The organism is Leptospira sp. WS58.C1, from assembly GCF_040833995.1.
GTDB lineage: Bacteria > Spirochaetota > Leptospiria > Leptospirales > Leptospiraceae > Leptospira_B > Leptospira_B cinconiae.
This window is the reverse complement of record NZ_CP162137.1, coordinates 1,262,672-1,320,031: the sequence shown is the minus strand read 5'-3', so window position 1 is coordinate 1,320,031 and position 57,360 is coordinate 1,262,672. Positions and strand designations below refer to the sequence as shown.

The window sequence follows — 57,360 nt, the reverse complement described above, 5'->3', positions numbered from 1 at the left end:
TTCTCAGAGATCCGTAAAAAAAATCCGATCGCCATCGCAGAATCCATTTCCTTAGTGGAATCTTCGGAAAATGATCCGAAAAAAGTTGATCCTAAAAAATTGGATTTTCCGATCTCAAAAAAGACCATCCCGGTTTTAGGGATCACCGGAACCGGAGGAGCAGGAAAGTCTTCTCTTACGGACGAACTTGTAAGAAGGTTCATCCACGATTTCGAAGACAAAACGGTAGCAATCATCTCCGTCGATCCTTCCAAAAGAAAAACGGGGGGTGCACTTTTAGGAGATAGGATCAGAATGAACTCGATCTCGCACCCAAGAGTTTACATGAGATCCTTTGCCACGAGAGAAGCGAATATCGCGCTGAACCGAAATGTTAAAAAAAGTTTGGACGTTCTCAAGAGTTCCGAATTCGACTTAGTTATCGTTGAAACCGCCGGGATCGGACAAAGCGATTCCGAGATCACGGAAGTGTCGGATCTTTCTCTTTATGTTATGACCCCTGAATTCGGTGCCGCTACCCAGCTGGAAAAGATCGACATGATCGATTACGCAGATCTAATTGCAGTCAACAAATGTGATAAAAGAGGAGCGTTAGACGCAATCAGGGACGTTCAAAAACAATTCCAAAGATCCAGAAAATTATTCGACCAGACTCCGGAAAAGATGCCCGTTTTCGGGACGATCGCTTCTCAATTCAACGATCCAGGGACTAACAATCTGTATGTTGCATTGATCGACTCTTTAAATCAAAAATTCGGTCTAGGTTGGAAGTCCAATTTTGATTCCAGCACGGAAACAAGTCAAAAGATCCATATCATTCCCCCTGACAGACAAAGATATTTAGCAGAGATCGCGGAAGAATGCGAGAAATACGAGAACTTCGTCAAAAAAGAATCCGAAACCGCGGAAGTATTGTACAGGATCAAAGGTACCATAGAGGTATTAAAAGAAAGAGGAAAAAACGTATCCGATCTAGAAGAGGAATATTCCAAAAGAGAAGCGGAACTTCATCCGGACACCAAAAAGATCCTGAAAGAATGGGATTCCAAACTGGAAAAATATTCCGGGGAATTTTTCGCATATAAGGTCCGGGACAAAGAGATCAAGGTAGAAAATTTTACAAAATCGTTAAGTAATCTGAATATCCCGAAGGTTTCCGTTCCGAAATTCCGCAACTGGGGAGAGATCGTAAAATGGTCCTACACGGAGAATTTCCCTGGAGAATTCCCTTTTGCAGCGGGAGTTTTTCCTTTTAAAAGAACGGGAGAAGATCCGACACGTATGTTCGCAGGAGAGGGTGGACCGGAACGAACGAACGCCAGATTCCATTATGTGAGCCATGGAATGCCCGCCCATCGTTTGAGCACTGCTTTCGATTCTGTCACTTTGTATGGGGAAGACCCCGGGCTTCGTCCCGATATTTACGGCAAGATCGGAAACTCAGGAGTAAGTATCGCAACTCTGGACGACGCTAAAAAACTCTATTCCGGTTTTGATCTTTGTAGTCCGAGCACTTCCGTATCTATGACGATTAACGGACCGGCACCGATGCTTCTATCCTTCTTCTTGAATACCGCAATAGACCAAACCTGCGAGAAGTATATTCGTGCAGAGGGAAAAGTAGAAGAGGCAAAATCCAAACTTGCGGAGATCTATTCCAAAAAAGGAGTTCCGATCCCGCAATATAAAGGAGAGATCCCGAAAGGAAACGACGGTTTGGGGCTTCTTCTTTTAGGGACCACCGGCGATAAGATCCTGCCTAAGGAAATTTACGAAAAGATAAAAAAAGAAACTCTTTCTTCCGTGCGTGGAACAGTGCAGGCGGATATTTTAAAAGAAGATCAGGCACAGAATACCTGCATTTTCTCCACCGAGTTTGCGTTAAAACTAATGGGGGATATCCAGGAATATTTTATCTGGAATAAAGTGCGTAATTTCTATTCCGTTTCCATTTCCGGATATCATATTGCCGAAGCGGGAGCCAATCCTATCACTCAGGTTGCATTCACGTTGGCAAACGGATTTACATTCGTAGAATATTATCTCTCCCGAGGAATGAAGATAGACGATTTTGCTCCGAACCTTTCCTTCTTCTTTTCCAATGGGATCGATCCTGAATATGCGGTGATCGGAAGAGTCGCACGTAAGATCTGGGCTAAAAGTATGAAATACAAATACGGCGGATCGGAACGTTCCCAAATGTTAAAATATCATATTCAGACTTCCGGTCGTTCTTTACACGCACAAGAGATCGCTTTCAACGATATAAGAACCACTTTACAAGCATTATACGCAATCTACGACAACTGCAATAGTTTACATACGAACGCGTATGACGAAGCGATCACCACTCCGACAGAAGAATCCGTGAGAAGAGCGATGGCAATTCAACTTATTATCAATAGAGAATTGGGCCTTGCAAAAAACGAAAATCCTCTCCAAGGCTCCTTTATTATAAATGATCTCTCCGATCTTGTGGAAGAGGCGATCTTGTCCGAGTTCCGACGTATCTCCGAAAGAGGCGGAGTTCTCGGTGCAATGGAAAGAATGTACCAGAGAAATAAGATCCAAGAAGAATCTCTGGAGTATGAACACAGAAAACATGCGGGAGAAATACCGGTTATAGGAGTGAATACTTTTTTGGGCAAAGATGGGTCTCCCACCATTCTTCCGGAAGAAGTGATCCGCTCTACCGAGGAAGAAAAAAAGGCACAGATCAGAGAGTTGGAAGCATTCCAATCCAGGAACCAAGTAGATTCAGCTAACGCCTTAAAGGATCTGCAATCCGCCTGTCTTTCCGGAAAGAACGGTTTTGAGGCCCTAATAGAAGCAGGAAAGGTCTGTTCTTTGGGACAAATGACCCATTCTCTCTACGAAGTTGGTGGCCAATACAGAAGAAGTATGTGACCGACTATGTGATACAAATCAATTCGAAGTATCTTTTTTTGTTTCCCTTAGGATTTCATGGTAGAAAATTTGGTCCAAGACCATGACTTCTTCTGCAATCCAGTTTACAGAGACACATGTATACGCTGAAAAAAAACGATTTAGAGTCGTTTTTGTTCGGAACGTATGTTCTGTCGAAACGGAAGAAATTGGTCTGATCCTACAAAAGATCCAAGAAATACAACCGGTAGTTGTGGAGTTGGATCTGGAAAACGTAGTGGCCATCCCCTCTCTGATCTTGAATCGGATCTTAAAACTATTAGCGGAATTAAAAACGAAAGGAGTCCCGGTGGAAATCAAAACCAGCGAAGGACTCAAAACCGTTCTGAATCGACTGAAAATCTCCCTTCAATGAAAACGATATCCATCATTCTCACCCAATGTTTCCTTTTCCAAAGCCTGGTTTTCGGAAGCGGTTGGTTCTGCGGAATGCTCGCCGGGGAGATCAAACTTTGCCATTGTAATCACGGTAGCCAAAAAGAAAAACACTCCGCTTCCGAGGACCAAAGATTCTCTTCTAAATTGGCGGATGCCGGAGAAGATCATTCCAATTCTAAACCTTCTTCCCTCCCTGACTGTCATTCCGCAAAATCTGGCGAGGCACATAAATGCGCCTGTAAAAAAGCGAAAGATAAGGCTTCTTATTTAAGCGGGACCATCTGCACTCAATTTTTCACTTATTCCAAATTGGAAAACATCGCTCCTCAAACCTTGGACTCAGAACTTTTAGGTCGGATCCAAGAGGATTCCGGAGTTATTGTTTCCTTCGATCTAGAACGACCCCCTCGATTCTCCTAAACTTTTCCTAAACCTCGAACGAGGAAGCAAGGGGAACCTTTATCCTCAAGCTTATAATCCGTCCAAATAATCGCTAATCCGGACGGCTATTATACGAAAAATCGGAAAGTGAAATACTTTCCTCAGGAGAATATTATGAAATATTTATATAGATCCGCTATTGCGGCATTATTTATCATATTCGTCGCTTGCGACGGATCTTCCGGCTCGAACAATACAATGCTCGCCCTTGCAGCGCTGACAGCCCAACAACAAGGGATCCAATTCAGCGCTGTCGTAGGCGATAGCAATGCCGATTGCGGAGAAGATATTTCCGGCCACGGAGATTCTCAATCCAGTTCCGTCACCATCCAACACGTAGCGGGAGTAATGCCTATCGGTCTAAAAGATCTGAGATTCTACGTTTCGGAATTCGAATTAGTGGATCAAAACGACAATGTGGTCGATTTAGACGTTCCTAATACGGGCATTTGGCAGTATGGTGGGGTTACTCTTTTGGATTTCGAAAATGGTAAAGGAAGCTGTAGTGGAACAGCCGAAACCAATAATTTTGTCCAAACTTCGGTAGAAAATAAAACCTATAAAACCGTACGATTCACCGTCGGAGTTCCGGAAACTCTCAATCATATAGATTATAACAATGCACCTAGCCCTTTGAACATTTCAGGACTCACCTGGGGATGGACTATGGGGTATAGATTTTTCGTAGGAGAATTTTTATCCAACGACGCTGCAACGTTAGGAAACGCAGCGGTTTTGCATATTGGATCGACGGGCTGCTCGGAATCGGGAGGAGTTTATACCTGTACGAATTCGAATCGTTCCGTAATCGAAATAACTCCAACCGAAGGATTTAATCCTTATACACAAAAGATCCAATTCGATCTCAAAAAAGCGGTCGCCGGCTGGGATATCAGCTCAGGAAGCCTATCCTGCCATTCCATGGGAGCGATGGATAGTAACTGTTCCACCGTTTATCCTAATTTCGGTTTGGACTATTCCACCGGAAACGCAGGATCCGTTGCCCAAACCGTATTTGCGGTAGTATCCAAGTAAGAACGATAACGATGGTTTCGGTCATTCATGCCGAAACCGGAGTATTTTATGAATAAATATATTACGTTTTCTTTATTATTTCTTCTCTTTCTCCAATGTACACAATTGGGATTGGAGAAGGAAAAAAGTTCCGGATCGGAAGGTATACTTTTGCTCTTAGGAACTTCTCCATCCGAAGGAACTCCTTATACATGGAATCTTCCCGCCGGTTTTCCCAAGCCGAAAGTTCCGAGTGATAATCCGATCACTGTGGAGAAAGTCGAGTTAGGTAGGTTTTTGTTTTACGATACAAGATTGTCCGAAAACGAAACCCAATCCTGCGGTAGTTGTCACAAGCAGGCGGATGCGTTTACCGACGGATTGGTCGTTTCCGTCGGCTCCACAGGACAATCTCATCCGAGGAATGCCCAACATCTCTCCAACGTTGCATATAACCTCAGGCAAACTTGGGCGAATCCCCTCTTAAAAAAATTGGAAGATCAGGCAAGAGTCCCTATGTTTGGGGACAATCCTGTGGAACTTGGAATGAAAGACAGAGAAGATCTTTTGTTGGAAAGATTACAAAATGATCCTGATTATGTTTCAAAATTTAAGGCGGCATTCCCGAACGACCAGAACCCATTTAGCGTATTAAATATTACGAAAGCATTGTCCAGTTTCCAACGAACGCTTATATCCGGAAACTCCGCTTATGATAAATACCAAGCAGGAGATCTTTCCGCCCTAAGCGCTTCTGCGATCCGAGGGAAAAACCTATTTTTCGGAGAAAGAGCGGAATGTTTCCACTGCCATGGCGGTTTTAATTTTACGGATACCGTCCTTCATACGGGAACAGTATTCGAAGAAGTTACGTTTCATAATAACGGGTTGGATTCTTCCCGATTCGTAAGTCCGAACGGTGGACTCTATGAATTCACCTTCCAGGAGTCGGATCGTGGAAAATTCAGGGCGCCTTCTCTCAGAAATGTGGAACTCACCGCACCTTACATGCATGACGGTTCAATTCCGGACTTATTGTCTGTGATCAACCATTATACAAACGGAGGGACAGGTGACGGAACTACGAATCCGAATCGGGACGTTTTTGTAAGAAACTTTTCATTATCCGAATCCGAAAAACAGGATCTGGTGGAATTCCTAAAAAGCCTGACGGACACGGAATTTATCGCCAACCCTAAATTTGAGGATCCATTCTGAAATTTTATAAAAACATGATCCAGAATAAAATAAAATTCGAATATATCTTCCTACTTCTATTCTCTTTTCAGGCTTGCACCTTTGGGACATTAGGGAATTCCGCGAAAGAAGAATCGGAAGAACTTCAAGCTCTGTTCCGAATTTTGGACGAAAGAAGAGCTATTATTTCTCCCTGGTTGTACTACTCGGACGATCAGGGAGATCCCGATATAGGTTCTTTTACATTAAATGGAAGTTCTACTTATCAGATCCAACTCACGAATAATGAAGTTGTCCTAGAAAGTATTTCTATGTTGTTCAAGGCTCCTGAAAATTCTTTCTCGGTTTCTTCTTCTTCGGATGGAGGATATCATATATTCCATTCAGGAGGTTCGGAAACTCCCACAACCGGAACAGGTTCCTACTCTAAAAAATACGGGATCAAGGGAAGTTTTTCTCCGGGAGATATCTCCAGCTCCAATTTTAATTCCTTAACCGGAGCAGTCAGAAGACAAAGTTTATCCCCCTTTCCCCCCGTGCCTTACGGGACTTTGGAACATATTTACGGGGAATTTTCGGACATTCTTCTTACATTCCAAATTTTTAATGGATCAACGACTAAGACGGTCCATTTAGAATTACGAGAAGCCGAATTCCAAGTGGAGGTTTCCTGCGCATTGGAAATACCCTATACGAAAAATATTCCTTTCTCCATAGGTTTAAGAACGGACGGATTACTTTCCCAGAGAGCCGGATCGTCTTTCTCTATTTTGGACGGGATCTTTTCGCTCCCCTCCTCGGAGATCACGATCAACGATTTCCAGAATACGGTCTTACATTCCGAAATCCTGGAGAACCTGAAAACGAACGGCCAAGTTTTGATATTTTATTCATGTTTCTAATTATAAAAAAACGATTTTTGATAACCTTTATCCAAGGGATTGTATCCTTCTCTTTGCTTTTGTTAGGAGGAGAAATTTTCGCTCATCACGCCGCAGAAGGACAAAGTTTGATATCTTCCACAAGATTTGTGGATCCTTTTACGGGAAAAAGGGAAAAACCATCCGATTATTTTTTACTTACACAGGATTTCCAAAAAGGTACGATCGATAACTCCAATTTACATACCACCACTGTTTTCGGTGAATTCAATTTTGCAGGCGGTAAATTCGCTGCAAACTTTAGCGCTCCTTGGACGTATTATGAACAGAAGGATAGAAGTGATGCGGCTCGTTACGGCAAAGCCTTCATAGGAGCCAAATGGAATCCGTTGATAGATACGGGCTGGCCTTTTTTCCTTATTTTAGAAGGTAGGCTCGGTTTTCCCTCAGGTGCGGATACCGATAAATTTGCAGGAGGGGATTATTATTCCGGGATCACAAATCTTACGTTAGGAGCTACTTGGAAAGAATTTTTATTCGTACTTCGAGGTTCCGGGATCTTCCCTCTTTCCAAGGATTATCCAAGCATGGATAACCAATCGGGACTTCCTTATTGGGCCCGAAGTTCCGCTACTCAGACATCTGAAGAACGTCAGGAAATCCAAAAAATCACACAGTGGTTTGCATACGTTACCTATTTTTGGACCAAAGATTTTAGCGTTTTTGGAGGATTTTTATATCGGACTCCTTATGTTAACGTGATCGGAGGCGGTAGTCTTTTGGAAGAAGATTCCGAAACCCAAAAAAAATTCCCGAAAGCTTTCAAAGAAGCTAGTTTAGGTTTCAATTATACTCTGACGAAAGGTACTTACCTCACGGTCGCAGGACGTCTTCCTTTGATCCGGGATCCGGAGATCCGTCTTTATGATTATGCGATCACTACTTCCATTTCTTTTGAAATTCCGGAATGGAGAGATTCCGCCAAAAAATCGCAGAAGGAAGCGGAAGAATTCGAATCGGAAGAGGACTTGGAGAAAAAGTAATCTGCGGTTTTCTCACTGAAAGTTTCGCATAGAGTTCGGAGGACAAGGAGGGTTTTCTCACGGAAAAGAGCAAAGTCGCGAAGAGTTTGGTCGATAATTTTCAAACTTGGTGATTTTATATTTTTACGATGTTGGAACTCCAGCGTCAAAACTCTCAGTGAACCCTGTATACTCGGTGCGAATCTAAAAGAATTATTAATTAGAATATTCTAATCCCAAAGGGATTGAAAGCAGAGAGCTGAATTTTTTTCAAAACTTTGGAATCCCGGTTTGGCCACACATTCTTCCTCAGTGGAAGGAAAATAATCGATCCCTCCTCCCTCATATTTGATCCGACAACATCCTTGAGTCTGAGAAGGTTTTTCTTTTTTGGGAGAAACCTCTTGGTTCTTAGTATCCTTGGGAGGTTCCGGAGAAACTCCGAAAACGGAAGTCGCGATCCAACAGAGATAACTCAAGATCAAAACCAAGATCCGAGTTCGGAAATTTATCATACTCATTTTATTTCCCGAATTACATTCCAAGGCAAGGAAAAATCCCTGAATTCAAAAAGTGAAGTCAAGTTTTTACGTTGACTCTAAGGCCTTACGAAGGTGACAAAGGGAGAAAAGTGTAAAGGCCGAAAAGGTATTCGAATGAAAAATCTCCGCTCAATTTTACCTGGACCTAAATCCGTATCAATATCCGTGATCTTCCTTACGATCTCATTCAGCCAAGTTTGGGCAGAAACGATCCTTTTAAAGAACGGCGAAAAAACCTACGGAACCGTAATCGATCAATCCACGGATACCGTTACGATCCTGAAAGAAACCAAAAGGCAAACTTTGGCCAAGTCACAAATCTTAAAGATCATCTTCAAAGATATCAAAGATGAGGCGGAACTTGCAAAAGTATTCGAAGCTGAAAAAAAGAAACTGAATAAAGACGGAAAGAAGCCCGAAAAAGAAGAACAATTGGACACGATCCTTCTGGAACAAATGATTAAGGAGAACAGTTATAAGGCGGTCCAAAAACGTCTGGCATTGATCGAAAAATACATAGACGAGCAAGATTCCAGCTGGGAAGAATATATTTCCGCCAATAGAAGTCCTTGGGAACCAGTTTGGAAGTCTGCGATCCTCCCTGGATGGGGACTTTCCACCATGAAACATGAGAACTATGCGAGGGCTTATCAGATAGCGATCGGTCTTTCGTTTATCGTTGCAATCGGCGGAAGCCAAGCTGCAACGGAACAAGGTAATAAAGCGGAAAATCGTCTGAGTAAAATTTTATTCGAAGATCCGGTTACGTATGCGCAGATCCAAGGCTCCGGTATTACGGGCGCCTCAGTTCTTGTGACTAAATTACAATCGGACAGTATTTCAGAATACAATTCCTTCAAAAGTAAGGAAAACCAATATGAAACCTATAGCAGAACAGGACTTTATGCGGGTATCGGGTTATATTTGATCCAATTGGCCCAGAGTTATTTTTTAGGCCAAAAATGGGCGACCCATAATATCATCCAAACGCCTTCCGGAGAAGCAGTCAAAGAAGGATTCAATTTCAAAAGTAATTATATGCCGATCGCTGCCGGTGGCGCGAGCAATCTATGGGAATACCGCACCGACCTAAGATATGTGAGCAGTTTCTAAATTTCCGGAATCGAATGCCCCTTTGATTTCAACCAGTCCTGATCGTATAATCTGGACTGGTATCTTGCTCCGCTGTCTGCCAGAACGGTAACGATAGTATGTCCCGGGCCTAATTCTTTTGCAAGTTTTACGGCGGCCCCTACATTAATCCCGCTGGAACCGCCGACAAACAATCCGTCTTTGCGCAGAAGAGTATAAATAAACTCCAAACATTCCGCATCCGTAACTCGGATCGCATCGTCAAAAGGAGCATCCTTCATATTTTCGGTAATTCTTCCGTTACCTATCCCTTCTGTGAAAGAATTCCCTTCCGAGGAAAGTTCCCCTTTCTTTACAAAATTATAAATTGCTGATCCATAAGGCTCTGCTACGATCGTTTTGATCTTCGGATTTTTTTCCTTTAAGAACATTGCAGTTCCGCTAAATGTTCCTCCAGTTCCGAGCGACGCAAGCCAAGCATCCACTTTCCCATCCGTTTGTCTCCAGATCTCGGGCCCGGTTGTATGATAATGTGCTAAACGGTTTGCCATATTGTCGAATTGGTTGGCCCAGATTGCATTCGGGGTTTCTTCCGCAATTCGAGCGGAAACTTTTACATAATTTCCAGGATCCTTATAGGGAACGGCAGGAACCGTTCTGACCTCAGCCCCAAGTGTCCTAAGTAGATCTATTTTTTCTTTAGATTGTGTATCAGGGATCACGATCAGGCATTTATATCCCTTTGCATTGCAGATATGCACAAGTCCAATCCCCGTGTTTCCGGCGGTGCCTTCGACCACTGTCCCGCCGGGCTTTAAGAGCCCCTTCTTCTCCGCTTCTTCTATAATGAATAATGCGGCCCTGTCCTTAACGGAACCTCCCGGATTTAAGAATTCAGCTTTTCCTAATATTTCACAGCCTGTTTGGTCCGAAAAATAATTCAAACGGATCAAAGGAGTGTTCCCTATCGCATCCGCAAAACCTTTTTTGATCTCCATAAGAGCCTCTTTATTATAATATTTTTATAATCCGCTATGCGATTTTCAAGAGCAAATGGCTCTAATGTATACCGATAAAAAAAGGAAAGCAAATCCACTTTAGTGGACCGGCTTTCCCCTCGAATTTTTCCGTTTTTTTTTGTTCCGGAAAAACGATCAATGTTTTTGAACGGCTCTTATCGTTCGTAAAGCAAGCTTCAGGAACAACGTAACTAAAGTTTCGCCGCGCGTGCTTTAGGAACTACTGGCCTTATGCGATCGTTACGTCTTTGGACAAATAAACGTCTTGGATGGCGTTTAACAATGCAACTCCGTCTTTCATCGGCTTTTGGAATGCCTTTCTTCCCGAAATAAGTCCCATTCCACCTGCTCTTTTGTTAATGACTGCAGCTTTGACTGCGTCGCCTAAATCGTTGGAACCGGAAGGTCCGCCGGAGTTGATCAGACCGATCTTACCCATATAACAGTTGGCTACTTGGTATCTAGCCATATCGATCGGATGCTCGGAAGAAAGATCGGTGTACATCTTATCGTCTTTTTTGCCGAATTTCAGATCTCTAAATCCACCCAAGTTGGTCTCAGGTAATTTTTGTTTTACGATATCCGCTTCGATGGTTGCAGCCAAGTGGTTTGCTTGTCCGGTAAGGTCGGTTGCGATATGATAATCAGCCTTATCGTTTTTGAAAGAATCGTTTCTGAGATAAGCCCAAAGAATGGTAACAAGTCCAAGTTCATGAGCTCTATGAAAGGCTTCCGAGATCTCTTGGATCTGTCTAGAACTTTCGTCGGAACCGTAATAGATAGTAGCTCCTACGGCAGCAGCTCCCATATCAAATGCCTGCTCCACATTTGCAAAGAGGATCTGGTCGAATTTGTTCGGATAACTTAGAAGTTCGTTATGATTGATCTTAACTACAAAAGGGATTTTGTGCGCGTATTTTCGGGAAACCAATCCTAAAACTCCAAGAGTGGAAGCGACTGCGTTACATCCACCTTCGATTGCAAGTTTTACGATGTTTTCCGGATCGAAATATGCAGGGTTTTTAGCGAAAGATGCCCCAGCACTATGCTCGATTCCTTGGTCCACAGGAAGGATGGAAAGATATCCCGTTCCGGCAAGACGCCCTGTATTGTAGATGGATTGGAAATTTTTAAGAACAGAGTTGTTTCTGTCGGTCTTAGCAAAAATTTCGTCAATGTAATTCGGACCAGGGATGGTCAGGGTTTCCTTGGGGATGGTTTTAGAGACATGATTTAAGAGAGAATCCGCTTCCGCACCTAATGCGCTCTTGATTTTATCTAACATTCCAGTTATACCTATTGGTTTTATCGATCTGATGACTAGTTTTGGAGCGAAGCCCAAAATTTCCATCGATTTTCGGCAAGAAATCCCAGGCTCGGAGTGAGCTTAAAGCACAGCCCCTATTTTATCTGCACAGGAAGGCGGATATGGAAATCAGTGCCGGAGCTGGATTTTTGAACATCCAGTTTCCCTTGATTGGATTGTATGATCCCATAACAAACGGAAAGCCCCATCCCTATCCTAGAGTCATCGGATTGAATCCGCTCAAAAGGTTGGAAGGCATTTTCAGGATCTAGTTCTCCGTTCAAGGTCCCGGAAAGTCTTAAGACCAAGTCCTTTCCCGGATCTGTTTTATTATCTTCTAACACGGCATTAAAATAGATTGTGCTTCCTTTTAGATCCGAACCGACCCCATCCGCATAAAAATACAAAAGGTAATATAATACTTCTTTAATTTGATTCTGTTTTAAGAAAACATCCGGCAGATCGTCGGAAATATTTTTGGAAATTTCCAGATTTTTAGACTTTAATAATTCGGAGATAATCCCTTCCACCCCGACTAAAATATCGTCCAGCTTACACCAACTAGGTTCTTCATTGTCCGAACGGGAGAATAAGATCAGATTTCGGATTATACCGGAGATCCTTTCTCCTTGTTCTATGATCACTCTCGCATAATTTCGAATATCCGCAGGAAGATCCTTTTTGTTCCGAATAATATTTCCGTAATTGATCACACCCATAAGTGGATTATTGATCTCATGGGCGATACCTGCGGCCAATTTCTGGATGGACTCCAATCTTTTTTCGGATTGGATCACCTTCTCCATTTCCGAGATCCTTTTTTCGGATACGGACAAAAGGTCCAATTCGGAGAAGGTTACGATACTTCCTACAATCCGATTTGCCTCGTCCCGAATAGGAGAAACTCTGAATCCCACTCGGATCTTTCGATCGTCCTTTCTTACGAGTACTGCCGGAATATATCTGAGATTATGGCCGAGATTATCAGGATGTTCTCCGGAACCGATCTGGGTTTGGATAAAAGAAAGTACCACATCTCCCGGTTTTCCAAGCGCCTCTTCCAAAGTCCAACCTGTCAGTTCCTCTGCGGAATGATTTAGAAAAATGATATTCCCATCTCCATCCAAAGAAACTGCACCTTCCGAAATACTTTGGATCACATTCTTAAATTCTTTACCGCTTTCCTTGACTATACCCAAACGTTTTTGTTGGCGAAGTGCGATCTCAATCGAAGACTTAAGTTGATGATTTTGGAACGGTTTAGTGATATAAGCATAGGTAGAAGCCGCGTCCATCGCCCTCATGAACGTGGAGTCGTCGGTATACGCAGTCATAAAAACGATCGGAACGTCTTTGATCCTTTGGATATGTTGTGCTGTTTGGATCCCGTCCATATCCCCTTCGATAGAGATATCCATAAGGACCAAATCAGGATCGGTTTCCTTAAAAATAGATTGTGCGTCCAGACCGTTTGCGGCAACTCCCGCAACCTTATAACCTAAATTTTGAAGAGTCTTTTGAAGGTTGAAAGATAGAAGCCACTCGTCCTCGACGATTAGAATATTCGGCTGTTCTGAAGAAGAACTCATGTTCGCTAATAATATATTCCAGAGATGGTAAAAACTGCGGCTCTCCCGTTATGCTCCCACGTTAGGAGCGAATTGGGAAATCCTTTTTTAGGAATATGATTGTTTCCGCAGAATTTTCAAAACTTTCGTTTAGATCCATTTTATCATCAATAAATCCGGGAATAAATCGCCGAATTTTCCGGATTTAAAAACAGTCCTATTTTATTGTCTTTTTCGAATTTTAGTCCTCATTTTTCCGCTCATTCGACTAAAAGAACCAAAAGCTTGTCATAGTTCCGACCTCTTTTTTCCAAAAAAAGTCCTTGAATCGAAGCTCCCTCAAAACTACACTTTGGGCCTAGAGGTAGCCATGCTGGTAAAAGATATCTTGGAGAAAAAGGACCGAAAGATCCTCTCGGTGGAGCCCAGTACCACCGTTTGGGAAGCGATCCGATTTATGACCAAGTATGATATAGGTTCCGTGATCGTGCTAAAAGAAGGGAAACTCGCCGGTATATTTACAGAAAGGGATTTACTTCATTTCGCCTCGACAGATCGGGAAGCGGTATTCGAGAAGACAGTGGCGGATCTAATGTCCACCACATTGACTACAATGCAGCCGAACGATCAAGTGGATGAAGTACTTTCCATTATGCTAAAAAAAAGGATCCGGCACATGCCAATTTTGGATGGAAACAGATTGGTGGGAATTGTCTCCATTGGGGACGCTGTTAAAGCCAAAATTGCGAAAACGGAAGAAGAGAATAAAAACTTAAAAAATTATATATATAGCGAGTCCGGATTTATCTGATCCAGTTTCTTCCTTCTGACCGGGATTCTCTCGATTACCGAACCTTCTCGAATCGTATAGAAAAATGCCCCGCCTGGACTATATCCAGGGGGCAAGTGGCTCACATTCGGGTATTCCCGTTATTTCCTAAAAAGTAATATCATTACCCAAACCCGCAACTCTGTTTTTTGGAAATCGGGTTGCCGGAATCACTTTTCCGGTAAGTATAGACTTAAAAGGTCGAGCTAAAATCGGACCTAAAGACAGAGATGAAACTCCTTTTAATTATATTATTCGCATATTTAACGTATCGTTTTTTACAAAGACTCATGTTTCCACAAAGGAATGAAGGTTCCGGTTTCAGAGTTGTGTTTCCGGACCGGGAATATTCTCCCAGAGAAAAAGACATTTCCGATAAGGGAAGAGTAGTAGAAAAGGGAGAATGATTCCAGGAATGAATATACGGTTTTCCTATTTTATAATTTTTTTATATTCTTTCTTCTTTTTTTCCTGCTTGGGAATGAGCGGAGAATTCGGCTGGGCTTTGGTTGATGAGACAAAACAAAGTTTATTGGAGAAAAAATTTACATCCGTCCAGGAATTTACCCTTACGAGAGAAAAGTTGATCTTTCCCACGAACAAAACATTGGTATATCTTTACAAATTTTCCAGAACGCCTAACCCGGAAGCGGAGATCTACGTGAGTCTGAGTAGGTTTCAGGTGGGATTTAACGAGATAGAAGTACGACGCAAAAGGCCCGAACTTTCCAGTTCTAGCATCACGGGCAGTTTTCAAGAATTGATCGCAGGTAAATATCTGATCAAAGTCTCCTATGAGGGAGAAGTGATCGATCAAGTAGAATTCAGAGTAATAGAACCGGAAGAAAGGGAAGAAGAAAAAGAATCCGGTATAGACGATGTGGAAAAATACACTAAAGCGAAAAAATCTTTAAACCAATAAATGCCATCGCACGTTGGAGTTCCTACATCGCGACTTAAACCGGTTGTTGCAACTCCAGCAAACCGATCCTAATACGGATCTCTTTGCATTCCATCCTCTAAAATTTTATTGATCCGTTCTATATTTTTCAGAGCCAAATTGATCTCCGTTTGATTCCCTACTTTCAGGATCTCTTCGTTCATTCTTTTGGATTCCCCGTAATTTTTTTCGAATTCATACAATACGGATAATCTTTGCATCGCTCTCGGTCCGGGAGACGCATCCAACTTGGTTCGGATAATATCCATTTTTTCCTTGGACTCTTCCATCTCCAAACTTTTCAGCCGGTACTGTGCCATGTCCTGGTCGTTTGTTCTTTCCAAGAGACCTTTTTTGATCTGGAGTAATTCCTTTTTCCCTAGGGAATATTTTTCTTCTTCTAATCTTAAATTTTCCCGGAGACGATCGTATGCCTGGACGGATCTGATCAATTCCTCTTTTTCTTTAGGGGGTTTTTTCTCGTATCTATATAATTTAGAAATCCCTAAATACGCAAGGACCTCCATCCTGATCCTTTCTTGCGAATCGATAAATGATAGATCGGAAGCGGTCGCCTTTTCCTGCTCTCGAATTTGCAGCCAATCCTCGTAATATTTTTTTCCGGATTCTAAATTGCCCAGTTTGCTTTCGAAAAAATTTCCAAGCTCGAATGCATAGATCCCTTTTTTCTTAGGATCAGGTTCCGATTGATAATATTTTTCGTAAAACTCCGCAGCCAATACATATTGTTTGAGTTCGGTATGAAGAGAAGCTATCGCACGATATACGTAAGCCATCTCCGAGGGAGTTTTATTTTCTTTTAAGGCTAGAGCCAAATATTTTAAGAAAAAATCCAATGACTTGGATTTTTTACCGGACGCCTTTAACTCTTCCGCCAAGGCCAGAACTACCGGTGAATATTCGGGATCTAAACGAAATGCCAACTCGAGTAATGCGGCGTATGCAAAGAAGTCCGTATTTCTTTTATAATCGAATAGAACGAATATCCCCTGCCCGCTCACAGAGGTTTTATTGACTACTTTTAGTCTTTCCTTATTCTCATTCTCCGATTCTTTTACGAACTTCGCTAAGGTAAAAACCGTCTCTGCGTCTTCTCTGGATTTTCTTTTAAAAAACGGATAATAATTGTTTTCGAAAGAATCCTTATAGGCGTTTGCCGCTTTTTTGAGTGCCTCGTCCGCATTCTTTAGATCTTGTTTTGCAAGAGTGATATCGTTTGCTGTGACTTTGCGGGCATTCGCAGGCGGATTGGATTCGAAGATCAGGTCCTTCTCCCTTACGGAAGCAGCTTCCAAAAGATGGATCCTATCCTTCGCTTTTTCAAGGTCTAAATTCGCTTTTTCTAATTCTTTTTTTGCATTCGCATGTTCTTTCGCTCTTTCTACTTCGTTCGTATCGTACAATTCACGGAGCCTTTCTTCCTTGGAAAATGCCTCTTCGGTATGGGAAAAATCCCTGTATCTAAGTGCAGCTAACGCTTCTTCCAATGCCTTGAAGTTTTGTTTTTTCTTGGAATATTCTTGGCTCAGCAACCAATGTAGTTCGAATAGAATCGGAGAATCACGAAGTTGTTGGCCCCCCGTGATCTTTCCTAACATTTTTAAGATCAATAAACGTAAACTATTACGATCCGTTTTTTCGGTAAAAATTCGGCCGAGCCTTCTTTCTTCTTCCGTTCTTTTTGGATCCACGAATTGAGCGTAGTACGGATCTAAAACCTGGCGAATAGATGTGATCGGATCGGAAGCCGTTTCGGAAGAATTGAGTAAGTTCTCCTTTAATGTGCGAAGGCTCGCAGGAGGAATTATCTCATGAGGAAGTGTATAAATACCTGCAGGATCTAATCTTTGGTCCTGCTCATCCGCTTGCGTTTGGACGCCTCCTACCGACCAAAATAAGGTCAGAAGTACCACGCCCAGTCCGAGGCGGGTTTGTTTCATTTCGCCCCGGCACCCAACTCCGCTAATTCTTCAGATCCTAGGATTTTTTCGATATCGATCAGGATGATGAACCTATCGTCCTTTTTACCGACACCCGTGATATAACGGGAGGAAATTCCCTTGATAGAAGGAGGAGGAGGATTGATTGTTTCCGGAGGAAAAAGAGCTACGTTAGCCACTTTGTCCACTATGATACCGACGGATTCTCCGCCGATCTTTACTACGATTGCACGATCGTAACCATGCTCGTGAGTATGAGGAATATTGAGTTTCACACCCAAATCCACCATCTTGACTACCTTACCTCTGATATCCATGATACCTGCAAAGTAGTTTTTGGATCTTGGGACCTTGACCAGGTTATGGATCTTGATGATCTCATCCACAAGAACGATCGGAAGAGCGTATTCTTCCTCTCCCAAGCTAAATAAAATGTACTGGTGTTCGATTTCGGCGGACATTCCCCCTCCTTAGAAACGGGTGAATCCGTAATAATAAAAATACGATCCGGAACCCAGAAAGATTGCAACTTTCGAGAAAAGCGGATCGCGTTTCCTCAGTATCCAGTCCAATCCGCCAAAAAGCAAACCGAAAACGGCGAGCGAAAATCCGAGCAAATAAAAATCCATGTATGCATACCAGATCCCCAGAGCGGATGCAAGCCCTAAGGAATAGTCCTGGAGATCTCCCCAGATCCTTCTTTTGATCCTGGTCCATAAGGGCTCTTTTTTCTCTCTTTGGAAAAATCTTTTCCACGACCTTGGATTTCGATCGATCCCGAAAATATGATCATACTTGGTAGAAATTTCCCAAGGTTTAGGGCTCCTTCTCTCCGGTCCCCCCAACGGCTCCGGAGAAACTCCGTATGCCCCGCCTAATATCTGTAAAGCATCCTTGTCCGGAAGAGAAGATAATAAGTCTCTAAAAGGTGCAAACCTGGAATAAAGCGGATAAGATCTACCGGTGGTCAGGTCGGTTTCTTTTAAAATCGACCCATCTCGAATGGTGGAAACGTAAATACGTCCATTCTCACCGGAGACCTCCAAAGTGAGCCTGATCTTACGATCATGAAAATGAAAGTCGGCTTGGAGAATATCTCCATCCGGAGTTTTAGCTTGGTAGGATTTAGTATATCCTTTGGCTGGAGGAAACTCAGGTTTCCACCAACGTCTTAAAAGAGAATAGTCCTGGAAGGAGGCCATACAGCAACAAGATCGGCCAATTTCGAATTTTGCTTTAGGCTTTGATAGTTGCTAATTCCGAGTCGGGAGAGTTCCCGAATTAGGAGGGAGGCGAAAAAGACCGGGTCTTCGATTCGATTTCCCGGTCTTTTAGATATCAAAAATATATCTTATTTGCCTTTCTTCTTATGACGATTCTGTCTTCTTTTTTTCTTCCTCTTATGAGTCGCGATCTTTCTTCGCTTTCTTTTTTTACCGGAAGGCATTCGGTTCTCCTGATTCTGTTCCTAACCTGCCAGGAAATTATTCGGTATACTTTTGTAAACCTTTATTTTTACGGATCTCGGCTACCATATTCTTGATATCACCTATTCCTTCTTTAGAAGCGATAAAGAGAACGTCTTCCTCTTCCACCACAACGATATCCTGCACTCCGAGTAGTGCTGTGAATTCTTTTCTAGTTTGAGTGACGTTGTTTCCGGATTTATAAAATAGTATTTCTTTCCCGATATGACGATTGCCTTGGTTGTCTCCAGGCAATACTCTTTCTAAAGAAAGCCAAGAGCCAACATCGTCCCAAGAAAAACTCGCCTCTACCATTCTGATACGAGCGCTTTTTTCCATGATGGCAATATCCACAGGTTCGGAAGGAAGAAGTTTGAATGCTTCTCCCAGATCACCCATCTTTTTAAAAGGAAATCTATCCTTAAGAGGTTTTAATATTTTAGGAGAATGTTTTTCGAACTCATCCAAGATCAGACTTGTCTTCCAAAGAAAGATCCCGGGGTTCCAATAGAAGTTCGGTTTTTTAATATACTTGATCGCGGTTTTTACATCCGGCTTTTCGAAGAATGATTTTACTTCGAACCCATGTTTGGTCGGCTTTCCGGCGGAGATATAACCGTAACCTACTTCCGGACGATTCGGTTTGATCCCTAATAAAACAAGATGTTCATCAGCTTCTTTTAATGCCTTTTGGATACTCTTGGCAAATTCTTTTTCGGAATTCACCCAAGCATCTGCGGAAAGTACCACCTGAACCGGATCTCCGAACTTCTCTTGAAAATATAAAGAAGCAAGAGCGATGATAGGCGCTGTGTTTTTTCCTTCGGGCTCTATGATAAAATTATTCTCCGGGAAACTTCTTTCCTGGGAAAGGATCGCTTTTTTTAAAGTGGCGTTTGTTCCGATAAATACCCGATCCGGACTTGTGATCGTATAAGCTCTATTTAAAGTCTCTTTTAAGAGAGTATTTTTAGAATATACTTTTTGGAGTTGTTTAGGAGTGGAAACCCTGGATCTAGGCCAGAATCTTTCCCCCTTTCCTCCCGCCATAATGAGTACTACGGGTTTGTCTTGTATCATTTATTCCACCTCTTTAGGTTTCGGGGCGGACTTTTTCTTACTCAAAGATTTCGGATCTCCAAAAACGGTATCGGAAGGAAGAAGTAGAACATCCACATTCTCCCCGATATTATCGTAAAGTAGGAACTCTTTCATATCGGGATTCTTCTTTAGAAAATCCTTATATTGTTCCCATTTTTTTTTGGAAACTGCAAGTTTTGCTTCCTCTTGTATTGTGTAGATTTCCGCCTTTTTTAAGGCTTCTATTTTTTCTAACTTTTTAGCCAAAATATAGTTAGGATTACGGAATATGTTTGCGATGAGTATCGGATCCGGAATGTCCAGACTGATAATACGCACCGATTCTATCTTCAACCAAGGCACTTCATTCGAAAGAATTCTCAGGATATCGTTTCTTAAGAAGGCGGAAATAGAATCTTTGTTTAAATTGATATTTTTCTCGTCCTCTATCCCTGCCCTCAGTTTGGATTGGAATATATTGGAGAGATATCTTGCTCGTCCTTGGTCCGTTTTTCCTCCGGAGAGAAAAAACTTTTTGGATTCTTCTCCCTCTAAGTGAAAGGATAGATCCAGTTCCGCTCTGATCTTTCCTTCTTCCGATTTTTCGGAGAATAATCCGGAAGAAAGATCGTGATGGATATCCAGCTCCAAAGCCAAAGAGTTTAAGGATTCTTTACGAACGGACTTTTCCCAGAACTGGATCACCGCCGGTTCATAGGCAAAGCCCGGACCACGAACAAAGGAAACTAACTTGGAATCCTGTTCCCAGACAAGCAAGGCCTCTCCCTCTTTTATAAAAAAAAGCGGATAGGATACCGTAAGTATCCCCGCTAGTATAAATAGAATGAAAAGTACCCGGCCTATCTTTCGGAACATTAGGCGGAAGGAGCTTCTTTAGCGGCTTCTTCTGTATAAAGTTTGATTACTTTGGAAGGAATGATCGTCGAGATCGCGTGTTTGTACACCAAACTCTGCTTGTTTTCCTGCTCAAGGACTATCGTAAAATTATCGAAACTTACCACTTTCCCTTTTAAAGGAACTCCGTTTAAAAGATAGATGGTCAATTCCAGTTTTTCTTTTCTAGCCGTATTGAGTAGTTGGTCCTGTATATTATTTTTAGCAGACATAGATTTTTATCCGTTTATATTTTTTTTATCTTTTCGTACGCTTCTTTCGGATGGATCGGTTCCAATATTTTTTGCTTTCGAAACCAAGTAATCTGACGTTTGGCGTAGTTCCTATGGGACTGGCTTAAATTCCCAAAGAATGTCTCAAGATTGGACGTTCCTTTAATATTTTCAAGCGCGAAATTATAACCTAAGGACTGAAGCCCCGGACAATCTTCCCCGTATTTATCTGCGACCCGTTTCGCTTCTTCCGCCATTCCGGATTCTATCATTTTTTTGGCTCTGGAATCGATCCTTTCGTACAATTCTTTTCGGTCCAGATCCAAGAAGAAGGCCCCGAGTATATTCAAATTTCTGGAAATTAAGGCACCGCTACCCTCCTCCACTTTCAGTTCGGACCAAATGGTTCCCATCCAATTCACTTCCAATGCTCTTCCGTATCTGTAGTTATCGTTCGGAAAGATTTTTTGTAGAGCTTTTGGGTCCAGTTTTCGGAGTTCTTGGATCCGTTCTTCCATGCTTAGGGATTCCACTTTCACTCTTACTTCTTCGGTGATTTTCGGAACGGGAAACATTCCGAACAAAAATGCATTCAAATAGAATCCTGTTCCTGCGGTTAAAACAGGGATTTTCCCCTTGGAAAGGATATCATCCAGAGCTTCTTCTGCCTTTGTTACAAATTTTGCCGCGTCTATGGTTTCGGAAGGAGAAAGAAAGGAAACCAGATGATGGGGGATTTTTTCGCAGTCTTCCGGACTGGGAGCTGCGGTCCCAATACTTAATTCTTTGTAGATCTGTCTAGAATCGAAGGAAATAATTTCAAAACGAGAAGGGTCCAGTTCTCTCACCAGAGCCGTTTTTCCGGCCCCGGTGGGAGCGGTGATGATCAGAATGGGATGAAAAGGGGGAATCTATTCCTCCTCCTCTTCCTCGTCTTCTTCCTCTTCCAGAGGTTCTTCCACAATACCTTCTTCTTCTTCGAAACCTACTTCGGCATCGTAATCTAAGTTTTCTTCCGGAAACTCTTCTTCTTCGACTCTGGCCGCTCGGACCCTTGATTTAGAAGGAGGACGTTTACTTTGATCGGCTCCACATTTAGGGCAGATTTTTACTTCTTTGTTTAGATCGTAGAATTTGGTTCCACAAGTATGACAGGTGAACTTTTTGCCCAGAGGATTGAGGGAAGATTTAGAAGCCGAAGACTTTTTAGTGCCTGCTGGTTTGCTTGCACTAGGGGCTTCCTTCTTTTTTGCCGGAGGAGTTTTCTTCTTAGGGGCGCTTTTTTTCACCGGAGTTTTGGACTTCGGTGCAGCTTTTTTCTTAGCCGTTTTCTTAGCTGTTGCCATCGGAATTGACCATGCTGGAAGACACTTATTCCGATTCAAGCAGAAAAAGCACTCAGAAATCTAGTTTCCGCTAACTTGTACTTTTTAAGAATTGGATTCGGAATACGAGGTTTATGGTCCATCTGAGCGTAAATGTAAACAAAATTGCTACTTTAAGAAACTCCAGAGGGGGAAACCATCCGGACCTGATCTATTTATCTAAACTGATCGTAGAATCCGGCGCTCACGGAATTACGGTCCACCCGAGAGAAGACGAAAGGCATATCAAGAAGAAGGACGTATTCGATCTCAGGGAGTTCCTTGCGCTCTACAATCGGGATAAAAAGAAGAAGATAGAATACAATATGGAAGGAGAACCTTCCTCCCGGTTTTTAGATCTTGTTCTGGAAGCAAAACCGGACCAGGCCACGTTAGTACCGGTAACTCCGGGAGAGATCACTTCCGATCACGGTTTCGATCTCAAAAAGGATTCCTCTGAACTGAAAACGTACATCCAAAAGATCCAAAATGCAGGCATCCGGGTTTCTATCTTTATGGAAACGGATTTAGAAAATCTTAAATTAGTAAAAGATACCGGAGCAGACAGGGTAGAATTTTATACGGGGCCTTATGCACATGCATTCGATCATTCTCCGGAACAAGGTAAATTGGTTTTCGAATCTTTCAAAAAAGCCGCCGAGTTCCTACAAAGTGAGAAAATCGGGATCAATGCAGGCCATGACCTGGATCATTTCAATCTTCCTCTTTTCTCTCACCTCCCCGGCCTAGAAGAAGTTTCCATCGGCCACAGACTCATGTCATACGCGCTCGAAGTCGGTTTAGCAGCCTCAGTGAAAGAATATTTAAAGGCGCTAAGTTAAGTATTTCGCACGGAGAACACAGAGTTCATTGAGAGGACGCCAAGAGTTTTCACGCGAAGCCGCCAAGACCGCGAAGGGATTACTTTGGTACCTTCTTTTCTTAGCGCCTTTGCGTGATAAATAAACTCTGTGATCTCAGTGTGCTCTGTGCGAACGCCTATTTTTGCGATTCCGAGAGTTCCTTCGCAAGTTTCTTGAAGGAAGAATAATTCGAATCTTCCGAGAGTAATAAAAAGGCTGCCTTTTTTAAATTTGCGGAAAGTAGAGAGGCCTCCGAGTTTGTTTTGGCCAATTCTTCCAGATGCGATTTGAAACTTAAGAGGTGTTTTTTGGCGGACATCTGGTCTTTTGCGGAAACCGCTTTTTTAAGTTCTTTCCAGGATTGGGTGGCCTTATTTCCGGAAATGATATCCTTCGGAGCCCTACCGAATTCCCCGCTTAAGTCCCAGACCTTTCTGTATGGATGGTTCTTTTCCAGAAATTTATAATATTCGGAAGAAGGTTTGAAAGTGTTCGGCTTTGCTTTAGAGACGAGTTCCTTATCCAGTCCACCACATTCTGCAAAAATCCCTTTCGTTAAGGATTCTTTGGAAATAGACTGTATCTCTATCAGTTTGGAAATCGCGGCGGAAGCTTCCGCAATATTTCCTTTTTTGCATGCGGAAATTGCAGTTTGATACAAAACTTCTTCCTGATCCAAAAGTGCCGACTTTTCGGACTCCAATTGGAGGGAAGAAGAGAATGCAAGTTCCTGGTAAAGTGGATCATTCGGATCAGCATTCCTTGCTCTGACTGCATATTCCCAAGCGGACTGTTTTTCTCCTAAGGAATCGTATAAAACGGACAAATTATAACAGGAGAGTCCCCTATCTTTTCTCAGGGATCTACAGGAAGATTTTAGTAAATCTAAAGAGGATTTTCTTTCTTCTTCGGTTCCGTAAAAATCTAGGATGGCTTGCTCTTGTATAAGTTCCGAACCGAACCTTCCACCGCCAGGAACGGACACCGAGGTGCAGTAAAAAGTTCCCACAAAACAGAAAAAACCAAAAATACCGAACTTTTCCAAACCTCGATAGAATGAGAGTTTTCGGGGGAATAGATTGACAATGCTTGTTCCAGGTGGAAAATGATCGAAAATCAACCTTGCAAAAAGAGGACCCGATTTGAAAAGCTTGAGATCCTTCTCCTTATCCTTTCTCTCCGTTATCTTATGTACGAGCATCTTCTTCTGCCAACCTTCTTCCGGAAATTCCAAGACCACGGCAGATTTCACTCTCAAAGATTTTGACAGCGTAGTCAAGACCGTTGAGGGAAACTATATAGATAAAAATATAGATAAAAACCGCGCCTACAAGGACGCAGCGGTTTTTGCACTTCTATCTTTGCCTCATGGCCTCTATCTGTATCCGGAAAGTTATTTTACCGATCGAGAAAAATACGAAGAAGCGGATGATATTTTTCCGGGCAAATCTTTCAAACTTTCTCCGGAAGATAAATTCGTTCTATTCGATCCGGACTATAAAGAAGTAGAGAAGATCCGGGATAAAAAACTGAAAGAAGAGGCAAACAAACCTAAACTTTCCAATGACGAGGTCCTTAAGCTTGTAGAAAGGGAGAAGGTCCGCAAAAAAGTGCTCACGGCTAAGTGGGAACAGACTAACTTTTCTAAAAAAGACTTCGATCGTATCCTCGCATACCTAGAAAAAAATTTACAGAACTACACCACTCCTCCGCTTAAAGATCCGTTCGGAGAGGAAGACCCTAAAGAAAAGGAACCTTTCAGCATCAAGGACGTGTATCTAGCTGCTGCAAACGGTTATCTTTCTTCTTTAGATCCTCATAGCCAAGTATTCTTAAAAGCCGCCTGGGAAGAATCCATGGCAAAGATCGAAGACGGAAGTTTCGAAGGGATCGGTGCGATCTTAAGCGGTGGCGGCAATAAGGAAGTGATCGTAGAAAACCCCTTGGAAGGAAGACCTGCAGTTAACGCAGGTGTCCGTGCAGGTGATGTGATCCTAGCTGTGGACGGTAAGTCCACAAAAGGAATGTTACTCGACAAAGTGGTCGAAAGGATCAAAGGAAAAAAAGGATCCAAAGTAGTTTTAACTATTCGCAGAAAAGGGGTGGCAGGAACTCTAACGATCGAAGTCATTCGTGATACGATCGAGATACGAAATATCGCAAGCAAGTTGATCGACAATCATCCTTATATCGGTTACATCAAACTAACAGGTTTCGTAAAATCGGATCCTTCCGTTGATAAGGAATTCGTTCAACATTTCAAAGAATTGGAAAAACAATCCACTGCCAAAGGAACCAAACTGAAAGCTTTGGTTCTAGATCTAAGAAATAACCCGGGAGGTTATTTGGATCTGGCAATCGATCTTGCGGATATGTTTGTGACCAACGGACTCATCGTTTCCGTAAAAAGCCCGAACAGAAGCCCGGAAGATTCGAATGCAGGTAAAAAAGATCTGACCGATCTACCTGTAGCAGTACTGATCAATGCAAAATCCGCTTCCGCTTCCGAGATTGTAGCTTCCGCTTTAAAACACCATGGACGCGGTTTAATTCTGGGAGAAAGATCTTTTGGAAAAGCAACCGTTCAAAAGTTGCAAGAGTTAAGAGGAAACGGAGCTTACTATATCAAACTAACTCAGTCCAGATATTATGCGCCATCCGGAAATACGATCCAAGTTGTCGGAGTCAAACCAGATGTGGAAGTCTCTTCCGAAGAAGACGGCAGTTTCCCATTCCATTATCGCGAAGAGAATATGTGGAATCACCTGCCGGAACTACCTTCTTCCGCAGAGGAAAAAAGCCATTTCGACGTGAAAAAACTGGAGGCTTACGTAAAAGCAAACGGTCAAGCGGAGAAGTTCATCCAAGAACATAAGAACGATCCGATCAAACCTGATTTCCAGCTGATCCGCTCCATAGATTACGTAGAAGCACTTCTAAACACGGGAACAAAACGTAAATGATCTAAAATTTCGGCGGCTTTTTCGCCGCCGAATCTGTACAAATGCCAAGAATTAAAACCGATTTTTTAGTCATCGGGAGCGGTATTACCGGTCTTTTCCAAGCGTTAAAACTTTCTCATGTCGGCCAAACTGTGATCGTGACCAAGAAGTCGGATTACGAGTCAAATACCAATTACGCCCAAGGCGGGATCGCCTCGGTTTTCGATCAGGGAGACAAATTCGAAGACCATGTACAAGACACTTTGGAATCAGGTGCCGGTCTCTGTGATCCGGAAGCAGTCCGGGTTTTGGTAGAAGAAGGTCCGCCTCTGGTAAAAGAACTCTTAGAATATGGGGTCCCATTCAATCTAAACCAAGAGGGCGAATTCGATCTACATAGGGAAGGCGGGCATGGGACAAATCGTATCGTCCATGCACACGATAGGACCGGCCATGAGATCGAAAAGACACTCCTCCAAATCGTAAAACAAAACCAAAACATTAGAATATTAGAATATCATACTGTTGTAGATCTTATTACCCCCCACCATCTCAAAAAAAAAGGTCTGATCTGTTTCGGAGCCTACGTTCTTTCCAGTCATACGGGAGAGATCATCCCTATTCTTGCTAAAAAAACGATCATAGCAAGTGGCGGCTCCGGACAAGTTTATTCTCATACTACAAATCCAAAGATCGCAACCGGAGACGGAGTTGCTTGCGCCTATCGCGCCGGAGCGGAGATCAGGAATATGGAATTTTATCAGTTCCACCCTACTTCTCTTTATCATGAAAAAGGAGATTCATTTCTAATTTCCGAGGCAGTACGGGGAAAAGGTGCCGTATTATTGAGCATGGACGGAGAACCGTTCATGAAAAAATATCACCCCATGGCGGATCTTGCCACGCGAGATATAGTCGCAAGAGCGATAGATGCGGAAATGAAGAAGTCCGGAGATCCTCACGTTTGGTTGGATATCTCGCATAAACCCGCGGCGGAAATTAAAGAAGCCTTCCCTTCCATTTATGCAAAATGTCTTGAGTTAGGAATCGACATCACTACGGATCCGATCCCAGTCGTACCGGCAGCCCACTTCATGTGCGGGGGAATCGCAACGGATCTTTGGGGAAAGACCAGAATAGAAAATCTTTTCGCAGCGGGAGAAGCTGCATGTACGGGAGTTCACGGTGGAAACCGTTTAGCATCCAATAGTTTATTGGAATGTCTTGTATTCTCTAATCGGATCGCAGAAGAGATCCGCAAAAATCCGCCAAACTTCCTAGCGGAACATGATCAAATCCCAGCTTGGGACAAAGAAGGTCTGGTTAATACGGAAGAATGGGTATTAATTTCCCATGATCTTTCGGAGATCAAAAACACGATGTCCAATTATGTTGGAATAGTTCGCTCCAATCTTCGTCTGGAAAGAGCAAAAAGAAGAATGGACCTGATTTATGCGGAAGTCAGAGACTATTACAACAGGACGATAGTTACGAATCCTTTGTTAGAACTTCGCAATTTAGTTTTGGTAGCCGAATTAATTATCCGTTCCGCACTTGCCAGACATGAAAGTAGAGGCCTTCATTATTCGACCGATTATCCGGAGAACAGATCCCCATCCAGACATGATACAATTCTGATCAACGATTTGGTTCATGGAGATCTTCAGGCTCCGTTATGAATATTTTCAAACAGAGGCGCTAAGATTAGAGGGAGACACAGGGATTGCTCACACAGAGCCACAGAGACACGAAGTTTCTTTGAAAACTAATACAAAATGACCCTCTGTGACTTTGCGCCTCTGTGCGAAAACTCTCTGTGCCTCACTACGAACTCCGAGTCTCTACCTCACGCAGCGAACGAAATATCTGCTGGTCTTGCTGTAAGACTCGTCTTCACCGAATCTGTCTCGTGAAAACGATACCGCTCTAGCTGTTTTACCCGCTACATCCTGCTCGTTCGCTGTGGAACTCCAATAGAAAGACTCTATCGTATCTGGGAATTTTAATAGCATGAAGTTACGGCTATTCGAACTTAAATATTTTAATTCCAAGAAACTAGCTACTCGCCAGTCCGTATGACCTCCCGTGGTATCAGTCGCACACGAATCATACGCTTCCGAACTACCTGATATTCCGATCGGTGATACGTTCGTTAGCGTTTGAGGGATTCCAAGCGTATTACAAGAATGTAGATCTACGCTACAATACTGTAATTCCGTTGCTCCAAAAGAACTAGGATTGGCTAACGTTCCGCTACCTCCTCTACAACCGAAGTTCGTTGCATCTCCGCTGAATACCTGACCTTGGCTACAAGTCTTCCACATCAAACCGCTTGTGCTGTCCGTCGTCGTACCATCACCATTGTTCGTAAAACTTTGGAAAAAAATCGCCCCGGCTATCAGATCGTTATCTTCCTCTTCACTAAATCCGTAAGGACTACGATCCAAGTTTTCCTCACAACCAATCGCGAATATACAAAACGCGAATAAGGTAAATAATGATCTTATTATATAAAATACTCTTCTCATCTCTTCTTTCCTTAAAACGCGTGGCTAAAATTCACGAATAACTGTTCGTCTTCTTTCGATTTGGCCCAGTCGATCATGATGATCGTAGCCTGGTTCCAAGCGATCCTAAGTCCAAGACCGTGGGAATATTTATAACCCTTGAGACCTGCCTTATGCTCGTCGTCCCAAACCCGTCCGAAGTCCATAAAAGGAACCAAATTGAATGCAAAGAATTCGTCACCTACCTTCAAGGATCCGAATTTCCATCTCACCTCGATATTACCCCAGCCCATCATTCTTCCTACGAAGCGATCCTGTTTGTAACCGCGGATGGTACGAATACCACCAAGTCCTCCAATCAGACCTTCCGTTCCCCACATATTTCTATATTCGAAAAACGGAACATCGCCTTCGGATAAACCTGCTCCAAAACGGGAAGCGACCACGAGTTTTTCGAATACCTTAGGAAACGGGCTCCAGAAAAATTTTCCTTGAGCAAAGTATTTTTGGAAATTGTAATCCGAACCGAATGCCTTGTTGTTCTTTTCGAAGGTTCCTTCTATGAATACCCCACTATTCGGATCCGGTTCGAAATCCCGAGTATCATACACAAGTGCGACACGAACTGCGTTTACATAACCGCCGTGATACCCTAAAATTTTTCCGGCCTCCGCATCTTCAGTTAGTCGAGTTTTAGCGTTAGGCACATTAGCCCCGTAATCCATACCTAAAACCGGATCGTAACCTGGGGCCTTTTTCCCGTCGTATGTTCTGATAATATTTTCGGAAGCTTTTAAACCAGCGACCAAACGAACCGTTCCACCAAAGAACGATCTCTCCGTACTTAGGTTAACCATAGGAGTTTCTATAATATAACCGTTGTACATTCTATTGGTGACGACAAATCCAGGCTGGCTCGGAACTCCGTAATAGGTATTTCCACCAAAGGATACCGGATCTTGAGGACCTCCCGGTCTATAATAACTAAAATTTTTACTTTGATCCGCAAAAGTTGCGTTCGTGTAATAATCCCCACCCGGCTGATTACGATCATAGTAACTTAAGGTCTTTAAGGAGCCCTCGCCGATCCCAAAGTAGAGAGTGGTTGGTGTAATCGTTAAAAACGCATCCGCACGTAGACGCCACTGAGTATTCGCGATAAACGGCATATCCAAACTAAGTTGATGATATTGTGCATTCTTACTCGTATTAAAATACTGAGCAAAAAACCTTACTCTATAGGGAGTATAATCGAATAACGGATCCGATTTCAGACCGTTATTATAGGCATACGCCCGAACACCAAAGCCGACACCTTCCAATGGATCCGAATTAATAAGAGGAAGTCCGGTAGGATACCAACCTTCTCTTTTTTCGGCTAGATCTTTCGCACAAAGCTGTTTGGAAGAATCCATATGAAACGGTAAATTTTTGCGAGGAGCAGGCTTCTCGCATCCCGGTTCTGGAATATAGTCTTGGGCGTTTAGGTTAAAACTTACCGCTATAAAACAAATCGTTAGCACCAACGATTTAATTTCTTTAATCCTCATGTATACTCCGGATTTAAGATTTTAAGTTCGTTAGTTTTTGAAGCGATAACGGCTTATGTCAATTGAAAATTTCGGATCAAGTTTTGAACGACCCCATTCACCCCGGAAATGTTCCCTTTCGTCACAGGGGTTGTAAAAAAAATATCGGGCCATGCATTAGGAAAACACGATTTTGACCTATATATAAGTGATATATAAGTAAACAAGATTGCCAAATTTTAGACTTTTATAATATAATTTCGCAGGGAGCCCACAGAGAACACTGAGTTGGGGATCATAATGGGAATTCTGAAATACAGACTCCTCTGTGAACTCCGTGTCCTCTGTGCGAAAGGGCCCCTTATCTCACGCAGCGAACGAAATATCTGCTGGTCTTGCTGTAAGACTCGTCTTCACCGAATCTGTCTCGTGAAAACGATACCGCTCTAGCTGTTTTACCCGCTACATCCTGCTCGTTCGCTGTGGAACTCCAATAGAAAGACTCTATCGTATCTGGGAATTTTAATAGCATGAAGTTACGGCTATTCGAACTTAAATATTTTAATTCCAAGAAACTAGCTACTCGCCAGTCCGTATGACCTCCCGTGGTATCAGTCGCACACGAATCATACGCTTCCGAACTACCTGATATTCCGATCGGTGATACGTTCGTTAGCGTTTGAGGGATTCCAAGCGTATTACAAGAATGTAGATCTACGCTACAATACTGCAATTCCGTTGCTCCAAAAGAACTAGGATTGGCTAACGTTCCGCTACCTCCTCTACAACCGAAGTTCGTTGCATCTCCGCTGAATACCTGACCTTGGCTACAAGTCTTCCACATCAAACCGCTTGTGCTGTCCGTCGTCGTACCATCACCATTGTTCGTAAAACTTTGGAAAAAAATCGCCCCGGCTATCAGATCGTTATCTTCCTCTTCACTAAATCCGTAAGGACTACGATCCAAGTTTTCTTCACAACCAATCGCGAATATACAAAACGCGAATAAGGTAAATAATGATCTTATTATATAAAATACTCTTCTCATCTCTTCTTTCCTTAAAACGCGTGGTTAAAATTCACGAATAACTGTTTGTCTTCTTTTGAAACCGCATAATCGAACATGATAATCGTTGTCTGATTCCAAGCGATCCTAAGTCCAAGACCTCGGGAATATTTATAATCCTTGAGACCTGCCTTATGCTCGTCGTCCCAAACCCGTCCGAAGTCCACGAATGGAACTAAATTGAAGGCAAAATGTTGGCCGGCCACTGAGACCTGATAGAATTTCCATCTCACCTCGAGATTACCCCAACCCATTGCACGTCCCACAAAGCGGTCTTGTTTATAACCTCTTAATGTAGTACGTCCGCCCAATCCGGCGATCACACCTTCCGTTCCCCACATATTCCTATATTCGAAAAACGGAGCGTCGCCTTCAGTAATCGAAAATCCGGCCCGACCTGCAAGAACTAACTTATCGAAAACTTTAGGAAAGGGACTCCAGAAAAATTTCGCCTGAGTAAAATACTTAGAGTAATCGTAATTAGACCCGATCGTTTTTGCGGATTTTTCATACGTTGCCTCTAAGAATACACCTTGGTTCGGATCCGGTTCCAAATCCCGTGTATCATAGACGACTCCCAAACGAAGAGAGTTTACTACCCCTCCATTATATCCTAAAATTTTTCCGGCAGTATTGTCCTCTGTGAGCTTAGTGGTGCCGTTGAATGCTTTTCCGGTGGAACTCATAGGAAAACCGTCGAGGATCGGGTCGTTCCCGTTTGTCAAAGTTCCGTCGAAAGTTTTCACAATATTTTGCGAAAATCTCATACCGGCTACTAAACGAACCGTTCCTCCGACGTATGATCTCTCTCCACTTAAGTTGGCAGTCGGAGAAATTATATTGTAACGGTTATATAATGAATCGGTAACTCTAAATCCATTTTGAGATGGAAATCCGTTATACACGGTTCCGTTAATATCCACCGGATCACCCGGCCCACCCGGTCTTGTATACGCCAAATTCTTTTGTTGATCCGCAAAAGTTGCGTTGGTGTGAACCTGACCGCCGTCTTGATTTCGTTCTTGGTAACTCAAGGTTTGGAGAGAAGATTCTCCCATTCCGAAGTATAAAGTATTCGGGTTGGAATCATAAAACAAACCGCCTCTCAATCTCCATTGTGTTTCAAACACGTAAGGAGCATCGAAAGCGATTTCATGAAATTGCCTTTGTTTGGTAGTATCAAAATATTGAGCGTAAATCCTGAACTTATAAGGGGTGTATTCGAAAAAAGGATCCTCTTTTTTTCCATTATTAAAAAGGAATACGCGGATCCCATATCCTATTCCGGTATTCGGATCCGAATTTAAAAGAGGAAGTCCGGTGGGAAACCAACCCTCCTTCTTCTTTTCCAAATCTTTTATACAGAGCTGTCTTTTAGGACTGATATAGAATGGTAGATCCTTTCTCTCAGGAGGTTTTTCACAACCATCCAAGAGCCCTGGATCCGCGGAAATACTTTGTGTATAGACAAAGGCCAATATAGCGATCAAGCCAATGCGAACGAGGAAATGTTTCATCAGTAACCTGGATTTTTTATAGAATTCGCAAGTTATAATAGTGTCTAAGGCGATGTCAAATTTATTCCGGGAACCCTTTCTTTAGAACAAGGGTCGCGAACTCATAAACGAACCGGATTCTAAAATTATTATAGCAATTGTTCGAAATAAGAATTACTTTTTTAACAATGTTGAAATGTTTCCGTATCGGAAAAATTTTCAGCAGTAGATTTGGAATGAATTTTTTTATTCACCCAATCGGATCAACAACTGGTCTTGGGAAACAATATCTCCCGGCGCTGCGAGGACTTCTTGGACCTTAGCGTCTGTTCCTGCTTTCAAGGCATGCTCCATCTTCATTGCTTCCACTACCGCAAGAGTTTGTCCTTTTTGAACGGAATCTCCTGATTTCACTTCTACCTTGATGATCTTGCCCGGCATAGGACTTTTGATCTCTAAAGACGCCGCCTGAGCATCCGAAGTTTCTCTTCCTTTGATCACAAACTGGAATGTTTTTCCTTTTGTATGGATAAAAAGTTTTCCGCTTCTAAGTAATGCGACACTCCCATCCGGTAAAGAATAAGAACCGTCCTCTTCCCTAGTCCAAGAGTAATGAGTGAGAAGAGACTCCCATTTTTTTTCAGGACCGAAAAGTCTGGACGAAGAATCTCCCAGGTCCAAAACGTATTCTTTTTCTTTCCATTGGAGTCGGAACAAACGGTTCAAGATATTTCTCCCCAAACTCCGTTCGGCCCGACGGCCTCCCATACGGAGGAAGTTTTCACTGTACGGTTCGCCAAAAAGGAAGCTGTTCTCATAAGAGCTTCTTTTTCTTCCCCGGATTCTTCCCAATCTATTTTATGTTTTTCTAAAAAATGAGTATCTGTATTTCCCTTTACAAATTCAGAATGTTCCAAAATCGCTTTTAGATAATTCAGATTTGTGATCGGCCCGAATATAATCGTTTCCTCGAGTCCCGCGATCAGATTTTTTCGCGCTTCTTCTCTTGTTTTTCCGATCCCGATCACCTTAGAGAGCATCGGATCGTAATAGAGAGATACTTCGGAGCCGGTGACTACTCCAGAATCGACTCGGACATTCTGGATTTCGGGGAATTTGGCGAGTTCTATTTTTCCGATAGAAGGTAGGAACTCATTCTCCGGATCTTCCGCATATAATCTGACTTCGATCGCATGTCCACTTTGAGAAGGGGATTTTCCTCCGGTAAACTTTTCGATACTTATACCTTCTGCAATTCGAATCTGCCATTCTACCAGATCGAAACCGGTTACGGATTCGGTAACCGGATGTTCGACCTGGAGTCTTGTATTCATTTCCAAAAAGTAGAATGCGCCGTCTTCTCCCAAAATGAATTCCACAGTTCCTGCACCCAAATAGCCGATGGAAGAAGCAGCCTTAACTGCTACTTCGCATATTTTTTGTTTCAGCTCGGAAGACAAGTTCGGTGCGGGAGATTCCTCCACTACTTTCTGATGCCTTCTCTGAATGGAACACTCTCTCTCGAAAAGATGGATCACTTTTCCGGAAGAATCCCCGAAAACCTGGACCTCGATATGTCTAGGATTTATAATATACTTTTCTAAAAACACTCTAGGATCGCCGAAGGCGTTCCCGGCTTCCCGTTGGGCGGATTCTAAGGAAGGCAAAAATTCTTCTTTGGAAAAGACACGTTTCATCCCTTTTCCGCCGCCGCCTGCGCTGGCTTTGATCATGATCGGAAATCCGATCCTCTCCGCTTCTTTTAGTAATACGGTATGTTCTTGGGAATCTCCTTCGTATCCTGGAACGACAGGAACTCCCGCCTTTTCCATGGCTGCACGAGAACGGATCTTATCTCCCATTAGGTCCACCGTTTCAGGCTTAGGTCCTAAAAAGGAAATTCCAGCCTTGGAAAGCTCTCTTGCAAATTCGGCCTTCTCGGACAGGAACCCGTAACCGGGATGTACTGCGTCCGCTCCGGTCTCACGGACGGCCTTTAGAATATTAGGAATTACTAAATAAGATTTGGAAGGTTCGGACTCTCCTAAATAATAGGAGAAGTCCGCTGCTTTTACGAAAGGTGCATCCTTGTCCGCATCCGAATACACGGCTACAGTCTCGATACCCAATTTTTTGCAGGTCTTCTGGATACGGAGTGAGATCTCTCCCCTGTTTGCGATGAGTAGTCTTTTGATCACTTGGATTTGGAAGAGACAGGTTCACGCAGAGTCCCGATCTCGGAATCCAATGCGATCTTTTCCTTGCTCATGGTTTCATATAGGAAATCCCTAAAACTTTCCCAAGTATCGTGGGTCCATGGTTCGTATCTTCCAATAAATTTGTAGCCGACTTTAGCATACATAGGTTCCGTTTGGTAGGCGGTGATCCCGGATTTTAGCACTAACACTACAGGGATCTTATTCTCATAAGCGAGTTTAATCATCCCTTTTTGCATAGGCTGGATGACCTCTGAATAAGAATTATGACCTTCCGGATACACTATATAAGAAGTAGTGGAAAGTCCTTTTAATAAATTACGAACGGAAACTGCGATCGTAGCGGCCTTGGAGGTCTCAAAAACTTGAGATCCCATTGCCTTCATCCACCAATAAGCTACCAAAGTTTTTTTGATCACCTGGTTTGCAAGATACGGTTTGTTTACCACTAAACAATCATAAGGAAAATCTATTTCGTTTACGTGATTTAAGAAGATCATATGACCCTTGTCCGGGATCTCCATTTCATTCTTTATCATCAGATCCGTTTTGGTCATGCGGATCACGACCGGTCCCCAAGTTTTGGAACCTTTTAGAAAAGCCGCATATTGTTTTTCTCTCTTTCCGATAAGTGCATAAAAAATCCCGGCGATCATAGTGGGAAACGCTACCGTAAGTACCAATCTTAATGTAACGACATAGGTTCGTAATACCAGTTTGCGATACTTAGGGGAAAACCTGCCCAAACGGCTTTCCATAAACTTAAGTGGATTCATGCGAACTATGCTTTAGTACCTCTCCGAACATGGAAAGCAAATTCTTGAGAGACCTTTAGATGGAATATTAAGTTTCAGAAACCGTTGCCACCCAGAGCAGCAAAGACGCAAAGAGCTTTTTATAAGGAAAACAACTTCATCAAATCTCTCCCCTTTGCGACTCTAAGTCTAGAGTGAAAAAAACTTAGCCTCTCTTATAACTTACAATGTTCGCCTTAGCTAGATAGCGTTTTCAGAAATAAAAAAGGCCTGTCCTCGTTTGGAAGCAGGCCTTTTTTCCACTCAGAAGAATCGAAAAATCTTATTTATTAGGCTCGGTTGCAGCTTGTTTTCTTTTCTGAGTTCCCGGAGGTAGTTTGTCTCCCAGAAGTTTTTTACGAGTCTCAGCATCCCAACGAAGATACAACTTATTGTCGACCTCGTCGTCGTAAATTCTGCCCAAAATATCCACAGCGTCTCTGCGATAATCATCAGGAATTCTTTTGTCGAATACAGGGCTCATTTTATTATCTGCACGAACCAGAGGGTTTGTAGAAAAATCGTAAGTGACTCCTTCTACGGAAACAACTTGTCCAGGTGTAACCTCTCCGATCTCGTTGCGAGTCTCTTCGGACTTGGCATCGGATCTTTGCAGATAATAGTTATCGTAAGGATACTTAAGTTTGAAAATATTCATCGCATTCGCTCTTGCGTCCCTGCAAAGATTGATCGCTCCCAAATACATTTCGATACGATGTTTTCTATGCTCAGGTTGAAGTTTCTGGTGTTTCTCCAGATGTTTTTCTATCTTAAGTGCGTTATTCCTAGCTTCCTTGGCTTCTCCCAAGAACTGATAACCTAACTCCATATTTTTTTCGATGGTGTATTTATTCACCACATAATGGAATTCTCTCGGATTGTACATTCTGCGGGTAAAAGGAGCTTCTCTATTCTCCTTAATATCCGCACGGATATAACTGTTTTTTCCGTATTCCACGGAAATATCTACAAGTGCTCTATCCGTAGGATTGTTCGGATTTTTCTTTTCGATCGCGGTTTTTAGGATCTCTTCCGTTCTTTCCACATAACTTTGCGAAAGTTCTTCCAAGAGAAGTTCCATTCCAAGTTGGGACTCCAAAAATCTACGATACGAATTTACGAAATTCCCTTCGAAAAAATACAGAAGACCTTCTTGGTACAATCTTTTTAGTTCTTTATACTTCGCGAGTCTTTCCCCGTCTGCTTGGGTTTGACCGGTTCCGGAAGCTTTTACTTCTCCCGGATAATTTCTTACGACAGGCTCTATCTCTCTTAAATAAGTTAAGAGCTCTATCCGCTTCTTATACGATTTCATAGAAACGGCTTCGCCGTGTAATAGAACTGGGGCGACTAACATCGCGATCATGAAAACGAGAAGTTTTTTCATTGGCGGACCTTTTCCTTAGCTTCTCCCTGCGGAGATCGGGTTCAACCCGAAAATCGTGCTTTTCTTCTTAGTCTATCGGTTAGAATACGGTGAGAATTGATGCTTCCGGCTCGATTTTTCCGGAAATTCTTCGTATGACAGCAACTGCATTAGCCCAAGGCAAAAAAATCTCGTTTCGGAACAAGGAAGATACGGTCTGCCCTATTTGTAGCGAGGTACACCAAAGGGAAAGTATGTTCCAAGGGGGAGGAAGGCTGATCGCGGGCAAACTTACCCAGGAATTACGTCGCTTATACGAAAAAAACAAAAAATTCGGCAGGGTTTCCCCGAATGATTACGTCTTAAACGTTTGCCCCCGTTGTCTTTATACAGCCTTTCCCAAGGACTGGTCTAGCTTGGATGCGGATGAACTCGCAAAACTACGAGAATCCGCAGAGGTTCGACGCAAAAACATAGAATCCATTATGGGACCTACGGATTTCTACCAAGAAAGAAATCTGATCCTGGGCGCTGCTTCTTATCTTTTAGCGATAGAATGTTATCAATCCAGAAAAGTCACGGTAGCTCCTACACCAAAAAAAGCGGTCTGCGCTGTTCGTGGGGCCTGGTACTTCGATGATGTGAATACGGAATTTCCCGGTATGGGTTACGACAAGATCCGGGACCTTCTGTACCAAAAAGCGGCAGGCTGGTACACGGAAACGATGGAGATCATGCAATCCGGTTCCGAACCTGTGGATGCCGCTTCTTATCTACTCGGTCCGGATACCGACAAAAACTGGGGATTTGACGGAGTCATTTATCTCTCCGCCTATCTTACTATGAAGTTCAAGGACGAACTCGCATCGGATGCTGCCTCCAAACTGAACCTTCTCATTCGAGCCAAAAGAACTCTTTCTAGATTGTACGGTTCCGGTAAGGCGTCCAAGTCCAAACCATCCGTCATCATCGATATGGCCAAAGAACTCTATGATGAGTACAATAAGATCATAGATGAAATGGGCGGAGAAAAATAAGAGACGTTTCTCTTTTCTTCCTCCTATTTGTTTCATTCTGCTTCCTCTCCTAACTATGACTGAAGATCCTAGAAACTATGCTTTGCTGATCGAATTCGACGGTGGATGTTTTTTTGGATACCAAAGCCAGAAACAATCTCCCACAGTTCAGGAAGAAATAGAAAAAGCGTTGGAAGTTCTGTTGAAAAAACAAACCCGGATCTGGGGAGCCGGAAGAACGGATACAGGTGTTCATGCAAGGGGCATGGTCGTAAATTTTAAGACGGATTCCCCCATTCCCAATCTGTCGAAGTTCCTACTCGGAATGAATGCACTCACCGACCGGGGTCTGGCAATCCATGAAATAGCGGAAGTTCCCCTGAATTTCAACTCTCAGTTTTCCTGCACGGCGAGAGAATACGAATATCTTTTGGTGAATGCAAGGTTTCCTAGACCTATTTGGAAAAACAGGGCATTCTGGTATCAACATCGGATTGACGTTTCCCGCTTAAGAGAAGAACTGGAACTACTAAAGGGGGAGCATGACTTCAGAAGTTTGGCAAAAGCCACTTCCATGCGGAACCGTAGGACCACAACTCGGGTCATTTATGATGCGAGCCTTTTGGAAAGTGAAGAAGAGCCCGGACTTCTTCGTTTACGAATCAAGGCAAACGGTTTCCTCCATAATATGGTCCGGATCCTGACCGGAACACTTTTTGAAATAGCGATAGAGAAGCGCAAAGAGACGAATATATTGAAAATACTTTCTTCCAAAGATCGAACCATCGCAGGGATCACCCTACCCCCTTACGGATTGTATTTTCTAAAAGCGTACTACGATTCTTTTCCTCAAATTGATCGTATGTACCAAAACAGGAAAGAATACGGCGGAGTTCCCAGATGAAAAAACTCCTTCCGATTGCATTTTTCCTTTTTCCCTGGGTACAAACTTTCCCTTATCCGGACCAATTAGATAACAAAGCTATAAAATATCTGCGCGGAAATCCCGTTTCTCCTCCTATGGATTTTAATAAGATCGGGAACAGTTTTAAAAATGGTGAATTGATCCTAGCCCAAGCAGGAGGGAATCTTCCATCTTCAGGACTTACCCGCTCCGACAAAAAAGACAACACGGACGACGAGGAATTAGAAGAAGAACTTCCTACATTCTATGATAATAGAAAACCGGAGATAGGCGCTTGGGTAGGAGCTTCTAACCCGTTCCCCGGTTCCGAAGCTCAGAGATATTTGGATACAACTTTAGGTGGTGGATTTTTTTACAGAGTTCCTTGGCCTTGGATCTTTTATGTGGAAGTAGGAGCTTCTTATTCCAACTATTTGTCCAGATCCGAAAGAGCTCTTACGACGATCCCGGTATATAGCGCCCTTTGTTATAAACTTCCGTTCGAACTTCCGATTACTTTTATGGTCAAGGCGGGATTCGGAGAAACCTACGTGGTTGCCAGACCCGCTAATACTTCCCGCTGGAATGATACATTATTCGCCGGATTTGAGGCAAGTTTCGTAGCAGGAAAAAAAATCCGGATCGGGATCCGACTGGATTATAATAAAATTTTCGAATCGGATTTGAATTCTCCTGCGGAAACTAAATATCCTTACGTAGGTCCGACTGTAGATCCTAGGTTGAATAACCCGTATTATTACAATAAAGTGGATACAGAATTTTTCCATTTCGGTTTAATGGTGAGCGTATTCTTATGATTTCCAAAACGAATCGTTTTCTATTTCTATCTTCCTTTTTGTTCGCACTCGTTTCGGATTGTAAGGTAGGAGATTGGGAAGGAAACGCCACGGATAATCCCGTAATCAGCACTCTTTTTAATAGTAGAATGTTACTTCTACTCAAAGGTACGTATGCAACCGACAGTCCTTTGGATTTTACCGAGTATAATAACGGTACTGGTGATGTATACATGGATCCGTCCGGTGATCCTACCTTCAATTTAAGCGCCCTTCCTAAAATGGCAAATCTACCTATTTATATCGATATAGGTGAGATCCGAATTTCTTCCAAATACCAGGACGGTCTAAATAATCTTTCTCAGATCAGAACAGCTGTCGCTGCAAAAGCTTTCTGGGACAATGTCGCCCCAAACAGAGAAGTGTATTGTACACAACCATATACCTTAAACGCAAACACTTGTCGATCTTTGAACGGTGAATTTAAAATGATCCAATTCTTAAACGGAGAAGGAGCGGAATATCCGTCGAACGATCCAACTTCAGGAACGTCTCTCGGATTCCCAAGCCAGTATTATTACACCGGAACGTATATTCGTTCTTTAGTGACAGGTTGGGGAAATTCTCCGGGTGTGGACCTGACCAAAGTTACCTTCTTTGACAACTACGGTGTTTATGGATTTAATATAGTTCCAAGGCTTGCGTATGCGGCAGGAACTACCGACAAATCAGGATATCCTTTAGTGTTTCCGCTTCTTTATTCCGTCCAAGCGGGAGAGGCGGATATGGATTTTAAACCCGGATTCGAGCCTTACATCTTTGAAGTTAGAATGAACCTGAAAGAAAACTTAATGGTACATTCCATTAAGGCGGCGGATGGAAGTACTGCTGCAACATTGATCTCTATTAGCGATTGGAAAACGAGACATTCAGGTCAATCGGATATAGGCGGGGGGATACTTTCCAGATCCAGAACGATCTATCCAAGCGGCGCTTCTTCACTCGCAATCACCGGCGGATCCGGAAATCTGACACATTATTTTGCCGTTTTTAGGGAAAATGAAACGGATATTCTCACAAAACTTCCGTTAGCTGCAACACCTGCAAGAAGCGGAACGTCAAGGATCAAATACATCAACCCTGGAACCCATAAATTATATTGTCTGTCGGATACTTCCTACGTGGACGGGTTTCCCGATACCATCGTAGGAACTCCGCTTACGTTTTCCGTTCCTGAGAACGGAAACATGAGCACGATCTCATTGTCTTATTCTTGTCCATAAGTTCGCACAGAGGCACAAAACCTCAGAGAATTTAGAGTAAGAATTCCTACACTCTTATATCATCCCCTTCGTGTCTCAGTGACTCTGTGTGCAAAAAACTTCTGCGTCTCTTCTTAGCCCTGTGTCTTCCCGAGGATCTCTTCCTGTCTTCCCATAAGTCTGACAGAAAGTCTAGGCCCGATCTCTTGGACGATCCTGGAGGCAACATAGTTTCCCCATCTTGCCGCATTCTCGAGAGAAAATCCGTGAGTGAGTCCGTATAACACACCTGCCGCAAAACAATCCCCTGCCCCTGTGGTATCTAATAAGTTTTGAGCAGGAAATCCGCCTACGTGACTGATCGTTCCATTTACGGAAACGAACGCACCGTTAGCGCTGTCGGTCATCATAACATTCTTACAAAGTGAAGAGATAAATTTTAAGGCATCTTCCTTGGATTCGGTGGCAGCTAATGCTTTTGCCTCCTCTGCATTACAAAAAATTAAATCACAATATTCTTTTGTAAGTTTTAAGAAGTCCTCTCTGGAGCGGTTCACACAAAACGGGTCGCTGAATGTAAATGCCACTTTTACTCCCGCTTTTTTGGATTCTTCCATAGCAAGAAGACAGGCTTCCTTGGTGGAAGGTCTGTCCCAAAGATACCCCTCCACATAACTATAAGAAGAAGCTTTCAGCCGTTCCAGGTCCAGGTCCTCTTTGGTCAATGTGGAAGAAATTCCCAAGTGAGTAAGCATTGTCCTTTCGGCATCGGGTGTGGTTAATATCACACAGGTTCCGGTATGCCCTTCTTTGGAAGGAGGAACTTCAAATAAGATCCCCGCTTTCTCCATATCTTGTTTATAAAATTCTCCGTAAGTGTCCTCGGTAACTTTTCCGGTGTAAGTTCCCGTACCGCCTGAATTGGCGAGTGCAATCATAGTATTTGCGGCACTTCCACCCGATCTTAATTCTTTTTTATGTCCGTCTAAAGCGGTAAGTACACCACCCTGGACTTCCGCATCCACTAGGGTCATAATCCCTTTGTTCCAGCCCATTTTCTGCAAAAAAGAATCTTCGGTTGGGATCAGAATATCCACAAGTGCGTTCCCTATCCCGAATACGTCGTAATGTTTCATTTTTTCTCCGATATAAAATATTAATAAAACGTCATATAGATTGGCGGGTCCACTCTATCAGCTCCCATCCATTCCAGGAGGTCTCGTAAACGGATTTACCTCCCACTTGGGAAAGAAGAAGCTCCAGGAACTCTTCCTTTCTTTCCGTGATCACACCGCTGAATAAAAAATGATCCGTATGAAGATTTGCGATTTTCTCCATGTTTGCCTTCAAGACTGCAAATGTGATATTTGCCATACATAGATCGAATTTTTCGGAAAGGATCTTAGGATGATCGAATCCACCTTCTTCGACTACTAAAACTTGATCCGATATGCCGTTTTCGTCCCGATTGAATGTGGAAGAACGTACTGCATTTGGATCTATATCCACGGCTATAATTTTGGAAACTTCCAATTTTGCCGCCGCCACGGATAAGATCCCGGAACCGGTGCCTATGTCTGCAACCCTCTTTCCTTTCAGATCGATGGAGCCTAACCTGGATAAAACCAAACGAGTGGTTTCATGATGCCCGGTTCCGAAAGCAAGTCCAGGGTTGATATACACCGGGACGGAATCTTTTTGCCCCAATATTTTGTTTTTTTCCCAGTCGTCTTTTTCCCAGGTGGGCACTACCCAGAAAACTCCGACAGAAAACGGTTTATAAAATTCCTTATAAGCTTCTTCGTATTCTTTCGTTTCTATCCATCTGGATTCGGCAAAAGAATTCTCCGGGGCAACCGTCTGCAAATAGATCCAGATCTTAGCTTCGGACTCGGCATCGTCTTCAGCTAAATACACTCTGATCGGAGTATTGTCGGAGATGATCTCTTCTCCGGGTTTTCTAGCCTCTTCCCTATCGAATAGGATCTCGTAATATCCCGCCACCTTCCATTCGTCCAAGTACGCGGAAAATTCTTCCGCAAAATCTTTCGGAATGGAAACTCTGATTTCTTTGTATTTCAACGGATTATCTCAGGAACCGATCGGGAGACGAGGTCTTGTCTTGGCTGTTCTTCATTCAATATTTTATGGATCTTTTCTTCTTTCATATACACTCTTCTGTCTTTTACGATCCAGACCCAGATTCCTACGAAGAGCGCTGTCGCCGCCCAATGTCCGAACCTTCCCACAGGGATCACAAAAAAGTCGAATAACCCATGTTGTACGACCGCAAGCAAAAATCCGGAGAGGATGTACCAGTATTTTTCGGAAAATAACCTTTTGTTACTTTTGATCAGGCAGAGGGCAAAACAAAGATTTATAAGCAAATGTGCATTCGAAGATTTTAATGTTCTAATAATGAAAGTATGGATCCGATCGTCTTCTTTTGCGGTGAGAATATAATGGTAATTTTCTATTCCGGCAAAACCTAATGCAACAAACCCGCCCACTAAAAATGTTTCCGGAAGGAATTCCTTCCTTTTCCAATCATATGCCAACGAGAGAGATAAGGTTACGATCAGAATGGATTTACATAATTCTTCCATCATTCCCGCTTTTACGAACGCTAAAAATGCGGTTTGAGAAAGTATGGATTTTGCCGTTTTTGCGTTTATCTCGGTTTCAGGCCAGATCCAAGCGCTGGCACGAAGCACCAACTCTGTGGAGATCCAACCCAAAAGTAATGCGAAGAATATTATAAAAAAGACACGTTTATTTCTACCGGTATCCGGCTGGGTATAAATGAGATAAAATCCCCAGGGGAAAATACTTCCGATCGCGTAAAGAATTACTTCTAAACTCATAATTCCTCCATATAACGACCGTCGAACATATTCACCAATTCCTGCTGTAAGGGAGTTGGCATAGCCTTCGCATCCAAAGGTCCGTTCCAAAAAAGTTCCGTGACCCTTATATAACCTTTTGTTCCGGGAGGAGGCATCATTGGAGATAAGTTTTCTATCAGTTCTAAAGTCCTTTGATCTTGTTCCGGATAAGGAGAACTTTGAACAAGTTCCACATCCACAACTTCCCCATCGGGAGTGATCGTATAAGCAACAACGCAGGAATAATTCCTGGGAGCACTTCTCCAGTAATCCATAAAGGATTCGAAAGTCCTCATCTTTGCGGAAATATAATTGGAGTAAGTAGGGGGAAGTTTTTTTCCTTTGATCCTCTTAACTTCTCCTTTTACCCTTCCCTCATCAGAAGGTTTTTCCTCCGGAATTTTTTCGCCTTGAGTGCTGTTCGGTGTTTCCGTTCCGGTGATGACCCCGCCATTTAACCCTTTTACCTCGTCCGGAAGATTCGGATCTATAAAATAGAATTCCGCATGATTCTCCGGCGTATAATGATCGGTAGGGCGAGACTTACTTTCTTTTTGGAAAGCGATCGTAGTCGGCATAAGTAGGATCAAACAGATCACGATTAAGTGAACTAAAACGCTTAATCCAAGATTGTTCTCAAAGCCGGGGCTGAGACCCAAGAGAGGGGTTTTAGAATAGAAAGACCTACGAAGTAACCAGCCGGAAAACACGTTAATCGAAATCAAAGCGACTAAGATCGCAGACCAGATCCAAATGGAAGATGCCACTTCAAAAAACTTTTTATCGGAAATCCCCGGTTTTAATCCTAAACTTGCTAAAAAGCGGATCCCCAATGCGGGTTCCCACCAAGAAAAGAAGAAGGTGGCAAATAACAATAACCCGAGCAAATATACGAATAGGATCGGAAATCCTTTCCATAAACGTCCCGTATAGATATGGCCCCATCCGGCTAAGATCATATCTCTTACTTTTGCGTTCGTACGTTTTCTAGCGGAAGCGGGCAGATCTCCTTCTTCTTTCGCGAATGAATCCTTTGTCTGCCTTACAAACCAGGCCCAAGGTCTACGAAATAAGAAAAAAGGCTTTTTGCCGGATAGAAGTTCCGCAAGTCCGATCGCCGTAAAAAAGAAGATCCAAACGCTTTCGGAAAAAACGGCAAAGGTGGCCATCTTTGCCCGGAAAATATCGGAATACGTTAGATAATGTGTAAATAGAATTAAACAGAATACGGTTAAAAATACTAGGACCGGATTTAAGATTAAAGGCCTTGGATCTTCCGGTTTTAATCTTTCTCTTATATACTTTGCCTGTAAAAAGAATACTGCCAGACCGAAGAAGAACATTAGAGTCAGAACAGGGAAACCGAATGCGCTTGGATCTTCCGAATTGAGTAGAACGAATGCCGAAAAAATCTCTTCCGCTTTCGGAAAAATTAAGAACAAAAGTTCTAAAGAAAATAAAAACAGTCCCAAAACAACTTGTAGAAGAACGGAATGGAAAGCTGGCCGACGGACCCTATCCTCTTTCGGAAATAAGAAGATAACTCCCAAGGGAAAAAAGATCCCGAATCCTATCATGGAGATAGGAGAGGTCCAAGAGAGAAAATTGATCCCCCAAAAGACTAGTTTTTCCTTCTGCGAAATTTCCTTTTTCATTCCGAATGTCCTTGTCCATTGGACCCTAGCTTGTTCCGGAAGCAAACAAGAATTGAATGAATTCCTACGAATTTAATACTTTATCACGAATCCTATTCGAGAATCCTTGGACCTATGGAGAAAAAAGAAACCCTAGATTCCTCTCTCAAGGATATCGTATCCGTTTGTAAAAGAAGAGGATTTGTTTATCCCGGATCCGAAATTTACGGAGGACTTTCCAATACCTTCGACTATGGCCCTTACGGCGCCGAACTTCTCCATAACTTAAAAAGACTCTGGTGGAAATATTTTGTCCACTTAAGAGAAGACGTTGTAGGATTGGATTCTTCCATCCTTCTGAACCCGAAAGTTTGGGAAGCGTCCGGACATGTTTCCAATTTTAACGATCCGCTCATCGATTGTAAAAATTGTAAAACCAGGATCAGAGCCGACAAATTTTTGGAAGACCAAAAAGGAGAAGGCGCCGCCACAGGATTGACCTTAGAAAAAATGAACGAGGTCATCAAGGCGGGAAATTTTGCCTGTCCAAACTGCGGCAACAGAGGAACTTTCACGGAAGCCAGGGATTTCAACCTGATGTTCAAAACTTCTCATGGAGCTTCCGCAGAAGATTCACAGGATATTTATCTTCGCCCGGAAACCGCTCAAGGTATATTTATCAATTTCAAAAATGTTATCTCCACGACCAGGAACAAGATCCCATTCGGTATCGCGCAGATCGGTAAATCTTTCCGTAACGAGATCATGGCAAGACAGTTCGTATTCCGAACCAGGGAGTTCGAACAAATGGAGATGGAATTCTTCTGCGAACCGGGAACCCAAAAAGAATGGTTCTCTCACTGGGTTGACTATTGCCTTAAATTTTTGATCGATCATGTGGGCCTTAAAAAGGAAAACTTGAAAGTCAGAGAACATGAAAAGGAAGAACTTTCCTTTTACAGCGAAGCCACTTCCGATATAGAATACAAATACGGATTCGGATGGGGTGAACTTTGGGGGATCGCATCCAGAACGGACTATGACCTTTCCCAACATGAAAAATTTTCCGGAGAAGATCTGAAATACCAGGACCAGGCCGCCAACAAAAAGTATGTGCCTTATGTAGTAGAGCCTGCACTCGGCTTAAACCGTTTATTCTTGGCGGTCGTTTCTGACGCGTATGCGGAAGAAAAACTGCCGGACGGCGAAACAAGAACAGTTCTTCGTTTTGCTCCTCAGGTAGCCCCGGTGAAGATCGGGATTTTTCCCCTCATGAAAAAAGACGGACTTCCCGAACTTGCGAAATCGATCTATACAAACCTATCTTCTTTAGGGAACTTAGAATACGATGAAGGCGGCGCTATCGGAAAAAGATACCGTAGACAAGACGAGATCGGAACCCCTTATTGTATCACGGTAGATTACGATTCTCTAAAGGACAAAACTGTCACCGTAAGGGAAAGAGACAGTATGTCTCAAGAAAGGATCTCGATCGATTCTTTGAAGTCTTACTTTGCGGATAAGATCCTTTAATCAGGGATTGTAGTTTCGGATATCGTCCCTACATTCTTGTCCTAATAACAAAGGAGTAGCAGGGCTGAAAGTTTCTACCTTGGTGTCGTCTAAAGCCCAGAACATTCCGCAAGTTTCGTTGATACAATGATTTCCATGCTCTTTATCTTGGTGGGAAGAATATAAAGGAATCCCTGCGTTCACAAGCCCAAGAGCATGTCCAAGCTCATGTGTCACCGTAATTTGCTCCGCCTTCTCAGCTTTGTCTGGCGAAACAATAGAATCAAATTGATCTATCATATCCTTAAATACAAAGATCACAGGAGGTCCAATCCCCAAAACTCCGGAAATCGTAACTGCGATCACACCGGGTGCATCCGCCAACTGCCCTCTTATATACATGATAAAAAAACTAGTGGATTGGAAATCGGAAGATCTTTTTCTGTATCTAGGAACGAGATCCAAAAGTTGGTTCACACTCCAGGTGGTTCTATTTTGGTTCGGTATCTCGCTCATTTCGGAAAGATCGGTAGGTACAGTGACTGCCACCGAATAACCTCTGTCCGCAAAAACATCCTGCATATTAGTATCAGTCACATTCCAAATATTAGAACCGCCGATCGTAAAATTCCCTGTAAAAGGTTGTGCATCCGTTTCATACGCAACTTCAAGATCAACGGATCTTACAGTGGAAAAATAAACGGAAGAACGATCGGGATCGCTGAGAATGAGATAATCCAAAGCGATATATCCCAAAACTGCCGGCGGTAATTCCGATTTGCCGTTTTCGCAATTGATGAATGAGAAGAAGGATAAAATTATAAGTGCTCGAGAGATCATTTTGCCTTCGTATTAATAACAACCGGAATCGTTTCTTTTTTTACTTATTTGAAAAAAGAAGAAAAAGTTCCCTTCGATTACAATAAAAAATACTCCACAAACTTCGGTCATTTGCAAAGTTTTATTTTAATGTCTGAAAAAGTTTTGGAGATAAGGTCCATTCTCCCCCAAAATAGGGAGGCTGCCATTGAATTGGTAAATCAATTTTTTAGAATGGTCAATAAACTCCCTTTAGACGGATTATTCAAGATCCGCCCTAGAGCGGCCGCTAAAATGGTGGATATTTATCTAAAACTCCGGGCTACAGACAAAGTATTATTCATCGGCGGGTTTTTAGGAGAAGAGCTAGTCTCCCTTCTCATTGCTAGAGTAGAAGAAAAACCGTATCTCATTGAGGAGAAAAATTTATTCATAGACTTGGCAGTTACCAAACAAGGCAAAAGAAAGTCCGGTTATATGAAACCTCTCGTCGAAGAAACGTTTCGTTACGCAAAAGAAAAAGGGATCTTAGCGGTAGAATTGAGAGCGATCTCAGAGAACAAGGGAGCTGTGGAATTCTGGAAGAAGATGGGATTCGATCCGTTTTATGTGAGATTTAGGAAATCAGTGAAGTGAAGACGCAGAGTTAAAAGAGGCGCAGCGTTATTCTCATGCAGAGCCACGAAGCTGCGGAGATAAGATACGTAGCATGCGGCCTTGAATGTAGGAACTCCAACATAGAAAGCAAAGATCGCCCCCGCCCTGCATTGGGATTTGGGGGGAGTGGCTCGTGGGAGAGCCCATTCTCTTAATCACAAAATCCTAGTTCTGTCAATAAAATCGTCCTCTTTAAATCCATGTAGGAATTCCAACATCGCAAATAGCTCTCTCCCTCTGACTTCTCCGTGAACTCTCCGTGCGAACTTAAAATAAAAAAGGCGCTAGGCCCAGAGAATCCTCTGCAACTTAGCGCCTTTGCGTGAAAACGAAATTTCTTATTGGAACAAGCGAAGAAGTAATCCACCGTGTTGCACGAAAAATTCCGCAAACACTAAGCTTGTGATCGCCATCAACTTGATCAAAATATTGATAGAAGGACCGGAAGTATCTTTCAAAGGATCGCCTACGGTATCTCCAACAACAGCAGCCTTATGTTGGTCGGAACCTTTTCCACCCGCAGCTTTTTCGATGTATTTTTTAGCGTTGTCCCAACCGCCGCCGGAGTTTGCGGAAGAGATTGCAAGAACCACACCTGCCACTAATGCACCGGCTAATACACCTGCTAAAGATTTAATTCCGAACAAGTAACCTACAACGATAGGAGTTAAAAGAACGAGAAGTCCGGGAAGGATCATTTCTCGAAGAGCCGCAGTCGTGGAAATATCCACACATCTTTTGTAATCAGGCTTAGCTTTTCCTTCCATGATCCCAGGGATCTCGCGGAATTGTTTTCTAACTTCTTCCACCATGTCTACGGCAGCTTTACCAACCGATTTCATGGTCATAGCGGTGAAAACAAACGGAAGCATAGCTCCGAAAAGTAATCCGCCGAAAACTTCCGCGTTTAAGATATCCAAGCCGGAAGTTTTAGTTCTGGTAATGAACGCAGCAAATAGCGCAAGAGAAGTCAAAGCCGCAGAACCGATCGCAAAACCTTTACCGATGGCTGCAGTGGTATTACCGGCCGCATCTAATGTATCTGTCCGATTACGAACTTCTTTTCCGAGTTCAGCCATCTCAGCGATCCCGCCAGCATTATCCGAAACCGGACCGTAAGCGTCGATAGTCAAACCGATTGCGATCGTAGAGATCATCCCGAGGGCGGCGATTGCAATCCCATACATTCCTGCCAAAATATTCGCCGTAACGATAGTAATAACGAGTAATACGACCGGAACTACGGAGCTTTGGTACCCTAAAGCTAGACCGTAAATAATATTTGTAGCAGCTCCAGTTTTGGAAGCCTCAACTACTTCTCTCACAGGCTTATAAGAATGAGAAGTGTAATACTCAGTGATAAGACCGATGAACATTCCGGAGAATAAACCTACAACCAATGAAATGAATACGTTCCATTTACCGATCGTTTTGCCGGCGATCTCGAAAGAATCCACCATGTATTTATCGGTTACAAAATACATGATCGCACCTACGAGTAATGTAGAGACCCAAAGTTGGATCTTTAGGACCTTCTCCACATTTCCCCCCTCTTTCACGGAAGCGATGAAGGAAGTCAAAAGAGAAGCCGGGATCCCGAACGCGGAGATCAAAAGCGGATATAAAAGAGCATCCGTATTGCCGGAAAGAGCGGTTGCAGTTGCACCGATTACAAGAGCGGCACAAGTAGCTTCAGCACAAGAACCGAAAAGATCTGCCCCCATACCGGCAACGTCACCCACGTTATCCCCTACGTTATCGGCGATAGTCGCAGGGTTTCTAGGATCATCCTCAGGGATTCCCTTTTCTACCTTACCAACTAAGTCAGCACCAACGTCTGCAGCCTTGGTATAAATTCCCCCACCCACTCTTCCAAAAAGAGCCACTGCGGAACCCCCAAGACCGAAACCGGCCAGAGCTTCCATAAGGTAAAGAGTTCCTACATTTTGGAATAAATGAGTATATAGCAGGAAAAGCCCGATCATGCCGGAAACGGCAAGACCAACCAGTCCGAATCCCATTACCGCACCGGAATCGAAAGCGACTCGGAAAGCCTTGGTCATGGAAGTTTTCGCCGCTTGTGCGGTACGAACGTTTCCGATGGTTGCAATCTTCATACCGATAAAGCCGGAAAGACAGGAGATTAGGGCCCCTGCAACGAAGGCGATCGCAGTAAACAACCCGTCGTTAAAATCCGGAGTTTCCGGATTGTCCAAAAGGAAGAAGATCAGAACTGCCATAAAGGCAATAAAGAGAGAAATGGTCTTGTATTCTCTCACGAGAAAGGCCATAGCGCCTTCGGAGATTGCGGAAGAAATTTCGATCAATTTCTTGGATTCGTTATCCTTTCCGCCCTCAGTTCCGATTTGGATCCTGGTGACCTTCAATGCGTATACTACGGCGGTCAAAATAGCCAGGAAGGCAAAAGCCAGAATAATGGTTACCGAATTCATTCAGGGAAACCTCTTGTTTTTTTTTAAAATTTCCGATGGTTTAAAAAGATGGGACCTGTGTTTGCCAAAGTTAATATGAGACGTACACTTTCCATTTGGTTCTTTCTAGTTATTTGCACTATAAAATCGGTCCTGGCCTTGAGTTCAACCTTTTCTTGGGAAGAGCTGATCCAGCAGGCAGGCGAAGAAGCGGCAAGAGGCAGATACCAACAAGCATTAGAAAAATTACAGATCGCCGACGAGACAGGAGAGCCTAGAGACTTCCGTTACTATTGGATTTTAGGAAAATCCCAAAAAGGAAAAGGAGAAGAATTAGAAGCGCTCAAAAGTTACGAAACAAGCCTAAGATTAAATCCGGACCAAACCAAATTATTGGAAGAAATGACCGAACTGTATGATTCGCTCAGATTCCCGGACAAAGCGCTAAACACCGCCAGGGTATTATTGTCCCGCGATCCGGAAAATAGGGAACTCAGATACAAAACATTACTCTGGTCTTCGAGAATCGGAGATATTGAATATTATAAAGCCGCTTTAAAAGAATTAGAATCAACCAACCCTTACCAAGCGGAAGAACAAGCTCTATTAGATGAGATCTCCGGTTTCCAGAAAGCGGGAAAGATAGACGACTCTATCGCAAGATGCAAAAGATTCCTACCCTACTTCCCCAGAAACAAAAGCCTACATAGACTTTGTATTTTATCTTATAAATCCAAAGATTCCAATCTATATGAAGAAGGACTACTGGAAAGAGCAAATATCTTCAGAGACGAACCGATCTTTCATCACATTTTAAGTATGGAATATCTGGACCAGAGAAGATTCCTCGAGTCCGCTGCGTTCGCAAGAAGAGCGCTCTTACTTTCTCTCAGAAAAAATATTTTCCCGGATAAGGACTATCTTCTTCCTTTACGAAGATATTATATACAAATAGGATCGGACTCGGGGATTTTAGGAACGGAATTATTAGAAGAGATCATCCGCACAAAAAAAAGTCCAAGCCTTGAAGAATGGAACGTACTTCTCAAACATTCTTCTTTCAGTTGGGAAGTATTGGCATTCGCCCTCCGATCCGTAGCGGAAACGGAACCTGAAGAATCGGCTCTCATCATTTCCAAAGAATGGAAGGACATGTATAAAAATCTAAAGGCCCAAGAACTGGAGAAGGATCTTTCCAGATATGCGGGACCTTATAGCCTGGACAAAACTTTCCAGTTTTATTTGGAAACGGGATATTCTTTAGCGGAAATGGAATAAGTTTGTGTCATATCCCGTTCCTAAAAGAAGTCCAAAGGAACATGCAGAAAACTTAATGAACTTTCATTGATCCAATGAAAAACTTTTTAAAAAAATTTACGTATTAAAAAATACAATCATCTCTCTGAATTTTCGCATCGGCATAAAAAATATTTTATGACACTACTCCTAATCTCAATAAAAATCCAAGAAAAAACTTTTCAGAACAACGTATATAAACTTATTCTAGTTGACATATCCCTTTTGGGCAATTCAATTATTTTCCAACTAAAAAGGAAGGAGAGGTTCGCTTATGAAAAAAGAACTTCTATCGATAGGATTAGTCGGTTTACTCTGCTTGTCCTCGGGAATTTCGGTCTCCGCCGCAGACTACGGTGTAGCAGGTTGCGGCCTTGGGTCTCTGGTTTTTAAAGAAAACAAAGGTGGTCTCCAAATTTTAGCAGCAACTACAAACGGTACTTCGATCAACCAATCTTTCGGAATTTCAACCGGAACTTTGGGTTGTGCAACAGACGGACTGGTTCAAAAGGAAAAAGTTCAAGAAGTATTCGTTTCCCTCAATTTTAATTCTTTGGAAGCTGAAATGGCACAAGGAAAAGGGGAAAAATTAGAAGCTCTTTCGGGACTTCTAGGTTGTTCCACAAACGGAACCGCACAATTGGGAGAATACACAAAATCCAATTTCGATGTATTGTATACTCAGGAAACCACACCTTCCTCTTTACTCAGCGCAGTAAAAGACGGGATCAGAAAAGACGCAGCACTCTCTAAAAGCTGCAAAATTTAAGGAGATAACTCATGAAAAGAATATTATCAGTATCTCTATTTCTCGCTCTAGTAGCTTCCCCATTTTATGTGGCTTCCGCTAAACACGGTGCTGCAGGATGCGGCTTGGGATCCGTTGTTATTACGGAAAATAAAAAAGTTCACCAAGTAATCGCGGCAACCGTAAATGGAACCGTTTTAAACCAAAGTTTCGGGATTTCTACTGGAACTTTGAATTGCGAAACGAGCGGTTTCACTCAAAAACAAGTCGAACAACAAATCTTCGTTCACATGAACTTCCAATCTTTGGAGCAGGAATTTGCGAAAGGTTCCGGTGAAAAAATGGAAGCCTTCGCTTCTTTGATGGGTTGCTCCGATACGGGAACATTCGGAAAAGTAGGAAAAGAGAAATTCTCCGCACTTTTCGACCAAAATACTCCGGATTCCTTTTTGGAAAAAATGAGATTCGAAGTAGCAAACAACTCCGCTTTAGTCGGTAGTTGCAAAATCTGATCATACACACCTTATATTCTAAGGTTCAATTCCCTTCTCCCCAAAGGAGAAGGGAATATTCTGAAAATCTAAAACTCTAAGTGCTAACTAGGCTCCGTTCTTTTTTTATAATATTCTTTTTATTCTCCCTCTTCGGAACTTTCAGCTCTGCTTATGCGACGGACACGAAAAAGATCCTAGAATACCAAAAATTAGCAGAGGTCAAAAAACTTTGGGAAGAAAGATATTGGATCCTTCTATTACATTATTCTAAGACAACTTTCGGCAACTGGGTAAGCGAAGCGGATTCTTCTTCTTTTTTTCTTTCCAAGGAGGGAAGAAACAATCCGAAAAGTGAGCTACTCTCCGCCATTGAAGCGTTTATGACGCCAGCCTCACCTCCGTCTGGAGACGAAAATTGGATGCATCCATCGTGTAAATTTCCGGAAAGAAAAAGATGGATCCAAGAGAAACTTTCCATTCCGGATCAGGACTTTACAGAAGTAGATTGTTCCAGATTCGAAAAATGGTTCGCTACCTTGAACCCGAAAGGAGCAAAGATCATATTCGCTTCCTATTATATGAATGCCCCCGCTTCCATCTTCGGTCATACCCTTTTAAAATTGGATTCAGGAGATCCGAATCGGAAAGAAATTTTAGAATATTCCGTGAACTATGCCGCAAACGCGGACCCTGAGTCTACAAATGCGATCGTGTATTCTATTTTGGGTTTGTTCGGCGGATATCCCGGAACATTCTCCTTATTTCCTTACTATGTTAAAATTGCGGAATATAATGATATCGAAAGCAGGGATCTTTGGGAATACGAACTGGACCTAAAAGAGGAAGAAGTCAAAAGAATGACAAGGCATCTCTGGGAACTGGGAGCGGCCACATTCGATTATTATTTTCTGGATGAGAACTGTTCCTATCATCTATTTTCTTTGATAGAAGTAGCGAGACCAAGTCTTTACCTTCGGGACAAAGCACCTTTTGTGATCCCGGGAGATACCGTTAAAAAATACCTAGAGCAGGCCGGTCTTGTTAAAGAGATCAAATATCGGCCTTCTCTACATAGTAAAATTATCCAAAAACTCAGGAAAATGAACGAAGAAGAAAGGGATCTTTATGAAAATGTAATGAAGAATGCCAATATTTCCCTTTTGACGAATAAGGAACCCGATCCTAAGATTAGGACTTCTTTTCTTTCGGATACGATCCTGGATTCTTTCCGTTATAAAAAAGCGGAAGGAAATTCTCCGAAAGAATGGGACCAAACTTACAAACAATTACTTTTGTTCAGGAGCAAACTCCCGACCGACTACGATGATTCCGGATATTCTCCCATTACCCAGAGCCCCCATATAGGTCACGGAAGTTCGGCATTGTATAATGAAGTTGGGACTTCCAATCTGGGAAATTTTTTAGGTTTCGGTTATAGAGCGGCAGTCCACGATCTATTGAATACGGACCAAGGTTATATCCCGAATTCTTCCGTGGATTATTTTTCTCTCAAGGCAAGGTATTATCAGGATTCAAAAAAACTACATCTGGAAGAATTTCATATCATCCGCATGTTATCCTTAACTCCTTATAATTCATTAGGTCGTTCCGTTTCTTATTTTGTGGATTCGGGTGCGGACTCTTCCGTTTATGAAAAAAACAGGAACAAAGAAGATAGAAAACTTCTGGAATGGCAGGCACTCCTCCGACCGGAAGATCTGTCGTATACGCTCTATCGGTTGGACGAGATCTCCCGATCCGAAAAATATGAAAGAGTCACAAACGCAAATTTAGAGACTACTTTCGGTTATAGTTTCCAGGACGAATTTTCGGAGGGGCCAAAACGGTTTTTATTCTCCGCACAAGCAGGTGCAAAAGTAAGGTATAATGGTAAGTACGATACGAATGCAATTGTGGCTCCTCAGATCGCGACTTATTGGATCGCCAATTTTGATATTTTTAAGGCGGTCTTGTCTTTGCATTATTATACTTTTTCCGTTTACGGGATCCCGGACGATTATAAGGCACAATTAGGGTTTCGTTATGCGATCCATGCCAATCATGAATTGAGGTTAGAGGCAAAAGCCCAAAGGAATTATAATGAAGCTAGCTTCTCCTATGTGTATCAATTTTAAATATTTCTACTATTCCATTCTTATTCTATTTTTATCGGGCAGTTGTTCTTCTATGTTATTCTACCCTACCAGGGAAATGTATATCTCTCCAGAAAAAATGGGATTTCGGCCCGAAAAAATTTCTCTTCAGATGAAAGACGGCACAAATATCAAAGTTTGGATTTTCAAACCTTCTAGGGTAAAAGCGAAAGCGAGCATTCTCCAGTTCCATGGCAATGGAGACAATATGTCCAGCCACTATATCAGTCTTGTATGGCTTGTGGAAAAAGGTTACGAATTAGTGATCTGGGACTATAGAGGTTACGGAGATTCGGAAGGAGAAGCGGAAAAGGAATCTATATTAGAAGATTCTAAAGAAATTCTGAAATTCCAACAAAACAGGGCAAAAGAACTGGGCATTCCTTGGATTGTTTACGGACAAAGTATGGGTGGAGCGCTTGCAATACGAGCCGTCGGAGAAATACAAAACAAAGAGGGATTATTACTCGTAGTCGGCGACGGGACTTTCGCGTATTATTCTCATGTGGCTAAAACGGTGGCAGAGAGGGTGTTTTTCTTTCCGATAGGGCAATTGGTCGGGTTCTTCTTCTCGGATCACTTAAGTCCGGGAGAAGTAGCGGATCAAATTTCTCCGGTAAAACTATTGGTCGTGCATGGAACAGAGGACCAGATCGTTTCCTATCCGAACGGGATGGAACTTTTCCAAAAAGCGAAGGATCCAAAAATTTTCTGGGAGATCAAAGGAGGTGGACACTTAGATTGGATGGGAATGGGCAGATCCGACGGAGCAAAAAATTTCCTAAAATTCCTGGAAGAACTGGTCTCTCATTGGACTCCTTAGTTTTCGGAAGGGAACCAGTACATTCTTTTACCTTCCAATAAAGATCTAAGTGCCTCTTCCGGTTTAGGTTCTTGGATAAATAATTCCGGTAAAGAGAAGTTACCTGTATTATAAAGTTCTATAGATAAGAAGATTACTTTACCTTCCTTTGCGAAAAATACTTTTTCGAAGTCCCTACATTTTAACGTATAAAATCCGGGAGCAAGCTCCAAGACCTTATATTCGCCGGAATCCAATCCGAATTTTTGGAATAATACTCTATTCCCTTCTTTAAAAGATCCGGAATATCGATACAATTCGATACGAAAGGTGAATAAGGACTGAGCTTCTCTCTGCGGCCTAAGCACATATACCAAGGCTTGATCCTCTTTCGCTTTTTTCAGTTGATCGAATCTCTGAGAGCTTGTGCAAGACCCGAATCCTAAGACCAGGCAAATACAAATTAAGAAGGGCCTAAAGTTGGCAACCCTCTGAAAAAATCTGGTAGCTCCTTGGGCTCTACGGTTAAAATTGACCCTAATTCGAGGATTTTTCATGAAAATTGAGTTCACACCCGAGCAGTACGAAACCTTACTAAAATCCATCGCGATCTCCAGTTGGATGATCAATGCTTTTAACGAAGGGGACGAGGAGTTAAATTCCTACGCCGAACTCGAGCAATACATACTTTCCTTTGCAAAAGATTTTGGGAAGCAGGAATTCGTGGACTACGATGCCGCTGACGATGTGTATTTCCCTACTCGCAAATTCGAAGACCAAACGGATATATTCGATATCATCTCCGATTACGATAACGAATTATTCTGGGACGAGCTTATTCACAGAATGGCCAGAAGGGATTTTCTTCAAGAGTATGGAGAAACAGGAGTCGCTTCTATGGCAATCGAAGAAAGGATCGAAAAAGAAGCTCCTTATATCAGCAAATACGAAGAGATATTTACCAACCAAGGCCTGGAGAATATAGACATTCGTCCTT

The 57,360-nt window shown here is 42.7% G+C and carries 54 protein-coding genes (2 of these 54 only partly in view); 26 read left to right on the top strand and 28 right to left on the bottom strand.

The features are described 5' to 3' along the window. The 7 genes from AB3N61_RS06010 to AB3N61_RS05980 all read left to right on the top strand — a co-directional run. Positions 1-2,907, top strand: the 3' portion of a protein-coding gene (locus AB3N61_RS06010) for a methylmalonyl-CoA mutase family protein (protein ID WP_367898738.1). Its footprint begins 462 nt before the window's first position; only the last 2,907 of its 3,369 coding nucleotides appear in the window; its start codon lies off the left edge, out of view; the stop codon is at positions 2,905-2,907. 82 nt (positions 2,908-2,989) lie between these two features. Beyond that, entirely contained in the window at positions 2,990-3,301 is a 312-nt protein-coding gene (locus tag AB3N61_RS06005) for a hypothetical protein (RefSeq protein WP_020767980.1), read from the top strand. Then, entirely contained in the window at positions 3,298-3,744 is a 447-nt protein-coding gene (locus tag AB3N61_RS06000) for an LIC_11090 family protein (protein WP_020767896.1), read from the top strand. Before AB3N61_RS06005 ends, AB3N61_RS06000 begins: the two co-directional genes overlap by 4 nt. 135 nt (positions 3,745-3,879) lie before the next feature. Continuing rightward, positions 3,880-4,800 carry an MbnP family copper-binding protein gene (locus tag AB3N61_RS05995; protein WP_367898737.1) on the top strand — a complete coding sequence of 307 codons (921 nt, stop codon included), beginning with the start codon at positions 3,880-3,882 and terminating at the stop codon, positions 4,798-4,800. A gap of 48 nt (positions 4,801-4,848) precedes the next feature. Next, the gene (locus AB3N61_RS05990) at positions 4,849-5,997 is read left to right on the top strand and encodes an MbnH family di-heme enzyme (protein WP_367898736.1); all 1,149 of its coding nucleotides are present in this window, start codon (positions 4,849-4,851) and stop codon (positions 5,995-5,997) included. 14 nt (positions 5,998-6,011) lie between these two features. Continuing rightward, positions 6,012-6,878, top strand: coding sequence for a hypothetical protein (locus tag AB3N61_RS05985; protein ID WP_020767898.1), 867 nt, complete (start codon positions 6,012-6,014; stop codon positions 6,876-6,878). Further along, positions 6,869-7,900: an LIC11086 family outer membrane transporter gene (locus AB3N61_RS05980; protein ID WP_412758393.1), complete on the top strand. Its 1,032-nt coding sequence runs from the start codon at positions 6,869-6,871 to the stop codon at positions 7,898-7,900. Before AB3N61_RS05985 ends, AB3N61_RS05980 begins: the two co-directional genes overlap by 10 nt. Positions 7,901-8,109: 209 nt before the next feature. On the opposite strand, the gene AB3N61_RS05975 is transcribed toward AB3N61_RS05980, so the two are convergent. Further along, positions 8,110-8,394 carry an LIC_11321 family protein gene (locus tag AB3N61_RS05975; protein WP_020767976.1) on the bottom strand — a complete coding sequence of 95 codons (285 nt, stop codon included), beginning with the start codon at positions 8,392-8,394 and terminating at the stop codon, positions 8,110-8,112. 141 nt (positions 8,395-8,535) lie between these two features. On the opposite strand from AB3N61_RS05975, the gene AB3N61_RS05970 reads away from it, so the two are divergent. Further along, positions 8,536-9,534 (top strand): LA_0442/LA_0875 N-terminal domain-containing protein, encoded by a 999-nt coding sequence (locus AB3N61_RS05970; protein ID WP_367898734.1) that lies wholly within the window; start codon positions 8,536-8,538, stop codon positions 9,532-9,534. Here AB3N61_RS05970 and AB3N61_RS05965 read toward each other — a convergent pair. The 3 genes from AB3N61_RS05965 to AB3N61_RS05955 form a co-directional block, all read right to left on the bottom strand. Next, on the bottom strand, positions 9,531-10,511 hold the full coding sequence (locus tag AB3N61_RS05965; RefSeq protein ID WP_367898733.1) for a cysteine synthase A: 981 nt from the start codon (positions 10,509-10,511) through the stop codon (positions 9,531-9,533). The two genes, AB3N61_RS05970 and AB3N61_RS05965, sit on opposite strands and share 4 nt — an antisense overlap. A gap of 250 nt (positions 10,512-10,761) precedes the next feature. Continuing rightward, positions 10,762-11,817 (bottom strand): class I fructose-bisphosphate aldolase, encoded by a 1,056-nt coding sequence (locus AB3N61_RS05960; protein WP_020767972.1) that lies wholly within the window; start codon positions 11,815-11,817, stop codon positions 10,762-10,764. Between the two features lie 116 nt (positions 11,818-11,933). Beyond that, a complete protein-coding gene (locus tag AB3N61_RS05955) occupies positions 11,934-13,427 on the bottom strand; it encodes a response regulator (protein ID WP_367898732.1) in 1,494 nt (497 codons plus the stop codon). Between the two features lie 349 nt (positions 13,428-13,776). Here AB3N61_RS05955 and AB3N61_RS05950 point away from each other — a divergent pair, with 349 nt between their 5' ends. From AB3N61_RS05950 to AB3N61_RS05940, 3 genes are all read left to right on the top strand, one after another. Beyond that, positions 13,777-14,217 (top strand): CBS domain-containing protein, encoded by a 441-nt coding sequence (locus AB3N61_RS05950; RefSeq protein WP_020767934.1) that lies wholly within the window; start codon positions 13,777-13,779, stop codon positions 14,215-14,217. Positions 14,218-14,465: 248 nt separating this feature from the next. Beyond that, positions 14,466-14,642, top strand: a complete 177-nt coding sequence (locus AB3N61_RS05945) for a hypothetical protein (protein ID WP_020767970.1) — start codon at positions 14,466-14,468, stop codon at positions 14,640-14,642. Further along, positions 14,639-15,157 carry an LIC_12238 family plasminogen-binding lipoprotein gene (locus AB3N61_RS05940; protein WP_036088576.1) on the top strand — a complete coding sequence of 173 codons (519 nt, stop codon included), beginning with the start codon at positions 14,639-14,641 and terminating at the stop codon, positions 15,155-15,157. The genes AB3N61_RS05945 and AB3N61_RS05940 overlap by 4 nt, the downstream gene beginning before the upstream one ends. 68 nt (positions 15,158-15,225) lie before the next feature. Here AB3N61_RS05940 and AB3N61_RS05935 read toward each other — a convergent pair whose 3' ends face one another. The 8 genes from AB3N61_RS05935 to AB3N61_RS05900 form a co-directional block, all read right to left on the bottom strand. Next, on the bottom strand, positions 15,226-17,136 hold the full coding sequence (locus AB3N61_RS05935) for a hypothetical protein (RefSeq protein WP_367898731.1): 1,911 nt from the start codon (positions 17,134-17,136) through the stop codon (positions 15,226-15,228). Beyond that, a complete protein-coding gene (locus AB3N61_RS05930; protein ID WP_020767890.1) occupies positions 17,133-17,597 on the bottom strand; it encodes a chemotaxis protein CheW in 465 nt (154 codons plus the stop codon). Before AB3N61_RS05930 ends, AB3N61_RS05935 begins: the two co-directional genes overlap by 4 nt. Before the next feature lie 9 nt (positions 17,598-17,606). Continuing rightward, the gene (locus tag AB3N61_RS05925) at positions 17,607-18,338 is read right to left on the bottom strand and encodes a hypothetical protein (RefSeq protein ID WP_020767994.1); all 732 of its coding nucleotides are present in this window, start codon (positions 18,336-18,338) and stop codon (positions 17,607-17,609) included. A gap of 282 nt (positions 18,339-18,620) precedes the next feature. Further along, entirely contained in the window at positions 18,621-19,682 is a 1,062-nt protein-coding gene (locus tag AB3N61_RS05920) for a mannose-1-phosphate guanylyltransferase (RefSeq protein WP_367898730.1), read from the bottom strand. After that, a complete protein-coding gene (locus tag AB3N61_RS05915; protein ID WP_367898729.1) occupies positions 19,683-20,558 on the bottom strand; it encodes a hypothetical protein in 876 nt (291 codons plus the stop codon). It lies immediately after the preceding gene. Continuing rightward, the gene (gene hfq / locus AB3N61_RS05910; protein WP_008592014.1) at positions 20,558-20,809 is read right to left on the bottom strand and encodes an RNA chaperone Hfq; all 252 of its coding nucleotides are present in this window, start codon (positions 20,807-20,809) and stop codon (positions 20,558-20,560) included. The genes AB3N61_RS05915 and hfq overlap by 1 nt, the downstream gene beginning before the upstream one ends. A gap of 14 nt (positions 20,810-20,823) precedes the next feature. Further along, positions 20,824-21,699, bottom strand: a complete 876-nt coding sequence (gene miaA / locus AB3N61_RS05905; protein ID WP_367899061.1) for a tRNA (adenosine(37)-N6)-dimethylallyltransferase MiaA — start codon at positions 21,697-21,699, stop codon at positions 20,824-20,826. A 21-nt stretch (positions 21,700-21,720) separates the two neighbouring features. Continuing rightward, positions 21,721-22,155, bottom strand: coding sequence for a TIGR02300 family protein (locus AB3N61_RS05900; protein ID WP_020767923.1), 435 nt, complete (start codon positions 22,153-22,155; stop codon positions 21,721-21,723). Between the two features lie 113 nt (positions 22,156-22,268). Between AB3N61_RS05900 and AB3N61_RS05895 the strand changes: the two genes are divergently transcribed. Next, on the top strand, positions 22,269-23,015 hold the full coding sequence (locus AB3N61_RS05895; RefSeq protein ID WP_367898728.1) for a pyridoxine 5'-phosphate synthase: 747 nt from the start codon (positions 22,269-22,271) through the stop codon (positions 23,013-23,015). A 157-nt stretch (positions 23,016-23,172) separates the two neighbouring features. Here AB3N61_RS05895 and AB3N61_RS05890 read toward each other — a convergent pair whose 3' ends face one another. Then, a complete protein-coding gene (locus tag AB3N61_RS05890) occupies positions 23,173-24,081 on the bottom strand; it encodes a hypothetical protein (protein WP_367898727.1) in 909 nt (302 codons plus the stop codon). Positions 24,082-24,178: 97 nt separating this feature from the next. On the opposite strand from AB3N61_RS05890, the gene AB3N61_RS05885 reads away from it, so the two are divergent. Continuing rightward, entirely contained in the window at positions 24,179-25,999 is a 1,821-nt protein-coding gene (locus tag AB3N61_RS05885) for a S41 family peptidase (protein ID WP_036088583.1), read from the top strand. 41 nt (positions 26,000-26,040) lie between these two features. Beyond that, positions 26,041-27,657, top strand: coding sequence for an L-aspartate oxidase (gene nadB, locus AB3N61_RS05880; RefSeq protein WP_020767882.1), 1,617 nt, complete (start codon positions 26,041-26,043; stop codon positions 27,655-27,657). A 162-nt stretch (positions 27,658-27,819) separates the two neighbouring features. Here the strand turns inward: nadB and lsa25 (AB3N61_RS05875) are convergent, their stop codons facing one another. The 8 genes from lsa25 (AB3N61_RS05875) to AB3N61_RS05840 all read right to left on the bottom strand — a co-directional run bounded on the left by lsa25 (AB3N61_RS05875) (position 27,820) and on the right by AB3N61_RS05840 (position 36,973). Further along, on the bottom strand, positions 27,820-28,506 hold the full coding sequence (gene lsa25, locus AB3N61_RS05875) for a surface adhesin Lsa25 (protein WP_020767894.1): 687 nt from the start codon (positions 28,504-28,506) through the stop codon (positions 27,820-27,822). 11 nt (positions 28,507-28,517) lie between these two features. Continuing rightward, positions 28,518-30,035, bottom strand: coding sequence for an Omp85 family outer membrane protein (gene omp85, locus AB3N61_RS05870; RefSeq protein ID WP_367898726.1), 1,518 nt, complete (start codon positions 30,033-30,035; stop codon positions 28,518-28,520). A 340-nt stretch (positions 30,036-30,375) separates the two neighbouring features. Further along, positions 30,376-31,062 (bottom strand): surface adhesin Lsa25, encoded by a 687-nt coding sequence (gene lsa25, locus AB3N61_RS05865; RefSeq protein ID WP_020767894.1) that lies wholly within the window; start codon positions 31,060-31,062, stop codon positions 30,376-30,378. A gap of 11 nt (positions 31,063-31,073) precedes the next feature. Continuing rightward, positions 31,074-32,597, bottom strand: coding sequence for an Omp85 family outer membrane protein (gene omp85 / locus AB3N61_RS05860; RefSeq protein WP_020770959.1), 1,524 nt, complete (start codon positions 32,595-32,597; stop codon positions 31,074-31,076). Between the two features lie 225 nt (positions 32,598-32,822). After that, the gene (locus tag AB3N61_RS05855) at positions 32,823-33,302 is read right to left on the bottom strand and encodes an acetyl-CoA carboxylase biotin carboxyl carrier protein subunit (RefSeq protein ID WP_020770954.1); all 480 of its coding nucleotides are present in this window, start codon (positions 33,300-33,302) and stop codon (positions 32,823-32,825) included. Then, the gene (locus AB3N61_RS05850) at positions 33,299-34,774 is read right to left on the bottom strand and encodes an acetyl/propionyl/methylcrotonyl-CoA carboxylase subunit alpha (RefSeq protein ID WP_367898725.1); all 1,476 of its coding nucleotides are present in this window, start codon (positions 34,772-34,774) and stop codon (positions 33,299-33,301) included. Before AB3N61_RS05850 ends, AB3N61_RS05855 begins: the two co-directional genes overlap by 4 nt. Continuing rightward, complete coding sequence (locus tag AB3N61_RS05845; RefSeq protein ID WP_036090526.1) at positions 34,771-35,568, bottom strand: lysophospholipid acyltransferase family protein; 798 nt, start codon at positions 35,566-35,568, stop codon at positions 34,771-34,773. Before AB3N61_RS05845 ends, AB3N61_RS05850 begins: the two co-directional genes overlap by 4 nt. A 301-nt stretch (positions 35,569-35,869) precedes the next feature. Next, positions 35,870-36,973, bottom strand: a complete 1,104-nt coding sequence (locus tag AB3N61_RS05840; protein WP_020770965.1) for an LIC11274 family protein — start codon at positions 36,971-36,973, stop codon at positions 35,870-35,872. Positions 36,974-37,107: 134 nt separating this feature from the next. On the opposite strand from AB3N61_RS05840, the gene AB3N61_RS05835 reads away from it, so the two are divergent. The 4 genes from AB3N61_RS05835 to AB3N61_RS05820 are packed head-to-tail and all read left to right on the top strand — an operon-like array spanning position 37,108 to position 40,952. Then, positions 37,108-37,989, top strand: coding sequence for a DUF2225 domain-containing protein (locus AB3N61_RS05835; protein ID WP_367898724.1), 882 nt, complete (start codon positions 37,108-37,110; stop codon positions 37,987-37,989). Further along, positions 37,967-38,872 carry a tRNA pseudouridine(38-40) synthase TruA gene (gene truA / locus AB3N61_RS05830; RefSeq protein WP_367898723.1) on the top strand — a complete coding sequence of 302 codons (906 nt, stop codon included), beginning with the start codon at positions 37,967-37,969 and terminating at the stop codon, positions 38,870-38,872. The genes AB3N61_RS05835 and truA overlap by 23 nt, the downstream gene beginning before the upstream one ends. After that, positions 38,869-39,690: a hypothetical protein gene (locus AB3N61_RS05825; protein WP_367898722.1), complete on the top strand. Its 822-nt coding sequence runs from the start codon at positions 38,869-38,871 to the stop codon at positions 39,688-39,690. Before truA ends, AB3N61_RS05825 begins: the two co-directional genes overlap by 4 nt. Continuing rightward, entirely contained in the window at positions 39,687-40,952 is a 1,266-nt protein-coding gene (locus AB3N61_RS05820; RefSeq protein WP_020770958.1) for an LIC11270 family surface protein, read from the top strand. Before AB3N61_RS05825 ends, AB3N61_RS05820 begins: the two co-directional genes overlap by 4 nt. 113 nt (positions 40,953-41,065) lie before the next feature. Here the strand turns inward: AB3N61_RS05820 and AB3N61_RS05815 are convergent, their stop codons facing one another. The 4 genes from AB3N61_RS05815 to AB3N61_RS05800 are packed head-to-tail and all read right to left on the bottom strand — an operon-like array spanning position 41,066 to position 45,471. Then, positions 41,066-42,067: an adenosine kinase gene (locus AB3N61_RS05815; protein ID WP_367898721.1), complete on the bottom strand. Its 1,002-nt coding sequence runs from the start codon at positions 42,065-42,067 to the stop codon at positions 41,066-41,068. 31 nt (positions 42,068-42,098) lie between these two features. Beyond that, positions 42,099-43,013, bottom strand: coding sequence for a 50S ribosomal protein L11 methyltransferase (locus AB3N61_RS05810; protein ID WP_020770940.1), 915 nt, complete (start codon positions 43,011-43,013; stop codon positions 42,099-42,101). After that, positions 43,010-43,795 (bottom strand): PrsW family glutamic-type intramembrane protease, encoded by a 786-nt coding sequence (locus AB3N61_RS05805; protein ID WP_020770931.1) that lies wholly within the window; start codon positions 43,793-43,795, stop codon positions 43,010-43,012. The genes AB3N61_RS05810 and AB3N61_RS05805 overlap by 4 nt, the downstream gene beginning before the upstream one ends. Then, positions 43,792-45,471 carry an energy transducer TonB gene (locus tag AB3N61_RS05800; RefSeq protein WP_367898720.1) on the bottom strand — a complete coding sequence of 560 codons (1,680 nt, stop codon included), beginning with the start codon at positions 45,469-45,471 and terminating at the stop codon, positions 43,792-43,794. The genes AB3N61_RS05805 and AB3N61_RS05800 overlap by 4 nt, the downstream gene beginning before the upstream one ends. A gap of 114 nt (positions 45,472-45,585) precedes the next feature. On the opposite strand from AB3N61_RS05800, the gene AB3N61_RS05795 reads away from it, so the two are divergent. After that, positions 45,586-46,983 (top strand): glycine--tRNA ligase, encoded by a 1,398-nt coding sequence (locus tag AB3N61_RS05795; RefSeq protein WP_367898719.1) that lies wholly within the window; start codon positions 45,586-45,588, stop codon positions 46,981-46,983. On the opposite strand, the gene AB3N61_RS05790 is transcribed toward AB3N61_RS05795, so the two are convergent. Beyond that, the gene (locus AB3N61_RS05790; protein WP_020770970.1) at positions 46,984-47,802 is read right to left on the bottom strand and encodes a hypothetical protein; all 819 of its coding nucleotides are present in this window, start codon (positions 47,800-47,802) and stop codon (positions 46,984-46,986) included. It lies immediately after the preceding gene. A gap of 129 nt (positions 47,803-47,931) precedes the next feature. Here AB3N61_RS05790 and AB3N61_RS05785 point away from each other — a divergent pair, with 129 nt between their 5' ends. Then, positions 47,932-48,417, top strand: coding sequence for a GNAT family N-acetyltransferase (locus tag AB3N61_RS05785; protein WP_367898718.1), 486 nt, complete (start codon positions 47,932-47,934; stop codon positions 48,415-48,417). 359 nt (positions 48,418-48,776) lie between these two features. Here AB3N61_RS05785 and AB3N61_RS05780 read toward each other — a convergent pair whose 3' ends face one another. Continuing rightward, a complete protein-coding gene (locus tag AB3N61_RS05780) occupies positions 48,777-50,891 on the bottom strand; it encodes a sodium-translocating pyrophosphatase (RefSeq protein WP_020770960.1) in 2,115 nt (704 codons plus the stop codon). A gap of 75 nt (positions 50,892-50,966) precedes the next feature. Between AB3N61_RS05780 and AB3N61_RS05775 the strand changes: the two genes are divergently transcribed. The 5 genes from AB3N61_RS05775 to AB3N61_RS05755 all read left to right on the top strand — a co-directional run bounded on the left by AB3N61_RS05775 (position 50,967) and on the right by AB3N61_RS05755 (position 56,384). Continuing rightward, positions 50,967-52,148, top strand: coding sequence for a tetratricopeptide repeat protein (locus AB3N61_RS05775; protein ID WP_367898717.1), 1,182 nt, complete (start codon positions 50,967-50,969; stop codon positions 52,146-52,148). Between the two features lie 292 nt (positions 52,149-52,440). Continuing rightward, entirely contained in the window at positions 52,441-52,935 is a 495-nt protein-coding gene (locus tag AB3N61_RS05770) for a DUF3015 family protein (protein WP_367898716.1), read from the top strand. Positions 52,936-52,946: 11 nt separating this feature from the next. Then, a complete protein-coding gene (locus AB3N61_RS05765) occupies positions 52,947-53,426 on the top strand; it encodes a DUF3015 family protein (protein WP_020770949.1) in 480 nt (159 codons plus the stop codon). An 80-nt stretch (positions 53,427-53,506) separates the two neighbouring features. Continuing rightward, positions 53,507-55,543, top strand: a complete 2,037-nt coding sequence (locus tag AB3N61_RS05760; protein WP_367898715.1) for a DUF4105 domain-containing protein — start codon at positions 53,507-53,509, stop codon at positions 55,541-55,543. After that, positions 55,509-56,384 (top strand): alpha/beta hydrolase, encoded by an 876-nt coding sequence (locus AB3N61_RS05755; protein WP_367898714.1) that lies wholly within the window; start codon positions 55,509-55,511, stop codon positions 56,382-56,384. The genes AB3N61_RS05760 and AB3N61_RS05755 overlap by 35 nt, the downstream gene beginning before the upstream one ends. On the opposite strand, the gene AB3N61_RS05750 is transcribed toward AB3N61_RS05755, so the two are convergent. Continuing rightward, positions 56,381-56,920 carry a hypothetical protein gene (locus AB3N61_RS05750; protein WP_367898713.1) on the bottom strand — a complete coding sequence of 180 codons (540 nt, stop codon included), beginning with the start codon at positions 56,918-56,920 and terminating at the stop codon, positions 56,381-56,383. The genes AB3N61_RS05755 and AB3N61_RS05750 overlap by 4 nt on opposite strands. Between AB3N61_RS05750 and AB3N61_RS05745 the strand changes: the two genes are divergently transcribed. Continuing rightward, positions 56,919-57,360 carry the 5' portion of a hypothetical protein gene (locus tag AB3N61_RS05745; protein WP_008589780.1) on the top strand. It continues 2 nt past the right edge of the window, so 442 of the gene's 444 nt are visible here — the first part of the coding sequence; its start codon is at positions 56,919-56,921; the stop codon is cut by the window's right edge — 1 of its three bases falls inside, at position 57,360. The two genes, AB3N61_RS05750 and AB3N61_RS05745, sit on opposite strands and share 2 nt — an antisense overlap.

What these genes read in the sequence shown, in the direction of transcription:
- AB3N61_RS06005 (WP_020767980.1), top strand. Translation starts at nt 2,990, where the DNA reads ATGACTTCTTCTGCAATCCAGTTTACAGAGACACATGTATACGCTGAA.
- AB3N61_RS06000 (WP_020767896.1), top strand. Translation starts at nt 3,298, where the DNA reads ATGAAAACGATATCCATCATTCTCACCCAATGTTTCCTTTTCCAAAGC.
- AB3N61_RS05995 (WP_367898737.1), top strand. Translation starts at nt 3,880, where the DNA reads ATGAAATATTTATATAGATCCGCTATTGCGGCATTATTTATCATATTC.
- AB3N61_RS05990 (WP_367898736.1), top strand. Translation starts at nt 4,849, where the DNA reads ATGAATAAATATATTACGTTTTCTTTATTATTTCTTCTCTTTCTCCAA.
- AB3N61_RS05985 (WP_020767898.1), top strand. Translation starts at nt 6,012, where the DNA reads ATGATCCAGAATAAAATAAAATTCGAATATATCTTCCTACTTCTATTC.
- AB3N61_RS05980 (WP_412758393.1), top strand. Translation starts at nt 6,869, where the DNA reads ATGTTTCTAATTATAAAAAAACGATTTTTGATAACCTTTATCCAAGGG.
- AB3N61_RS05975 (WP_020767976.1), bottom strand. Translation starts at nt 8,394, where the DNA reads ATGATAAATTTCCGAACTCGGATCTTGGTTTTGATCTTGAGTTATCTC.
- AB3N61_RS05970 (WP_367898734.1), top strand. Translation starts at nt 8,536, where the DNA reads ATGAAAAATCTCCGCTCAATTTTACCTGGACCTAAATCCGTATCAATA.
- AB3N61_RS05965 (WP_367898733.1), bottom strand. Translation starts at nt 10,511, where the DNA reads ATGGAGATCAAAAAAGGTTTTGCGGATGCGATAGGGAACACTCCTTTG.
- AB3N61_RS05960 (WP_020767972.1), bottom strand. Translation starts at nt 11,817, where the DNA reads ATGTTAGATAAAATCAAGAGCGCATTAGGTGCGGAAGCGGATTCTCTC.
- AB3N61_RS05955 (WP_367898732.1), bottom strand. Translation starts at nt 13,427, where the DNA reads ATGAGTTCTTCTTCAGAACAGCCGAATATTCTAATCGTCGAGGACGAG.
- AB3N61_RS05950 (WP_020767934.1), top strand. Translation starts at nt 13,777, where the DNA reads ATGCTGGTAAAAGATATCTTGGAGAAAAAGGACCGAAAGATCCTCTCG.
- AB3N61_RS05945 (WP_020767970.1), top strand. Translation starts at nt 14,466, where the DNA reads ATGAAACTCCTTTTAATTATATTATTCGCATATTTAACGTATCGTTTT.
- AB3N61_RS05940 (WP_036088576.1), top strand. Translation starts at nt 14,639, where the DNA reads ATGATTCCAGGAATGAATATACGGTTTTCCTATTTTATAATTTTTTTA.
- AB3N61_RS05935 (WP_367898731.1), bottom strand. Translation starts at nt 17,136, where the DNA reads ATGAAACAAACCCGCCTCGGACTGGGCGTGGTACTTCTGACCTTATTT.
- AB3N61_RS05930 (WP_020767890.1), bottom strand. Translation starts at nt 17,597, where the DNA reads ATGTCCGCCGAAATCGAACACCAGTACATTTTATTTAGCTTGGGAGAG.
- AB3N61_RS05925 (WP_020767994.1), bottom strand. Translation starts at nt 18,338, where the DNA reads ATGGCCTCCTTCCAGGACTATTCTCTTTTAAGACGTTGGTGGAAACCT.
- AB3N61_RS05920 (WP_367898730.1), bottom strand. Translation starts at nt 19,682, where the DNA reads ATGATACAAGACAAACCCGTAGTACTCATTATGGCGGGAGGAAAGGGG.
- AB3N61_RS05915 (WP_367898729.1), bottom strand. Translation starts at nt 20,558, where the DNA reads ATGTTCCGAAAGATAGGCCGGGTACTTTTCATTCTATTTATACTAGCG.
- hfq (WP_008592014.1), bottom strand. Translation starts at nt 20,809, where the DNA reads ATGTCTGCTAAAAATAATATACAGGACCAACTACTCAATACGGCTAGA.
- AB3N61_RS05900 (WP_020767923.1), bottom strand. Translation starts at nt 22,155, where the DNA reads ATGGCAACAGCTAAGAAAACGGCTAAGAAAAAAGCTGCACCGAAGTCC.
- AB3N61_RS05895 (WP_367898728.1), top strand. Translation starts at nt 22,269, where the DNA reads ATGGTCCATCTGAGCGTAAATGTAAACAAAATTGCTACTTTAAGAAAC.
- nadB (WP_020767882.1), top strand. Translation starts at nt 26,041, where the DNA reads ATGCCAAGAATTAAAACCGATTTTTTAGTCATCGGGAGCGGTATTACC.
- lsa25 (WP_020767894.1), bottom strand. Translation starts at nt 28,506, where the DNA reads ATGAGAAGAGTATTTTATATAATAAGATCATTATTTACCTTATTCGCG.
- omp85 (WP_367898726.1), bottom strand. Translation starts at nt 30,035, where the DNA reads ATGAGGATTAAAGAAATTAAATCGTTGGTGCTAACGATTTGTTTTATA.
- lsa25 (WP_020767894.1), bottom strand. Translation starts at nt 31,062, where the DNA reads ATGAGAAGAGTATTTTATATAATAAGATCATTATTTACCTTATTCGCG.
- omp85 (WP_020770959.1), bottom strand. Translation starts at nt 32,597, where the DNA reads ATGAAACATTTCCTCGTTCGCATTGGCTTGATCGCTATATTGGCCTTT.
- AB3N61_RS05845 (WP_036090526.1), bottom strand. Translation starts at nt 35,568, where the DNA reads ATGAATCCACTTAAGTTTATGGAAAGCCGTTTGGGCAGGTTTTCCCCT.
- AB3N61_RS05840 (WP_020770965.1), bottom strand. Translation starts at nt 36,973, where the DNA reads ATGAAAAAACTTCTCGTTTTCATGATCGCGATGTTAGTCGCCCCAGTT.
- AB3N61_RS05835 (WP_367898724.1), top strand. Translation starts at nt 37,108, where the DNA reads ATGACAGCAACTGCATTAGCCCAAGGCAAAAAAATCTCGTTTCGGAAC.
- truA (WP_367898723.1), top strand. Translation starts at nt 37,967, where the DNA reads ATGAAATGGGCGGAGAAAAATAAGAGACGTTTCTCTTTTCTTCCTCCT.
- AB3N61_RS05825 (WP_367898722.1), top strand. Translation starts at nt 38,869, where the DNA reads ATGAAAAAACTCCTTCCGATTGCATTTTTCCTTTTTCCCTGGGTACAA.
- AB3N61_RS05820 (WP_020770958.1), top strand. Translation starts at nt 39,687, where the DNA reads ATGATTTCCAAAACGAATCGTTTTCTATTTCTATCTTCCTTTTTGTTC.
- AB3N61_RS05815 (WP_367898721.1), bottom strand. Translation starts at nt 42,067, where the DNA reads ATGAAACATTACGACGTATTCGGGATAGGGAACGCACTTGTGGATATT.
- AB3N61_RS05805 (WP_020770931.1), bottom strand. Translation starts at nt 43,795, where the DNA reads ATGAGTTTAGAAGTAATTCTTTACGCGATCGGAAGTATTTTCCCCTGG.
- AB3N61_RS05800 (WP_367898720.1), bottom strand. Translation starts at nt 45,471, where the DNA reads ATGAAAAAGGAAATTTCGCAGAAGGAAAAACTAGTCTTTTGGGGGATC.
- AB3N61_RS05795 (WP_367898719.1), top strand. Translation starts at nt 45,586, where the DNA reads ATGGAGAAAAAAGAAACCCTAGATTCCTCTCTCAAGGATATCGTATCC.
- AB3N61_RS05790 (WP_020770970.1), bottom strand. Translation starts at nt 47,802, where the DNA reads ATGATCTCTCGAGCACTTATAATTTTATCCTTCTTCTCATTCATCAAT.
- AB3N61_RS05785 (WP_367898718.1), top strand. Translation starts at nt 47,932, where the DNA reads ATGTCTGAAAAAGTTTTGGAGATAAGGTCCATTCTCCCCCAAAATAGG.
- AB3N61_RS05780 (WP_020770960.1), bottom strand. Translation starts at nt 50,891, where the DNA reads ATGAATTCGGTAACCATTATTCTGGCTTTTGCCTTCCTGGCTATTTTG.
- AB3N61_RS05775 (WP_367898717.1), top strand. Translation starts at nt 50,967, where the DNA reads ATGAGACGTACACTTTCCATTTGGTTCTTTCTAGTTATTTGCACTATA.
- AB3N61_RS05770 (WP_367898716.1), top strand. Translation starts at nt 52,441, where the DNA reads ATGAAAAAAGAACTTCTATCGATAGGATTAGTCGGTTTACTCTGCTTG.
- AB3N61_RS05765 (WP_020770949.1), top strand. Translation starts at nt 52,947, where the DNA reads ATGAAAAGAATATTATCAGTATCTCTATTTCTCGCTCTAGTAGCTTCC.
- AB3N61_RS05755 (WP_367898714.1), top strand. Translation starts at nt 55,509, where the DNA reads ATGAAGCTAGCTTCTCCTATGTGTATCAATTTTAAATATTTCTACTAT.
- AB3N61_RS05750 (WP_367898713.1), bottom strand. Translation starts at nt 56,920, where the DNA reads ATGAAAAATCCTCGAATTAGGGTCAATTTTAACCGTAGAGCCCAAGGA.